This window comes from Streptomyces sp. NPDC006624, from assembly GCF_040611555.1.
GTDB lineage: Bacteria > Actinomycetota > Actinomycetes > Streptomycetales > Streptomycetaceae > Streptomyces.
In genome coordinates this window covers 1-55,316 of record NZ_JBEXOM010000018.1, presented here as the reverse complement: position 1 = coordinate 55,316, position 55,316 = coordinate 1, and the positions used below count along the sequence as shown (strand labels likewise).

At 72.7% G+C, this 55,316-nt stretch carries 52 protein-coding genes, 3 tRNA genes and 1 pseudogene (1 of these 56 running past the window's edge); 31 read left to right on the top strand and 25 right to left on the bottom strand.

Annotated features, from left to right (window positions below; genetic code table 11):
• The 4 genes from ABZY20_RS28210 to ABZY20_RS28195 form a co-directional block, all read left to right on the top strand.
• On the top strand, positions 1 to 412 hold the final stretch of the coding sequence (locus ABZY20_RS28210; protein ID WP_356444865.1) for an extracellular solute-binding protein. The gene continues 893 nt to the left of window position 1, outside the view; the window shows 412 of its 1,305 coding nt (coding positions 894-1,305); the start codon falls outside the window, past its left edge; its stop codon occupies positions 410 to 412.
• Positions 413 to 417: 5 nt separating this feature from the next.
• A complete protein-coding gene (locus ABZY20_RS28205; protein WP_356445012.1) occupies positions 418 to 1,434 on the top strand; it encodes a sugar ABC transporter permease in 1,017 nt (338 codons plus the stop codon).
• 12 nt (positions 1,435 to 1,446) lie between these two features.
• Complete coding sequence (locus ABZY20_RS28200) at positions 1,447 to 2,358, top strand: carbohydrate ABC transporter permease (protein ID WP_356444863.1); 912 nt, start codon at positions 1,447 to 1,449, stop codon at positions 2,356 to 2,358.
• 105 nt (positions 2,359 to 2,463) lie between these two features.
• Entirely contained in the window at positions 2,464 to 3,900 is a 1,437-nt protein-coding gene (locus tag ABZY20_RS28195; RefSeq protein ID WP_356444861.1) for a GH1 family beta-glucosidase, read from the top strand.
• 65 nt (positions 3,901 to 3,965) lie between these two features.
• On the opposite strand, the gene ABZY20_RS28190 is transcribed toward ABZY20_RS28195, so the two are convergent.
• Together ABZY20_RS28190 and ABZY20_RS28185 are read right to left on the bottom strand one after the other, a co-directional pair.
• The gene (locus ABZY20_RS28190) at positions 3,966 to 5,351 is read right to left on the bottom strand and encodes a HAMP domain-containing sensor histidine kinase (protein ID WP_356444859.1); all 1,386 of its coding nucleotides are present in this window, start codon (positions 5,349 to 5,351) and stop codon (positions 3,966 to 3,968) included.
• Positions 5,348 to 6,052, bottom strand: a complete 705-nt coding sequence (locus ABZY20_RS28185) for a response regulator transcription factor (RefSeq protein ID WP_356444857.1) — start codon at positions 6,050 to 6,052, stop codon at positions 5,348 to 5,350. The genes ABZY20_RS28190 and ABZY20_RS28185 overlap by 4 nt, the downstream gene beginning before the upstream one ends.
• A 130-nt stretch (positions 6,053 to 6,182) precedes the next feature.
• Here ABZY20_RS28185 and ABZY20_RS28180 point away from each other — a divergent pair, with 130 nt between their 5' ends.
• Positions 6,183 to 6,704, top strand: coding sequence for a hypothetical protein (locus tag ABZY20_RS28180; protein WP_356444856.1), 522 nt, complete (start codon positions 6,183 to 6,185; stop codon positions 6,702 to 6,704).
• Between the two features lie 31 nt (positions 6,705 to 6,735).
• On the opposite strand, the gene ABZY20_RS28175 is transcribed toward ABZY20_RS28180, so the two are convergent.
• Both ABZY20_RS28175 and ABZY20_RS28170 read right to left on the bottom strand, forming a co-directional pair.
• Entirely contained in the window at positions 6,736 to 7,605 is an 870-nt protein-coding gene (locus ABZY20_RS28175; RefSeq protein ID WP_356444854.1) for a fused MFS/spermidine synthase, read from the bottom strand.
• Between the two features lie 59 nt (positions 7,606 to 7,664).
• Complete coding sequence (locus ABZY20_RS28170; protein WP_356444852.1) at positions 7,665 to 8,102, bottom strand: hypothetical protein; 438 nt, start codon at positions 8,100 to 8,102, stop codon at positions 7,665 to 7,667.
• Positions 8,103 to 8,404: 302 nt separating this feature from the next.
• Between ABZY20_RS28170 and ABZY20_RS28165 the strand changes: the two genes are divergently transcribed.
• Complete coding sequence (locus tag ABZY20_RS28165; protein WP_356444850.1) at positions 8,405 to 9,856, top strand: hypothetical protein; 1,452 nt, start codon at positions 8,405 to 8,407, stop codon at positions 9,854 to 9,856.
• Here ABZY20_RS28165 and ABZY20_RS28160 read toward each other — a convergent pair.
• Positions 9,853 to 10,446 (bottom strand): histidine phosphatase family protein, encoded by a 594-nt coding sequence (locus tag ABZY20_RS28160; RefSeq protein ID WP_356444848.1) that lies wholly within the window; start codon positions 10,444 to 10,446, stop codon positions 9,853 to 9,855. The two genes, ABZY20_RS28165 and ABZY20_RS28160, sit on opposite strands and share 4 nt — an antisense overlap.
• A 190-nt stretch (positions 10,447 to 10,636) precedes the next feature.
• Between ABZY20_RS28160 and ABZY20_RS28155 the strand changes: the two genes are divergently transcribed.
• The 7 genes from ABZY20_RS28155 (at position 10,637) to ABZY20_RS28125 (ending at position 17,036) form a co-directional block, all read left to right on the top strand.
• Positions 10,637 to 11,593: a phosphatase PAP2 family protein gene (locus ABZY20_RS28155; RefSeq protein WP_356444846.1), complete on the top strand. Its 957-nt coding sequence runs from the start codon at positions 10,637 to 10,639 to the stop codon at positions 11,591 to 11,593.
• Positions 11,544 to 12,665, top strand: a complete 1,122-nt coding sequence (locus ABZY20_RS28150; protein WP_356444844.1) for a hypothetical protein — start codon at positions 11,544 to 11,546, stop codon at positions 12,663 to 12,665. Before ABZY20_RS28155 ends, ABZY20_RS28150 begins: the two co-directional genes overlap by 50 nt.
• Positions 12,656 to 14,248, top strand: a complete 1,593-nt coding sequence (locus ABZY20_RS28145) for a hypothetical protein (RefSeq protein ID WP_356444843.1) — start codon at positions 12,656 to 12,658, stop codon at positions 14,246 to 14,248. Before ABZY20_RS28150 ends, ABZY20_RS28145 begins: the two co-directional genes overlap by 10 nt.
• Entirely contained in the window at positions 14,245 to 15,579 is a 1,335-nt protein-coding gene (locus ABZY20_RS28140; RefSeq protein ID WP_356444841.1) for an AAA domain-containing protein, read from the top strand. Before ABZY20_RS28145 ends, ABZY20_RS28140 begins: the two co-directional genes overlap by 4 nt.
• A gap of 214 nt (positions 15,580 to 15,793) precedes the next feature.
• On the top strand, positions 15,794 to 16,162 hold the full coding sequence (locus ABZY20_RS28135) for a hypothetical protein (protein ID WP_356444839.1): 369 nt from the start codon (positions 15,794 to 15,796) through the stop codon (positions 16,160 to 16,162).
• 117 nt (positions 16,163 to 16,279) lie between these two features.
• On the top strand, positions 16,280 to 16,972 hold the full coding sequence (locus ABZY20_RS28130; RefSeq protein ID WP_356444837.1) for a bifunctional DNA primase/polymerase: 693 nt from the start codon (positions 16,280 to 16,282) through the stop codon (positions 16,970 to 16,972).
• Positions 16,963 to 17,036 (top strand) — tRNA-Lys (locus ABZY20_RS28125). Before ABZY20_RS28130 ends, ABZY20_RS28125 begins: the two co-directional genes overlap by 10 nt.
• Before the next feature lie 122 nt (positions 17,037 to 17,158).
• On the opposite strand, the gene ABZY20_RS28120 is transcribed toward ABZY20_RS28125, so the two are convergent.
• Positions 17,159 to 18,424: a M6 family metalloprotease domain-containing protein gene (locus ABZY20_RS28120; protein WP_356445010.1), complete on the bottom strand. Its 1,266-nt coding sequence runs from the start codon at positions 18,422 to 18,424 to the stop codon at positions 17,159 to 17,161.
• Positions 18,425 to 18,731: 307 nt separating this feature from the next.
• Here ABZY20_RS28120 and ABZY20_RS28115 point away from each other — a divergent pair, with 307 nt between their 5' ends.
• Positions 18,732 to 20,597: an EAL domain-containing protein gene (locus tag ABZY20_RS28115; RefSeq protein ID WP_356444835.1), complete on the top strand. Its 1,866-nt coding sequence runs from the start codon at positions 18,732 to 18,734 to the stop codon at positions 20,595 to 20,597.
• On the opposite strand, the gene ABZY20_RS28110 is transcribed toward ABZY20_RS28115, so the two are convergent.
• The 4 genes from ABZY20_RS28110 to ABZY20_RS28095 form a co-directional block, all read right to left on the bottom strand.
• On the bottom strand, positions 20,567 to 21,664 hold the full coding sequence (locus ABZY20_RS28110) for an LLM class flavin-dependent oxidoreductase (RefSeq protein ID WP_356444834.1): 1,098 nt from the start codon (positions 21,662 to 21,664) through the stop codon (positions 20,567 to 20,569). The genes ABZY20_RS28115 and ABZY20_RS28110 overlap by 31 nt on opposite strands.
• Positions 21,665 to 21,750: 86 nt before the next feature.
• The gene (locus tag ABZY20_RS28105; protein WP_356444832.1) at positions 21,751 to 22,020 is read right to left on the bottom strand and encodes a hypothetical protein; all 270 of its coding nucleotides are present in this window, start codon (positions 22,018 to 22,020) and stop codon (positions 21,751 to 21,753) included.
• A gap of 326 nt (positions 22,021 to 22,346) precedes the next feature.
• On the bottom strand, positions 22,347 to 23,078 hold the full coding sequence (locus ABZY20_RS28100) for a decarboxylase (protein WP_356444830.1): 732 nt from the start codon (positions 23,076 to 23,078) through the stop codon (positions 22,347 to 22,349).
• Positions 23,075 to 23,890 carry an aspartate/glutamate racemase family protein gene (locus ABZY20_RS28095; RefSeq protein WP_356444828.1) on the bottom strand — a complete coding sequence of 272 codons (816 nt, stop codon included), beginning with the start codon at positions 23,888 to 23,890 and terminating at the stop codon, positions 23,075 to 23,077. The genes ABZY20_RS28100 and ABZY20_RS28095 overlap by 4 nt, the downstream gene beginning before the upstream one ends.
• Positions 23,891 to 24,087: 197 nt before the next feature.
• On the opposite strand from ABZY20_RS28095, the gene ABZY20_RS28090 reads away from it, so the two are divergent.
• Complete coding sequence (locus tag ABZY20_RS28090; protein ID WP_356444827.1) at positions 24,088 to 25,035, top strand: D-2-hydroxyacid dehydrogenase; 948 nt, start codon at positions 24,088 to 24,090, stop codon at positions 25,033 to 25,035.
• Positions 25,036 to 25,055: 20 nt separating this feature from the next.
• A complete protein-coding gene (locus ABZY20_RS28085; protein ID WP_356444825.1) occupies positions 25,056 to 26,465 on the top strand; it encodes an amidase in 1,410 nt (469 codons plus the stop codon).
• Here the strand turns inward: ABZY20_RS28085 and ABZY20_RS28080 are convergent.
• A complete protein-coding gene (locus tag ABZY20_RS28080) occupies positions 26,446 to 26,940 on the bottom strand; it encodes a DUF3830 family protein (RefSeq protein WP_356444823.1) in 495 nt (164 codons plus the stop codon). The genes ABZY20_RS28085 and ABZY20_RS28080 overlap by 20 nt on opposite strands.
• A gap of 107 nt (positions 26,941 to 27,047) precedes the next feature.
• Here ABZY20_RS28080 and ehuB point away from each other — a divergent pair, with 107 nt between their 5' ends.
• From ehuB to ABZY20_RS28050, 6 genes are all read left to right on the top strand, one after another.
• Positions 27,048 to 27,971, top strand: coding sequence for an ectoine/hydroxyectoine ABC transporter substrate-binding protein EhuB (gene ehuB / locus ABZY20_RS28075; protein WP_356444821.1), 924 nt, complete (start codon positions 27,048 to 27,050; stop codon positions 27,969 to 27,971).
• Entirely contained in the window at positions 27,968 to 28,681 is a 714-nt protein-coding gene (ehuC, locus tag ABZY20_RS28070) for an ectoine/hydroxyectoine ABC transporter permease subunit EhuC (protein WP_356444819.1), read from the top strand. Before ehuB ends, ehuC begins: the two co-directional genes overlap by 4 nt.
• Entirely contained in the window at positions 28,681 to 29,331 is a 651-nt protein-coding gene (gene ehuD / locus ABZY20_RS28065; RefSeq protein ID WP_356444817.1) for an ectoine/hydroxyectoine ABC transporter permease subunit EhuD, read from the top strand. The genes ehuC and ehuD overlap by 1 nt, the downstream gene beginning before the upstream one ends.
• Before the next feature lie 19 nt (positions 29,332 to 29,350).
• Positions 29,351 to 30,130 (top strand): ectoine/hydroxyectoine ABC transporter ATP-binding protein EhuA, encoded by a 780-nt coding sequence (gene ehuA, locus ABZY20_RS28060; protein ID WP_356445008.1) that lies wholly within the window; start codon positions 29,351 to 29,353, stop codon positions 30,128 to 30,130.
• A 197-nt stretch (positions 30,131 to 30,327) separates the two neighbouring features.
• Complete coding sequence (locus ABZY20_RS28055) at positions 30,328 to 31,086, top strand: IclR family transcriptional regulator C-terminal domain-containing protein (protein WP_356444815.1); 759 nt, start codon at positions 30,328 to 30,330, stop codon at positions 31,084 to 31,086.
• A gap of 96 nt (positions 31,087 to 31,182) precedes the next feature.
• Positions 31,183 to 31,256: transfer RNA gene (locus ABZY20_RS28050), tRNA-Lys, on the top strand.
• Positions 31,257 to 31,308: 52 nt separating this feature from the next.
• Here ABZY20_RS28050 and ABZY20_RS28045 read toward each other — a convergent pair.
• From ABZY20_RS28045 to ABZY20_RS28030, 4 genes are all read right to left on the bottom strand, one after another.
• The gene (locus tag ABZY20_RS28045; protein WP_356444813.1) at positions 31,309 to 31,770 is read right to left on the bottom strand and encodes a DUF3592 domain-containing protein; all 462 of its coding nucleotides are present in this window, start codon (positions 31,768 to 31,770) and stop codon (positions 31,309 to 31,311) included.
• Positions 31,771 to 31,859: 89 nt separating this feature from the next.
• Positions 31,860 to 32,465, bottom strand: a complete 606-nt coding sequence (locus tag ABZY20_RS28040) for a lytic polysaccharide monooxygenase (protein WP_356444811.1) — start codon at positions 32,463 to 32,465, stop codon at positions 31,860 to 31,862.
• A gap of 102 nt (positions 32,466 to 32,567) precedes the next feature.
• Complete coding sequence (locus tag ABZY20_RS28035; protein WP_356444809.1) at positions 32,568 to 33,686, bottom strand: SPFH domain-containing protein; 1,119 nt, start codon at positions 33,684 to 33,686, stop codon at positions 32,568 to 32,570.
• Between the two features lie 99 nt (positions 33,687 to 33,785).
• Positions 33,786 to 35,102: a peptidoglycan-binding protein gene (locus ABZY20_RS28030; RefSeq protein ID WP_356444807.1), complete on the bottom strand. Its 1,317-nt coding sequence runs from the start codon at positions 35,100 to 35,102 to the stop codon at positions 33,786 to 33,788.
• A 200-nt stretch (positions 35,103 to 35,302) separates the two neighbouring features.
• Here ABZY20_RS28030 and ABZY20_RS28025 point away from each other — a divergent pair.
• The 4 genes from ABZY20_RS28025 to ABZY20_RS28010 all read left to right on the top strand — a co-directional run bounded on the left by ABZY20_RS28025 (position 35,303) and on the right by ABZY20_RS28010 (position 40,495).
• Positions 35,303 to 35,376 (top strand) — tRNA-Lys (locus ABZY20_RS28025).
• A 144-nt stretch (positions 35,377 to 35,520) separates the two neighbouring features.
• Positions 35,521 to 36,234, top strand: a complete 714-nt coding sequence (locus ABZY20_RS28020; RefSeq protein ID WP_356444805.1) for a FadR/GntR family transcriptional regulator — start codon at positions 35,521 to 35,523, stop codon at positions 36,232 to 36,234.
• A 323-nt stretch (positions 36,235 to 36,557) separates the two neighbouring features.
• Positions 36,558 to 38,558, top strand: coding sequence for a cellulose synthase catalytic subunit (locus tag ABZY20_RS28015; protein WP_356444804.1), 2,001 nt, complete (start codon positions 36,558 to 36,560; stop codon positions 38,556 to 38,558).
• Positions 38,555 to 40,495 (top strand): kelch motif-containing protein, encoded by a 1,941-nt coding sequence (locus tag ABZY20_RS28010; protein ID WP_356444802.1) that lies wholly within the window; start codon positions 38,555 to 38,557, stop codon positions 40,493 to 40,495. Before ABZY20_RS28015 ends, ABZY20_RS28010 begins: the two co-directional genes overlap by 4 nt.
• A 157-nt stretch (positions 40,496 to 40,652) precedes the next feature.
• Here the strand turns inward: ABZY20_RS28010 and ABZY20_RS28005 are convergent, their stop codons facing one another.
• From ABZY20_RS28005 to ABZY20_RS27975, 7 genes are all read right to left on the bottom strand, one after another.
• Positions 40,653 to 41,690 (bottom strand): glycoside hydrolase family 6 protein, encoded by a 1,038-nt coding sequence (locus tag ABZY20_RS28005; protein ID WP_356444800.1) that lies wholly within the window; start codon positions 41,688 to 41,690, stop codon positions 40,653 to 40,655.
• Positions 41,691 to 42,014: 324 nt separating this feature from the next.
• Entirely contained in the window at positions 42,015 to 42,608 is a 594-nt protein-coding gene (locus tag ABZY20_RS28000) for a hypothetical protein (RefSeq protein WP_356444799.1), read from the bottom strand.
• Between the two features lie 206 nt (positions 42,609 to 42,814).
• Positions 42,815 to 43,486 (bottom strand): class F sortase, encoded by a 672-nt coding sequence (locus ABZY20_RS27995; RefSeq protein ID WP_356444798.1) that lies wholly within the window; start codon positions 43,484 to 43,486, stop codon positions 42,815 to 42,817.
• 2 nt (positions 43,487 to 43,488) lie between these two features.
• Positions 43,489 to 44,364 (bottom strand): hypothetical protein, encoded by an 876-nt coding sequence (locus ABZY20_RS27990; RefSeq protein ID WP_356444796.1) that lies wholly within the window; start codon positions 44,362 to 44,364, stop codon positions 43,489 to 43,491.
• A gap of 120 nt (positions 44,365 to 44,484) precedes the next feature.
• Positions 44,485 to 45,264, bottom strand: coding sequence for an HAD-IIA family hydrolase (locus tag ABZY20_RS27985; protein ID WP_356444794.1), 780 nt, complete (start codon positions 45,262 to 45,264; stop codon positions 44,485 to 44,487).
• 193 nt (positions 45,265 to 45,457) lie between these two features.
• Positions 45,458 to 46,261: an LPXTG cell wall anchor domain-containing protein gene (locus ABZY20_RS27980; RefSeq protein ID WP_356444792.1), complete on the bottom strand. Its 804-nt coding sequence runs from the start codon at positions 46,259 to 46,261 to the stop codon at positions 45,458 to 45,460.
• Between the two features lie 583 nt (positions 46,262 to 46,844).
• Complete coding sequence (locus ABZY20_RS27975; protein ID WP_356444790.1) at positions 46,845 to 48,095, bottom strand: ROK family transcriptional regulator; 1,251 nt, start codon at positions 48,093 to 48,095, stop codon at positions 46,845 to 46,847.
• Positions 48,096 to 48,142: 47 nt separating this feature from the next.
• Between ABZY20_RS27975 and ABZY20_RS27970 the strand changes: the two genes are divergently transcribed.
• The 3 genes from ABZY20_RS27970 to ABZY20_RS27960 all read left to right on the top strand — a co-directional run bounded on the left by ABZY20_RS27970 (position 48,143) and on the right by ABZY20_RS27960 (position 50,741).
• Entirely contained in the window at positions 48,143 to 49,267 is a 1,125-nt protein-coding gene (locus tag ABZY20_RS27970) for a Gfo/Idh/MocA family oxidoreductase (RefSeq protein WP_356444789.1), read from the top strand.
• The gene (locus tag ABZY20_RS27965) at positions 49,264 to 49,785 is read left to right on the top strand and encodes a heme-degrading domain-containing protein (RefSeq protein ID WP_356444787.1); all 522 of its coding nucleotides are present in this window, start codon (positions 49,264 to 49,266) and stop codon (positions 49,783 to 49,785) included. Before ABZY20_RS27970 ends, ABZY20_RS27965 begins: the two co-directional genes overlap by 4 nt.
• 89 nt (positions 49,786 to 49,874) lie before the next feature.
• Positions 49,875 to 50,741, top strand: coding sequence for an LLM class F420-dependent oxidoreductase (locus tag ABZY20_RS27960; protein ID WP_356444785.1), 867 nt, complete (start codon positions 49,875 to 49,877; stop codon positions 50,739 to 50,741).
• A 151-nt stretch (positions 50,742 to 50,892) separates the two neighbouring features.
• Here ABZY20_RS27960 and ABZY20_RS27955 read toward each other — a convergent pair whose 3' ends face one another.
• The 3 genes from ABZY20_RS27955 to ABZY20_RS27945 form a co-directional block, all read right to left on the bottom strand.
• On the bottom strand, positions 50,893 to 51,750 hold the full coding sequence (locus ABZY20_RS27955; protein WP_356444783.1) for a fumarylacetoacetate hydrolase family protein: 858 nt from the start codon (positions 51,748 to 51,750) through the stop codon (positions 50,893 to 50,895).
• A gap of 180 nt (positions 51,751 to 51,930) precedes the next feature.
• On the bottom strand, positions 51,931 to 52,683 hold the full coding sequence (yidC, locus tag ABZY20_RS27950; protein ID WP_356444781.1) for a membrane protein insertase YidC: 753 nt from the start codon (positions 52,681 to 52,683) through the stop codon (positions 51,931 to 51,933).
• Between the two features lie 84 nt (positions 52,684 to 52,767).
• Entirely contained in the window at positions 52,768 to 53,079 is a 312-nt protein-coding gene (locus tag ABZY20_RS27945) for a DUF6412 domain-containing protein (protein WP_356444779.1), read from the bottom strand.
• A 222-nt stretch (positions 53,080 to 53,301) separates the two neighbouring features.
• On the opposite strand from ABZY20_RS27945, the gene ABZY20_RS27940 reads away from it, so the two are divergent.
• Positions 53,302 to 54,777, top strand: coding sequence for a beta-1,6-galactanase (locus ABZY20_RS27940; protein ID WP_356444777.1), 1,476 nt, complete (start codon positions 53,302 to 53,304; stop codon positions 54,775 to 54,777).
• Positions 54,778 to 55,031: 254 nt separating this feature from the next.
• A pseudogene (locus tag ABZY20_RS27935) lies at positions 55,032 to 55,316 on the top strand (hypothetical protein); the annotation flags it as partial.

Here is a 55,316-nt window from a genome sequence, read left to right as displayed (position 1 = left end):
CAAGTGGGACGTGGCGGCCGCGCCGAAGTCCGGCAACTGGGGCGGTTCCTTCCTCAGCGTGCCCAAGAGCGGCAAGCACGTGAAGGAGGCCACCGAGCTGGCCGCCTGGCTGACCGCGCCGGAGCAGCAGGCGAAGCTCTTCGAGAAGCGCGGCAGCTTCCCGAGCACGCCGTCGGCGTACGACACCCCGGCCGTGCAGAACGCGAAGAACAAGATGACCGGTGACGCCCCGATCGGCAAGATCTTCGCCGAGGCGGCCCAGACCAGTCCGGTCCAGGTCATCGGCCCGAAGGACCAGATCATCGGGTCGGCCCTGAACGACAACGGTCTCGTCCTGGTCACCAAGGGCAAGTCGCCCGAGGAGGCCTGGGAGACGGCCGTGAAGACCATCGACAACAACCTGGACAAGTGACCCGTATGGCCACCCGCCCCGACACCGCCGCGCTCCCCTCCAAGGAGGGGGGCGCGGCCCCGGCCGGTCCGGATCCGGCCGGGCGGTCCGCGTCGGCGGACGAGCGCCGCCGGGCCCGGCTGTCCCGCCGCTGGCAGCGGGACGTGCGCTGGAGCCCGTACGCCTTCGTCTCGCCCTTCTTCCTGCTGTTCGTCGCGTTCGGGCTGTTCCCGCTGATCTACACCGGCTGGGCCTCCCTGCACCAGGTGGAGCTCACGGCGCCCACCGACATGAACTGGGTGGGACTGCGCAACTACACCCGGATCTTCGACGACGACTTCTTCTGGAACGCGGCGAAGAACACCCTGACCATCGGCATCATCTCCACCGTTCCGCAGCTGCTGATGGCCATGGGCATCGCCCACATCCTGAACTACAAGCTGCGCGGCTCGACCTTCTACCGGGTCGTGATGCTCGCGCCGTACGCGACCTCGATCGCCGCCGCCTCGCTGGTCTTCGTGCTGCTCTTCGGCCGCGACTACGGCATGATCAACTGGGTCCTGAACACGGTCGGCATCGACCACATCGACTGGCAGAACGACCGGTGGCCGTCCCAGATCGCCGTCTCGACGATCATCATCTGGCGCTGGACCGGCTACAACGCGCTGATCTACCTGGCGGCGATGCAGGCCATCCCGAACGACCTGTACGAGTCGGCGGCGCTGGACGGCGCCAACCGCTGGCAGCAGTTCTTCCACGTGACGCTGCCGTCGCTGCGCCCGACGATCCTGTTCACGGTCGTGGTGTCGACCATCGGCGCCAGCCAGGTCTTCGGCGAGCCGCTGCTGTTCGACGCCAACAAGGGCGCCTCGGGCGGTGCGGAGCACCAGTTCCAGACGCTGGGCCTGTACCTGTACGAGCAGGGCTGGGTGAACCAGCACCTCGGCCGGGCCTCGGCCATCGCCTGGACGATGTTCCTCATCCTGATCGTCGTCGGCATCGTCAACTACGTCATCTCGCGCCGGCTGCGCGCCAGTAGCTAAGGAGTTGTGGCCGTGACGACGACTGTGACGCCCCCCGACACACCCCTCACCCCCGCCCAGGAGCAGAAGCGCTCGCGCCTGCCCAAGTCCGCGCGGGCGGGCGGGACCCTGCACGCCGGGCCGGTGGCCTACCTGGTCCTGGCCGTGTTCACCATCGTCTCGCTGTTCCCGCTGGTGTGGACGGCGATCGCCGCCTCGCGCGACAACGCGCGGCTGGCCCAGACGCCGCCGCCGTTCTGGTTCGGCTCCAACCTGTTCAGCAACCTGGAGATCGCCTGGCGGGACGCCAACCTGGGTGAGGCGTTCCTCAACACCACGATCGTGGCGGGCGTGTCCGCGGCGACCATCGTGTTCCTGTCGACGATCGCCGGGTTCGCCTTCGCCAAGCTGCGGTTCAAGGGCCGGGGCGCGATGATGCTGATCGTGATCGGCACGATGATGGTGCCGCCGCAGCTCAGTGTGATCCCGCTGTACATGATGGTCGCGAAGCTGGACTGGACCGACCAGTTGCAGGCGGTCATCTTCCCGTCTCTGGTCAGCGCGTTCGGTGTGTTCTTCATGCGCCAGTACCTGATCCAGGCGCTGCCGGACGAGATCATAGAGGCGGCCCGGGTGGACGGCGCGAGCAGCTGGCGCGTGATCTGGCACGTGGTGTTCCCCACCGCCCGGCCCGCGATGGCCGTGCTCGGCATGCTGATGTTCGTGCAGGCCTGGAACGACTTCCTGTGGCCGTTCCTGGTGCTGACCCAGACCGGCAACCCGACCGTGCAGGTCGCGATCGCGGGTCTCGGCCGCGGCTACACGCCGGACCAGTCGCTGATCATGGCGGGCGCGCTGCTGGGCACCCTGCCCCTGCTGCTGGTCTTCGCGATCTTCGGCAAGCAGATCGTGGGCGGCATCATGCAGGGCGCCGTCAAGGGCTGACGCCTTCATTCCGCATCTCCGGGGGCCGGGTCAGCGCCGCCTCGGCCCCGGATCCCCCTCCTTACTTTCTCGTGCCTCACCACGACCCCCTTTGGGAGCGCTTCCATGCCTGACTCCGAGAATTCGGCCGCCGCGGTCACCTTCCCTCCCGCCTTCCTCTGGGGCGCGGCGACGTCCGCGTACCAGATCGAGGGCGCGGTGCGGGAGGACGGCCGTACGCCGTCGATCTGGGACACCTTCAGCCATACCCCCGGCAAGACGGCCGGTGGCGACACCGGTGACATCGCTGTCGACCACTACCACCGCTATCGCGACGACGTGGCGCTGATGGCGGAGCTGGGCCTGGGCGCCTACCGCTTCTCCATCTCGTGGTCGCGGGTGCAGCCCACGGGCCGCGGTCCCGCCGTCCAGAAGGGCCTGGACTTCTACCGCCGGCTGGTGGACGAGCTGCTCTCCAAGGGCATCAAGCCGGCCGTCACGCTCTACCACTGGGACCTGCCGCAGGAGCTGGAGGACGCGGGCGGCTGGCCGGAGCGGGACACCGCGTACCGGTTCGCCGAGTACGCGCAGATCGTCGGTGAGGCGCTCGGCGACCGCGTCGAGCACTGGATGACGCTCAACGAGCCGTGGTGCGCCGCGTTCCTCGGGTACGCCTCGGGTGTGCACGCCCCGGGCCGTACGGAGCCGCTCGCCGCGCTGCGCGCCGCGCACCACCTGAACCTGGCGCACGGCCTGGGCGCCTCCGCGCTGCGGTCGGTGATGCCGGCCCGCAACCAGGTGGCGATCGCCCTGAACTCGGCGGTGGTGCGCCCGCTCTCGCAGGACCCGGCGGACCTGGCCGCGGCCCGCAGGATCGACGACCTGGCCAACGGCGTCTTCCACGGCCCGCTGCTGCACGGCGCCTACCCGGAGTCGCTGTACGTCACGACGGCCGGTGTCACGGACTGGGCCTTCGTCCAGGACGGCGACCTGGAGCTGATCAACCAGCCGCTGGACGCGCTGGGCCTCAACTACTACACGCCGTCGCTGGTGTCGGCGGCCGACCCGGCCGCTCCGGGTCCGCGCGCGGACGGGCACGGGGCGAGCGAGCACTCGCCGTGGCCGGGCGTGTCGGACGTCGCCTTCCACCAGACGCCGGGCGACCGCACCGAGATGGGCTGGACGATCGACCCGACCGGCCTGCACGAGCTGATCATGCGCTACTCCCGCGAGGCGCCGGGCCTGCCGCTGTACATCACCGAGAACGGCGCGGCCTACGACGACAAGATGGACTCCGACGGCCGCGTCCACGACCCGGAGCGGGTCGCCTACCTCCACGGCCACCTGTCGGCGGTCCGCCGCGCCATCACCGACGGCGCGGACGTCCGCGGCTACTTCCTGTGGTCCCTGCTGGACAACTTCGAGTGGGCGTACGGCTACGGCAAGCGCTTCGGCGCGGTGTACGTCGACTACGCGACGCTGGAGCGCACACCGAAGACGAGCGCCCGCTGGTACGGCCGCGCCGCCAGCACGGGCACGCTGCCGGAGGCCCAGGCGCTCTGAGCCGACGGAGGGCGGGGCGCGGCACGCTTAGGGGAGTGCCGCGCCCCGTCGTGCTGCTCCCGGTGTCAGCGGCGGGCGTTCGCCAGGAATCTGCGGGGACGCCGGCGCCGTATCTGGCGGTGGCCCCTGCTCGCGGGGGCCCGGCCGTCCAGCTGGATCCACATGCGCACCTCGGTCCCGCCGAGCACCGAGGAGCCGATGCGGACGTCACCGCCGGTGGACTCCGCGAGCCGGCGCACGATGTCCAGGCCGAGTCCGGTCGAGCCGTCGCTGCCGGAGCCGCGGCCCCGCGCCATCGCCGCCTGAGGGTCCGGTATGCCGGGGCCGGCGTCGGACACCAGGACGATCACCGCGTCCTCGCCGTTGTGCACGTCGACGGCGAAGGCGGTGCCCTCCGGGGTGTGCCGGAAGACGTTGCCGAGCAGCGCGTCGAGCGCGGCCGCCAGGTCGGCACGGGCCACGGGGATCCGCACCGGCCGGTCGGCCCCGGCCATCCGCCACTTGCGGCCCTCGTCCTCCGCGAGCGCCGACCAGAACGCCATCCGCTCCCGGACCACCTCGGCCGCGTCGCACCCGGCGCCGGGACCGGCGGCGGCCGTCTGCGGCTTGGCCTCGCGGGCGGTGCGGATGATGGTGTCGACCTCGCGCTCCAGCTGCTCGACCGCGGTCCGGGTCTGGTCGGCGGCCGGTCCGTCGCCGAGCGAGGCGGTGTTGAGCCGCAGCACGGTCAGGGGCGTGCGCAGCCGGTGGGACAGGTCGGCCGCCAGCTCCCGCTCGTTGGCCAGGAGCTGGACGACCTGGTCGGCCATCGAGTTGAACGCGACCGCCGCCAGGCGCAGTTCGGTCGGGCCCTCCTCGGGCACGCGGGCGCCGAGCTTGCCCTCGCCCAGTTCGTGCGCCCCCTCGACCAGGCGCTGGGCGGGCCGGACCATCCGCACGCCGAGCCGGTCGGCGACCGCGACCGAGCCGAGGACCAGCGCGACCCCGACCGCGGCGAGCACCGCCCAGGCCGTGCCCACGCCGTTGGTGACCTCGGACTCGGGCACGTACACCTCGACGACCGCGATCTCGCCGGTGCTGAGCGCGACCGGCTGGAGCAGGGTGGAACCGCCGGACACGCCGGTCGTGGAGGCGCGGCCCAGCCGGCGCACGGCCGTGACGTCCGCGTCGGCGGCGCGCCGCGGCCCGAGGTGGAGCGCCTTCTGGCCGTCGCCCGCGGGGATGTGCACGGCCATCCCGGCGTCGGAGCCGACGGAGGCGACGACCCGTTCGAGCTGGTCGCGGTCGGTGGTGATGGACAGGGCGGGGGCCACGGCCGCGGCCTCCCGCTCGGCGTTGGAGAAGGCACGGTCCCGGGCCATCTCGCGGATGACGAGCCCGAGCGGCACCGCGAAGGCGAGCACCACCATGGTGGTCACCGCGAGCGAGACCTTCACCAGGGCCCACCTCATCGCGGTGCCTCCGCGGCCGGCGGTTCGAGCTTCACGCCGACGCCGCGCAGGGTGTGCAGATAGCGGGGGTTGGCGGCCGTCTCGCCCAGTTTCCGCCGCAGCCAGGACAGATGGACGTCGATGGTCTGGTCGTCGCCGTAGGACTGCTGCCACACCTCGGCGAGCAGCTCCTTGCGGGGGACGACGACTCCGGGCCGGCGGGCCAGGAAGGCGAGCAGGTCGAACTCGCGGCGGGTGAGGTCGAGCCGGGCGCCGTCCAACTCGGCCTGGCGGCGCAGCGGATCGACGGTCAGGCCGCCGACCCGGATCACCGGGGACGGTTCCCCCGCTCCGGCTCCGGAGCGGGCGCGGCGCAGCACGGCGGCCATGCGGGCCGACAGGTGCTCGACCGAGAAGGGCTTGGTGAGGTAGTCGTCCGCCCCGGCGTTGAGCAGCCGGACGATCTCCGTCTCGTCGTCCCGGGCGGTGGCGACGATCACCGGCACGTCCGTGATGCCGCGCAGCATCTTCAGGGCCTCGGACCCGTCGAGATCGGGCAGTCCGAGGTCCAGGATGACCACGTCGAAACGGAAATGGGCGACCTCGCGCAGCGCTTCCAGTGCCGTCCCGACGCTGCGCACGGTGTGCGAGGCGTCGGTCAGATGCCGGATGAGCGCGGAGCGTACGAACTGGTCGTCCTCGACCACGAGCACACTTGCCATGCGCCGCACCGTACGCCATCGCGAACAGCCGGGTGCGGGCCTGTGGACAACTCCCCGGCTGGGGACAACCAGCCCCGTGCGGCGTCCGTTTGTGGACAACGCCCGGGACGCGTGAGGCAGTATGGCCGCGATGCGCAGAGGACTCGTACACGTACTGGCCTGGCTGCTCGCCACGGGCGCGGCGGTCACGCTGTCGTGGTGGGGTGTCCACACGGTGATGGCGGGCACGGCCTACGATCCGCCGCGCGCCCTGCCGATCAGGGCCGCCGACGCGCCTCCGCGGGAGCCGAAGCCGCCCGCCACTCCGTCGGAACGGGCGACTCCGTCGAAGCGGCCGGCGCCGAGCAGCACCCCGCCGAGGACCAGGAAGCCGAGCCCGTCCCGCACGCCGTCCGCCGGCCCTTCCCCCTCCCCCGCCGCGTCCGCCACCGGTGAGGTCAAGAGCTACGACACCGAGGGCGGCCGGGCGGTGTTCGACCTCGGCAGGGCGTCCGCCTCCCTCGTCTCGGCGACTCCCGGCGCGGGCTGGTCGATGCAGGTGTGGAAGACGGAGTCGTGGATCCGCGTGGAGTTCTCCTCGGGCGCGGACCGGGTGTCGGTGTTCTGCACCTGGCACGACGGGCCGCCGCGGGTGGAGATCGGCACGTACTGAACCCGGCCGGGGCGGTCGCCGACCGGCACGGTCATCTGAACACCGAGGCGGGCGGCGCGGGCGACGCCACCGCCGCCAGGTCCGTCACCGGCAGCGCGCCGCTCGTGAATTCCGTGAGGGATCTGCCGTGCTCGACCCGGCCGGGGTGCGGGTCGGAGGCGGCCCGGCGGGTCAGCTCGGCCAGGGGCAGCGGGGCGTCGGAGGCGACCAGGACGGCGTTCCCGAAGCGCTTGCCGCGCAGCACCGCCGGGTCCGCCACCAGGGCGAGCTCCCCGAAGCGGGCGGCGGCGGTGGCGATCTGGCCGCGCAGGTGGGCCAGCGGCGGGCCGTCGGCGAGGTTGGCGGCGTGGACACCGCCGGGTGCGAGGGCCCGGCGCACGTCGTCGAGGAACTCGGTCGAGGTCAGATGGGCCGGGGTGCGGGCGCCGCTGAACACGTCGGTGATCACGAGGTCGGCCCAGCCGTCCGGCACCTTGGCGAGCCCTTCGCGGGCGTCGGCGGACCGTACCCGGATGCGCGCGTTCGGGTCCAGCGGCAGCTCGCGGCGGACCAGCCGCACCAGGGCCGCGTCCCGTTCGACGACCTGCTGGGTGGAGCGGGGACGGGTGGCGGCGACGTAGCGGGCGAGGGTGAGCGCGCCGCCGCCGAGGTGCACGGCGCGCACGGGCCGGCCGGGCGGTGCGGCGAGGTCGATCACGTGCCCGAGCCGGCGCTGGTACTCGAAGGACAGGTACGCCGGGTCGTCGAGATCGACGTGGGACTGCGGGGCTCCGTCGATCACCAGGGTCCGGGCCCGGGGCCGGTCGCGGTCGGGTATCAGCTCGGCGAGCCCGCCGTCGACGCTCTCGACGACGGCCTCCGCGTCGGCCTGTCTGCGCCGGCCGCTCCTGGACTTCCCCATGGGGTCATTATCAGGGCGGGACCGGTAAGCGGTGCGTACGCTCCTCGCCGCACGGTGGCTCAGCGGCAGCTGTCGGCCGCTCTGATCATCCGGGCCGCCTCCCCCAGGGCCTCGCGCAGCACCGCCGGATCCGTCGCGAGGTCGGCCTCGCCGGGCGGCAGCAGCCAGTCCGAGCCCTGCACCGGGGGCTCGGGCGCCAGGGGCGTGCCGCGGCCGTCGGTCTCCGTGCAGGTGCTCCCGGGCACGTCCCACGCCGCGGCCGTACCGGGCGGGACCAGGAAGCCCAGGGTGTCGCCGCCGCCGTCGTGCAGGACGGGTCCGACGGCTTCCGCCGTCGCGCGCCGCAGGATGTCGACCGCCTCCAGACCCTGCCGCGCCGGCACCGTGACCACGTCGCAGCCGGGCGGCTCCGCGCCGCCGTCCGCGGCCGGTACGCGTACCGCCGTCAGCGGTGTACCCGACGGCGTACGAGGGTTGTTGATCCGGCTGGTCTGCATCCCGGCCTCCACCACGAGAACCCCTGCTTGGACGAGCGGTCGGGAGACAGCGGTCTTCTCCCGGTCCACAGGGCTCAACGCGGCCGGGCGTCAACGGCTACGGCGGAAGTCAGCCGCAAAGGATGGCACTTCATGGCAGATCACGCATGAGATATCCGGTTTGTAGCCAAACCCAGCGTGAGGGCTCCGGCACAGCAGGTACGTTCTTGCCCGCCGGACAGCAGGACAGATCATGCGGACAAACGCCCACAAGTCTCCCCGCGCCCGGCATGGTTCGACGGTTCGCACGAGAGGACCCGGCCATGGCGTCGTCAACGGTGACCTCGTCCCGACCCGACCGGCCCGCACGGCCGAACCTCGCCTTCCGGCAGTTGCGCGGACAGCGCTCGCCGGCCGAGTTCGCCGCGGCGGTCCGCCGGGCCGGACTGGAGATCGGCGAGCAGGTCAGCTGTGACGCGCGCTACATCGGCCGGGTCGAGGCGGGCGAGATCCGCTGCCCCAACTACGCCTACGAACGGGTGTTCCTGCACATGTTCCCCGGCCGCACGCTCACCGACCTGGGGTTCGCGCCCCGCTCGTCGGTACGCGGGCGCCGGGCGCGCGACCTCGAGGACACGCCCCCGGCGTACGCCACTGACCCGGCGGACGCCACGAGTGAGACCAGCGGGGTGTGCGAACCGTATGAGACGCGGAACCCGTACGACCCGTACCACCCGCACGACACCTACGAGGAGAGCGACGTGCTGCGTCGCGCGTTCATGACCGGCGGGGGCGCCACGGTGGCCGCCGCCTCGCTGGGACCCGTCGGCCTCGCCCTCGACGCCGCGGCGGCACAGCGCCCCGTGCGCCGGGCCGGGGCGACTGACGCGGGTGCCCTGGAAGAAGCCGTCCGCCGGATCCGGCTGCTGGACGACCGGCACGGCGCGGACGGCCTCTACCGCCGCGCGGCCGCACCGCTGCGCGCGGCCTACGCCCTGCTGGACGCCGGGGCGACCCGGCAGACGACGGCGGACCGGCTGTACTCGGGCGCCGGTGAACTGGCCATCTCCGTGGGCTGGCTGGCCCATGACTCGGGGCGTTTCGAGGACGCCCGCTCGCACTACGCGGAGGCGCTGGCGACCGCCCGGATGACCGGCGACCCGGGCCTGGAGGCGCACGCGTTCTGCAACACGGCGTTCCTCGCGCGCGACGCGGGCCGGCCGCGCGAGGCGGTGCGGGCGGCCCAGGCGGCCCAGCGCGTCGCCCGGCCGGTGGGCTCGGCCCGGCTGATGTCGCTGCTCGCACTGCGCGAGGCGGGCGGCTGGGCGGGCCTGGCGGACCGCGTCGGCTGCGAACAGGCGCTGGTCCGGGCCCAGGCCCTCTTCGACCGCGGCCCCTCGGAGGCCGACCCGGAGTGGATGAGCTTCTACGGCGAGGCCGAACTGGAGGGCCTGGAGGCGCAGTGCTGGTCCACCCTCGGCGACTGGCGCCGGGCGGCCCGGCACGCGCGCCGGGCGGCCGACCTGCAGGACCCGCACTTCAAGCGGAACATCGCGCTCTACACGGCGGAACTGGCCGACGACCTCGCCCGGGGCGGACGGCCCGACGAGGCGGCCGTGGCGGGCATGCGGGTGCTGGAGCTGCTGGAGGAGGTGCAGTCGTCGCGCATCCAGACGATGCTGGCGGCCACCGCACGGGTGCTGTCACCGCACCGGCGGGCTTCGGGGGTGTCGGCGTTCCTGGAGCGGCACGCCTGCCTGCCGCGCACGACTTAGGCCAGGTGCCCCAGATCGTTCCAGCTCTCGATCGCCGGCTCCCCGTACGCCCAGCCCAGCACCGACAGGGACGTCGGGTTCAGCCGGATCCGGGCCGCGAAGTCCAGCGGCAGGCCCAGCCATCGCGCGCCTATGGAGCGCAGGATGTGCCCGTGGGCGAAGACCAGGACGTCGCGGTCGGCGGAGCGGGCCCACGCGACCACCTCGTCGGCCCGGGCCGTGACCTCCGCCAGGGTCTCGCCCTCGGGAACGCCGTCGCGCCAGATCAGCCAGCCGGGCCGGACGGCCTGGATGTCCGCGGGGGTCATGCCCTCGTACGCCCCGTAGTGCCATTCCAGCAACGCGTCCCAGGGCTGCGCGCGGTCGCCGAAGCCGGCCAGTTCGCACGTGTCACGCGCGCGTGCCAGCGGGCTGGTGCGCACCTCCACCGCGGGCAGGCCCTCGTACGGCGCCCGGTGCAGGCGCTCGCCGAGCAGCTTCGCCCCGCGCCGGCCCTCCTCCAGGAGGGGCACGTCGGTCCTGCCGGTGTGCTTTCCGGACAGGGACCACTCGGTCTGTCCGTGGCGGGCCAGCAGGATGCGCGGAGCCATGGGGAACCTTTCCGGAAGAACAACGCAAGAGGAACTCCTCCATCATCGCGCACCCCCGTGACGGGCAACCCGGGGGTCGATCCCGGCGTCTTCAAGGGCCGGGGCGCCCACCAGGGAGCGCACGTACGCCGTAAAGTGGCACGACCGGACGGCCGGGCGCCGCGTGACGAGAAGGGGGAGGGCGATCGGATTGCCGCACACCGAGACACCGGGCACCGAGGTGGCGGCTCCCGCTCCCCGGCTGCGCTGGTGGACCGAGCTGCCGCTGATCGTGCTGGTCTACGCGTGCTACACGGCGGGGCGGCTCCTCGCCCGGAGCGACGTCTCCGGGGCGGTCGACCACGGTCTGGCCCTCCTGCGCTTCGAGAAGGCGCTGCACATCGACTTCGAGACTCCGCTGAACCGTCTCTTCACGCGCGAGGCGTGGATAGGCATACCGGCGGACTTCTGGTACGCGTCCCTGCACTACCTGGTCACGCCGGCGATCCTCGTGTGGCTCTTCCGGTCCCGGGCCGTGCGCTACCGGGCCGAGCGGACCTGGCTGATGACCTCGACCCTCATAGGCCTGATCGGCTTCACGCTGCTGCCGACCTGCCCGCCCCGGCTCCTCGACGCGAGCCACGGCTTCGTGGACACGATGGCCCAGTACAGCTCCTACGGCTGGTGGGGCGGGGCGGCGAGCGCGCCGCGCGGCATGGGGGGCATGACCAACCAGTACGCGGCGATGCCGAGTCTGCACGTGGGCTGGGCCCTGTGGTGCGGGGTGATGCTGTGGCGTCACGGCGGCACGCGCGCGGCGAAGGCGGCCGGAGTCGCCTACCCGCTGATCACCACGATCGTGGTCATGGGCACCGCCAACCACTACTTCCTCGACGCGGTCGCGGGCGCGGCCGTCATGGGCGCCGGACTGCTGCTGGCGCCGTTCGTGATGCGGACGGCGGACCGGGTGCGGGCCCGCTTCACACCGGTGGCCACGCCGGTCCCGGCGGCCTCTTCCGCCGCGGGTTCCTCGATTGTCAGTGCCGGATGCCAGACTTCCGCGGGTGAGCGAATTCCACGGCAGCGCGAGTCACGGGTCGGAGCGGGAGCCGAGCCGAGTGCCTCCCCCCAGGACGCGGGGGACGGCACTCCGGCACCGGCTCGCTGAGCTGCGCGGCCCCGACGTACCCGCGAAGGCGCTGGACGCGCGGGCGTTGGCGGCGCTGGCCGCCAACCCCGGCTGCGCGCGCCGCGCGATCCTCGACGGCGCCGGGGTGAACAAGGCGGCGCTGGCGAGCGCGCTGGGCTCGCCCTCGGCCTTCGGCCAGTCGCAGTTCGCGCTCACGCGGGGCAACGCCTTCGAGGCTCGGGTCAAGGGGGACGGCGGCGCGGAGCTGCTGCGGCTGGTGCACGAGAAGCTGGACCGCTCCGCCGAACCGCCCGCCCACGCGCGCGTGCCCGACCTGACCGCCACCGGCCCCCAGGGGCGCACGGCCCGTACGGAACTGGAGCTGCGGGAGGCCGCCGCGCACCCGGGGGCGTGGACGCTGCTCGACCACCCGATGCTCGCGCTGGACGTCGCGGGCTCCCCCGCCTTCCTGGAGCCGGACGCGGTGGTGGTGCACCCGGACGGCAGCTGGACTGTCGTGGAGATCAAGTCGTTCCCGCTGCTGGACGGTTCGGCGGACCCGGCGAAGGTCGGCGCGGCGGCCCGGCAGGCGGCGGTGTACGTGCTGGCGCTGGAGGATGTCGCGGCCCGGCTCGAGCCCGCCCCGCGCGTGCGGCACCGCGTCCTGCTGGTGTGCCCCAGGGACTTCTCCAACCAGCCCGCCGCGTCCGCCGTCGACGTCCGCAAGCAGCGCGCGGTGACGGCACGCCAGCTGACCCGGCTGACCCGCATCGAGGACATCGCCGACGCACTGCCCGAGGGCACCTGCTTCTCGCCCGAGCTGCCCGCCGAGGAGCTGACGGCGGCCGTGGAGTCGGTCCCGGCGACGTACGCGCCCGAGTGCCTGTCCGCGTGCGAGCTGGCCTTCCACTGCCGGACCCGCGCGCGTGAGGGGGGTGCCGTGACCTCCCTGGGGCGGCCGGTCCGCGCCGAGCTGGGCGGTCTGACGACCGTCGAGGACGTCCTGGCGGCCGCCCGCGGCGAGGCCGGTGACCCCGAAGACCCTGCGGTCGCGGCCCTGCGGCGCGCGGCGGCCCTGCGCGCGGAGGCACTGGAGGCGGCGTGTCGCTGATCTCCACGCTGGCCCGCCTCGAAGCGGTCAGCACCGGCCGCGCGCAGCCCGCCGCCACCGTCCGGCACCGCCACCTCTCCGACCGCCCGCTGGTCCTCGTGCCGCTCACCACCGCCGGTGAGGCCGGTGCCCCGCTGGGCGCGCTGGTCGGCACCGAGCGGGACGCGCCGCTCCTGCTGGTCGTCCCGCAGCCCCGCGACCGCGACCTCCGGTTCGCGTTCCTGGCCCGGCTGGCCGACGTGGTGCTGCCGTACGTCGACGCCTGCGCCGAGGTCGTCGAGCCCGCCGAGCGCACCGAGACCGACCCGGAGACCGGCAAGCGGGTGAAGGTCGAGGTGGAGCTGTGCGCGGACGCGCCGCAGCTGATCGTGCCGAGCCGGGCCGGCATCGACCTGGTGCGGCTGCTCGGGCGGTCGACGCGCTTCCGGCGTACGGCCGAGCAGGAGCCGGACGCCCCCTACCCGGCGCCGCCGCGGGTGCCGCTGCTCGGGCGGTGGCTGACGCACTTCGGGGAGCGCGCGCGGGTCCCCGGCTCCTCCCTGCTGCTGGCGATGACCGACGTCCTCGGCCGGCACTGGGCGACCGGGCAGTCGTCCCTGGAGGACCAGCACCTGGGGGCGCTGCTCGCCTGGATCGACCCGCCGGAGGGCGTGACCGGCGCCGAGGCGGCGCTGCGGGCCGAGCTGGAGCGGGACGCCGGGGGCCAGCTGACCTGCCCCCCGGCCGGCCCCGCCACCGACCCGGCGTTCGACAACAAGCTGCTCGCCCCGGCCATCGAGCGCTACGACCGCGCCCGTACGGCCCTGGCGGCCGCCGAGGACGGGCTGCAGGCCGACGACCGGCTCGGCGCGCTGACCGTCGCCGAGCGGGAGATCCGCGACCTGGTGCTCAGCCGCACGCGGCCCACCTGGGACGCGGTCTGGCGCGGCCTGGACCTGCTGCGGGAGCTGCCCGAGGGGGCGCATGTCGAGGAGCGGTGGACCCGCGACCGCTGGTCGTTCACCGGCCACCGCGACCGGGTGCTGGCCGGCGAGCCGCCGCAGCCGCGCCGCGACGACGCCGTCACCGCGGCGAACAAGCTGGCCACGCGCGAACGCGAACAGGCCCGGCTGGAGGCGCAGGAGGCCCTCGACGACCCGCTGGTGATGGCGGGCCGGCGGCTGTCCGGGGAGGCGTTCGCGGGCGAGGTCACCGATGTCGTCATGGCGTACAGCGAGGGCAAGCGGCCCAGCCCCCGCCCGCTGGTCACGGTGCGCACGGACGACCGGCCGCATCTCGGGGAGCGCACGAAGGTGTACCGGTCGCTGGGCGGGAAGCCGCAGTCGGCGGAGTTCGTCACGGCCGAGGAGGACGGCGCCTACGTCGTGCTGCGGATCCTGGACAAGATGGGCCGGGGCAAGGAGCCCGAGCCGGGGTCGGTGCCGGACAAGGGCGACCGGGTCTGCTTCACCCTCTTCGAGCACGAGCAGCGCGGCGGCGCGAAGCTGCCCGACCCGGAGCAGACGCCGTGGACGCACGGCGGGCCGCCCGGCGAGGCGACCCTGGAGGCGGCCGACCCGGTGACCGAGGAGGATGTGCTGTGACCACGGTGTTCGACCCGTCGGCCGCCGCGGCCCAGGCGACCGACGCGATCCTGGACGACACGCTGCACGGCACCGCGCGCGGGGTCGTGGTCGACTCCCCGCCGGGCGCGGGCAAGTCCACGCTGGTCGTCCGCGCGGCGCTCGAACTGGCCGGGGCCGGTCGCCCGCTGATGGTGGTCGCGCAGACCAACGCCCAGGTCGACGACCTCGTCCTGCGGCTCGCCGAGAAGAACCCCGAGCTGCCGGTGGGCCGGCTGCACAGCAGTGACACCGACCCGTACGACAAGGCCCTCGACGGCCTGGACAGCGTCCGCACGTCGGCGAAGGCGGCCGATCTCGCGGGGCTGGCCGTGGTGATCTCCACGGCGGCGAAGTGGGCGCACGTGAAGGTCGACGAGCCGTGGCGGCACGCGATCGTCGACGAGGCGTACCAGATGCGCTCGGACGCGCTGCTCGCGGTGGCCGGGCTGTTCGAGCGGGCGCTGTTCGTGGGCGACCCGGGACAGCTTGACCCGTTCGCGACCGTGGGCAGCGAGCAGTGGGCGGGCCTCGCCTACGACCCGTCGGTGTCGGCGGTGACGACGCTGCTCGCGCACAACCCGGACCTGCCCCAGCACCGCCTGCCCGTCTCCTGGCGGCTCCCGGCCTCGGCGGCGCCCCTGGTGTCGGACGCGTTCTACCCGTACACGCCGTTCCGCAGCGGCACCGGACCGGGCGACCGCGCCCTGTCCTTCGCCGTGCCCTCGGACGGCTCGGGCCCCGACCGGGTGATCGACGAGGCGGCCGCGTCCGGCTGGGGCCTGCTGGAGCTGCCGCCCCGGCACACCCCGCGCACGGACCCGGAGGCCGTACGGGCGGTGGCGGTGGTCGTGCGGCGCCTGCTGGAGCGGGGCGGCGCGGCGGTCTCGGAGCGCTCCCCCGACCCCTCGCCGCTGACGGCCGACCGGATCGCCGTCGGCACGGCCCACCGGGACCAGGCGGCGGCCGTCCGCGCGGCCCTGGCCGACCTCGGTGTCACCGACGTCGTCGTGGACACGGCGAATCGGCTGCAGGGCCGCGAGTACGACGTCACGGTGGTGCTGCACCCCCTGTCCGGCCGTCCGGACGCCACGGCCTTCCACCTGGAGACGGGCCGCCTCTGCGTGCTGGCCTCCCGCCACCGGCACGCCTGCATCGTGGTCTGCCGGGCCGGGGTGAGCGGTCTTCTGGACGACTATCCGTCGACGGAGCCGGTGCAGCTCGGGACGGTCGTGAAGTTCCCCGACGGGTGGGAGGCGAATCACGCGGTGCTGGCGCATCTGGCCGAGCACCGGGTGGCGTGGCGACCGTGACCGGCGGCGCAGGGACGGACCGGGGTGGGCGGGAGACGTCGCACGCCGTGCGCGCCACTGGCCGAACTTCGCGGGTTCCGGCCACGCCGGGCGAACACCGGGTGGTGCGGGTCCCGTATCCACCACGGCGATGCCCACTTGCGCGCCCGCGAGACAATGGACGGTGGCCCGCTCCACCGGGCGGGCCACGCGCGACGTACGAGGAGGAGAAGACATGGCGGAGCCCACGCCGCGTCGGAACGAACCGCGGCTACGCCCCGCGCCCCTGCTCTTCGAGCCCGCGGAGGCGGCCTCCGACCCTGAGCACTTCTTCGACCTCGAGTCGATCGACGACCCCCGGGCGCTGCTGGCCCGGGCGACGGAGCTGACGCTGGCGTTCCGGGCCGCGGCGGACCGGGCGCTGGAGTTCCAGGCGATCGCCGCGGCCCAGCTCGCCGACCCGCGGCGCTTCGACCGGCTGACGACGGCGGACATCGCCGAGCGGGCCGAGTGGACCGAGGACTACGCCAAGAAGATGGTCGAGTTCGGCCGTGACCTGCTGCGGGGCGGCGTCGAGGGCCGGGGGCCCGGCGACCCGGTGTGACGCGCCCGCCCGCATGGCATATGCCAGGCGGGCAAGATACCCGCTCCCACCCCCCGCTGTCCCGGTTTCCGGCAACCCTCGGGAACCGCGCGGGCACGGCGGGTAGATGTGGATGTCATGAGCAGCGTATGGAACGTCTCCCACGTCACTCCTGACGGCGCCGCCTGGCTCGCCTCGGCAGGAACGTATCCGCGGAGCACGCTCGCCCTCTGGGAGGAGCGGCCGGACGCCCCGGTCGTCCTGCCCTGCGGGTCGGTCTTCGACGTGGTCAGCGCGCCCGCGATGTTCGGGCGGCGGATGCTGGACCGGCTGTGGGACGACGGTCCCGGCTCGGGCCCGGTCGCGGAGTTTCGGGGCAGGATGCTGCTGTTCGCCGCGCCGGGCACGGCCCAGCGGCTGCCGGCGCTGCTGGAGTGGGAGGAGTGGGGCGCGCACGGCCGCGACCGCCGGGAGGCCGGCCGTACGGACGCCCTGCCGCCGCTCCTGTGCCACGGTCTCGGCGACGCGGTGACCGTCCCGGCCCCGGCCGGCTGCGACGCCCCGGCAGCCCCAGCGCCCCCTGAGGCCCCTGGCTCTCCCGGCGCCCCGACGCCCCTCCCCGACCCGGCCGGCACCGAGGCCGCCGACCCCGCTTCCGCCCGGTCCGGCTCCCGCTGGCTGGTCGCCCCCGACACCCGCCAGCCCTGGCTTCCGGGGCCCGAGGTCCTGCTGTGGGCGGCCGTGCGGGCGGCCCGCTCCGCCGTGCGGATATCGATTTTTCCTCCCGCCGACCAGGGTGCTAAGGTCTACGACGTCAGCAGGCGCCGCTAGCTCAGTTGGTTAGAGCAGCTGACTCTTAATCAGCGGGTCCGGGGTTCGAGTCCCTGGCGGCGCACAGTGTCGGTGGCGGTTTGTGTTCGCAGAATGCGCGAACACAAACCGCCACCGTCGTTTTTCTGCGCGGCTTCGCCGCGCGTTGTGAGGGCTCCGCCACCCCCCTCGGTTCCGCCGCACCCGTCAGCGCCCCACCGCGATCTTCACCGTCCAGGCCCCCGACGCCGTACGCCCCTCCACCTCCACCCGTACGTCCTCCCCCGGCACCGTGAAGCTCTCGCCGAGGGCGACCGGCGCGTCCGCGAGGGGCGGGTAGACCGAGTCCACCCAGCACGCCTCGGTGCGCGGATGGGCGTCGATCACCTCGATCGGCCCGCTGCCGGACTGCGCCCCGCCCCGCACCCGGTACACCAGCACCCCCTGCCGGCAGGCGGCCGCGTCGTTGCCCACCGGCCCCCGGACCTCGAAGGCGAGCACGCTGTCCGGTCCCGTCCGCACCACCGCGAGCTTGGTGCCCTTGCCCAGCCCGAAGGCCGGCGCCCCGGCGGCCCCCCGCACCTGCACCCCGGGTCCCGCCGCCAGCGGCTCCAGGGTCAGCCGGGCGGGCCCTGCGTCCTGGACGCACCGCACCTGCCGCGGGTCCAGCCAGCCCAGCTTCCACTTGTGCCAGCCGAACAGATCCGGGGCGAGACCGAACTGGCTGCCCATCAGGTCCCAGTCGCCGACATGGGTGTCCCAGTCACCCTTGCCGTCGGCGGGCCGGTGGTAGAGGTCCGGCAGATCGAACACATGCCCGGTCTCATGGGCGAGAACCAGCCGATCCGGCGGATGCTGCTCGAACACCGTGACGATGCGCCGCAGATCGGTGCCGTCGGCGCGCAGCGGGGTCGTGAGGTTCACGACCTTGGTCGCGTCGGAGTCCACGCCCGGCGCGTCCGGGTCGGCGACGAAGTACACGACGTCGTAGCGCGAGAAGTCGACCTGCGGATCGGCGACGGCCAGCGCGTCGCGCAGGTAGGCGGCCCGGTGCTCGGGGCTCCAGTCGCGCCGTATGGCGTACGCCGTGGACGGCTGCGGCATGCGGATCCAGTGCCGCAGCGCGTGCGGGCGCAGGGTGAAGCGGCCGTAGGAGGCGCGTTCGAAGAAGCGGGTGGTCGCCGGGAAGTGGTCGGCGGTCAGCTCCTGCGGCGTGGTCATCGGGTGGGCGTCCGGGAAGGACAGGAAGACCATGACCGCGTCCAGGGACCGGGAGGGACGCGGATAGGCGGCGTTCCAGGTGTCGAGGCCCTCCGAGTGGTGGGCGTCGGTGCGCGTCAGGGCGCACGGCGCCGCCGAGTCGGTCTCGGCGACCGAGGGGCCGGCACCCAGGGAGGTCGCCGCGAGCGCGGACATGGTGGTGAACACGGCCGCGGTGCTGCGCAGTCGGGCGCGCGGGAACGGACGCGGCACGGACACCTCCGGGTACGGTTCACGGGACACCGCACCCAGCCTGTGATGATTTGTCGTACTGCGTCCTGTTTGTCTGCACCAGTTGGGTGAAGAGGCCGAAAAATCCCGGACGCCGACACCCCCGAAGCACTCACGGAACGTCACAACTGGTCGGGGGCCTGAAGAAGCCGTCCAGGCTCGCGCAGAAACGATCTGGCAGAAGGGCCGGTTGGTCGGGAACACTGGACACCGGCTGGAAGGCCCTCCGGCCAGCCTCTATGATCGGCACACTTTCCTGACCTTTCCTGCACGGACAGAGATCGAATACATGCGGGAGCGAGCGGTGAGCGGAACCTCCGAAGGGCCGGCGCCCGCGGCAGACCTCGACCGGCCGGTCGTCACAGAGAGTGAGATCCATACGTCGCCTTGTACCGGCCCCCCGTCGCGGCCGCCCTACCGCTCCGTGTTCACGGCCGCCCCGTTCGCGATGGCCGTCGTGGACCGCGAGGGCACGGTCGTCAGCGCCAACGCCGCGCTCGCCGCGCTGCTCGGCGGCACCCCGGAGGGCCTCGCCGGGTCCGTCGCCGCCGACCTGGTCGACCTCACCTCCGACGCCCGCACCTGGCACGCCTACCGCGAGGTGCTGCGCGGCCGGCAGTCCCGCCTGCGCTGCACGCGCCGCCTGAAGCATCCCGACGGGCACTCGCTGTGGGTGCAGGTGCGCGTCACCCCGCTGCCCGCCGAGGACCGGGCGGTGCTGCTGTCGGTCTCCGACATCAGCGCCCGCCGTGAACTGCAGGCCCGGCTGCGGCACTTGCAGATGCACGACCCGGTGACCCGGCTGCCCAACCGCACCCTGTTCTTCGAACGCCTGTCGGCCGCGCTGGAGGCGGACTCGTACGAGCGGAGCGGCACGGGCCGGATCGGGCTGTGCTACCTGGACCTGGACGGCTTCAAGGCCGTCAACGACACGCTCGGCCACCGCGTCGGCGACCGGCTGCTGGCCGCCGTCGCCGAGCGGCTCACGCGCTGCGCGGACGAGGCCGGTCACTCACGGACCAGCATCCCGCTGGTGGCCCGGCTCGGCGGGGACGAGTTCGCGCTGCTCGTCGAGGACTCCACGGGCACCGAGCAGCTGGCGGAGCTCGCCGAGTCGGCGCTGCGGGCGATCCAGGACCCGTTCGACATCTGCGGCCAGCGGCTGTCGGTGTCGGCGTCGATCGGCGTGGTCGAGCGGCACGCGGCCGGGACCACCCCCACCGCCCTGATGCAGGCGGCGGACACGACGCTGTACTGGGCGAAGGCGGACGGCAAGGCCCGCTGGACCCTGTTCGACCCGGAGCGCAACGCGCACCGCATGACCCGTCAGGCGCTCGCCTCCACGCTCCGGCCCGCCATCGACCGGGGCGAGTTCCAGCTGGAGTACCAGCCGCTGGTCGGCATGGAGGACGACCGGCTGCACGGGGTCGAGGCGCTCGTCCGCTGGGAGCATCCCCAGTTCGGCGTACTGACGCCGAATCGGTTCATCGGACTCGCGGAGGAGGACGGTTCGATCGTCCCGCTGGGCCGCTGGGTGCTGCGCACGGCCTGCCGGCAGGCCCGCCGCTGGCAGCTGGACCACCCCGACGAGCCGCCGATCTTCGTCAGCGTGAACGTGGCGGTGCGCCAGATCTGGGACTCCGACCTGGTGGCGGACGTGGCGGACACCCTGGCCGAGACGGGCCTGGAGCCGCACCTGCTGCAGCTGGAGCTGACGGAGTCGGCGGTGATGGGCTCGGCCGGCCGCCCGCTGCAGACGCTCAAGGCGCTCAGCGACATGGGCGTGCGCATCGCCATCGACGACTTCGGCACGGGCTACTCGAACCTGGCGTATCTGAGCCGGCTGCCGGTGTCGGTGCTGAAGCTGGACGGGTCCTTCGTCCGCGGCTTCCAGTACGACGACCGGGACGCGGCGGCCCGGGCGAACCCGGCCGACGAGGTCGTGGTCGAGGCGATGATCCAGCTCGCGCACCGGCTCGGGCTGACCGTCACGGCCGAGTGCGTGGAGACCTCGGCCCAGGCGACCCGGCTGCGCAGCATCGGCTGCGACACCGGACAGGGCTGGCTGTACTCCCGTCCGGTGCCGGCCGATCGCATCTCCGAGCTGCTGGGGGCGCCCGGGGTTCAGGCGGAGGCGGGCGCCGGCAAGCCGTAGGCGTCGGCGATCAGCTCGTAGGAGCGGACGCGGACGCCACCGCCGTGCGCGTTGGCCGTGATCATCAGCTCGTCGGCGCCGGTGCGCTTGGCGAGGTCGTCCAGGCCGGAGCGGACCTCGTCGGGGGTGCCGTGGACGACGTTGGCGTTCCAGGAGTCGACGAAGTCGCGCTCCACCGGGCTGAAGGCGTAGGCCTCGGCCTCCTCGGGGGTGGGCACGAGACCGGGGCGGCCGGTGCGCAGCCGGACCATGCTGAGGGCGGCGGCCAGCACCTGCCGGCGGGCCTCCTTCTCGTCGTCGGCGGCGAGGGCGGAGACACCGATCAGGGCGTACGGCGCGTCCAGCACCGCGGACGGCTGGAAGGACTCCCGGTACAGGTCGAGCGCCGGGACGGTGTTCTGCGCCGAGAAGTGGTGGGCGAAGGCGAAGGGCAGCCCGAGGGCACCGGCCAGTCGGGCACTGAAGCCGGAGGAGCCGAGCAGCCAGACCGGCGGGCGGTGCGGGGACTGCACACCGCCGGGGGACGTGGCCTGGACCGGGCCCGGCACGGCGTGGATACGGCGGTAGGGGTGCCCGTCGGGGAAGTCGTCGTCGAGGAAGCGGACCAGTTCGGCGAGCTGCTGCGGGAAGTCGTCGGCGCCCTCGTTCAGCCGTTCGGTGCGGCGCAGGGCGGCGGCGGTGGCGCCGTCGGTGCCCGGGGCGCGGCCGAGGCCGAGGTCGACGCGGCCCGGGGCCATGGCCTCCAGCGTCCCGAACTGCTCGGCGATCACGAGCGGGGCGTGGTTGGGCAGCATCACACCACCCGAGCCGAGCCGGATGCGGTCGGTGTGGGCGGCGAGGTGGGCCAGGATCACGGCCGGGGACGACGAGGCCACCCCCGGCATGGAGTGGTGCTCGGCGACCCAGTACCGGTGGAAACCGCGGCGCTCGGCGAGCCGGGCCAGGTCGACGCTGGTGCGCAGCGCGTCGGAGGCGGTGCGTCCGGCCCCTACGGTGACCAGGTCCAGTACGGAGAGGGGGACGGGGGCGCTGCCCTGTGCTGCGCCGCGTATCTCGTCTGCCGCCACGGTGGGGTGCCTCCTGCTGTGGGCCGGGTGCTGCTGTCGTCCCGGCGATAACAGGGGACTGTCTCCGGTTATTCCCCGCGGGAGGGTCAGGCGGCCTGTTCCCAGTCACCCCGGACGCTGCCCCGCGGAGGGCGCCGGGCGGCCTTCTCGCGGGCGCGCAGGACGATCCACCCGAGGGCGGCGGCACCGGTGAGCCACCAGGGCAGGCCCCAGAGGGCACCCCACCAGCGGGGGCGCGGGCCGAGGAGGGCTTCCACGGCGGCGGTGGCCATGGCGGCGGACAGGCTCCAGCACAGGAGCCGCCCGGCGAGGGAGACAGCGCTTGCCGGGGGTCTCGGCAGGTCCGGTTCGGGCATCGGGGACCGTCCTTCACGGGTGACACGCCGGCTGCGAACGAGGCCAGTGTGCCCGGGGTGCACAGCGGAAGGGGAACGCGCTTTCGGTCAACCCAAGCGCTCCGGGATACGGCGGAGTTGACCGTTCCGCACCCCCGGCCGGGCGTCTGGCCCCGGTATGCCCGGTTCTGCGCACGAGAAGGGGTGGGACCGATTCCGGCCCGCGTGGGCGACGCGTTCGCGGGCAGGGACCGCCGGTCCGCCGGGATCGGATGTCGGCCGCGCACACGGACCGCCGCCCGCGATGGCGTCCGCGGGCGGCGGTGGACGGCGACGCAGGGGTGCGGTCAGGCCTGGACGATCGGCTCCCGGGTGAACAGCGCGCCCAGCTCCGGCGCGTTCACACGGCGGTCCGCCAGGCGCAGGGCCTCCCAGACCGTGACCTGGTTGGCGGTCAGGACCGGCTTGCCCAGTTCCTTCTCCAGGGCCGGGATGTGGGCCGCCGTGTGCAGGGCCGTGTCGGGCAGCAGGACGGCGTCGGCGTCGGGGTGGTCGGACTCGCGGGCCAGGGCGAGGAGTTCCGTCTCGCCCCAGGTGCCCACCTCCGCCGCCGTGATGATGCCGGAGCTGTGGACCGACACGACCTCCACGCCGTCCGCGCGCAGGAAATCCGCGAAGAGGCCCGCCACGTCCTCCGGGTACGTCGCGCCGATCGCCACCCGGCGCGCCCCGATCTCCCGGACCGCGTGGACGAACGCGAACGACGTCGAGGAAGCCGGCATGCCGGCCGCCATGGCCAGGGTGCGGACCTGTTCCTGCGCGCCGTCCCGGCCGTAGACGAAACTGCCGCTCGTGCAGGCCCACACCACGGCCTCCGCGCCGGCGAGCCGCAGTTCCTGGACGCCCGCCTCCAGCCGCCGGGCGGAGCCCATCTCGAGCAGCGCGTCCACCCGGTGCGCGTCCTCACCGATGTCGGTGTGCACCAGGTCCACCCGGATGTCGCTGCCCAGCAACTGCTCGATGCGCGGATAGTCGTCCTCGGCGGAGTGGCCCGGGTAGAGAAATCCCAGTGCTGTCATGTCCAGCCTTCCTGCTGCTGCTCTTCTTCCGGCACTACGGGCCCGGGGTCGGCCCCCGGCGGTAGGAGACCGGACCGCGCCTCCGGATTGATCAGCGCTTGGTACGGTCCCACCGCACGGGTACCCAGTCGGCGCAGCGCCGCCCACATCGTCACTTGGTTGGCCGAGATCACCGGGATCCGCAGCTCGGCCTCCAGCTGGGGGATCACGTCGTAGGTGGGCAGGTTGGTGCAGCTGATGAAGAGCGCGTCGGCGTCGCCGCGGACGGCCTGCCGCGCCATGTCCACCACCTCCCGGTAGGGGACCTTCCAGATGTGCCGGGTCAGGCCCATGAAGGCGCAGCCGGAGATCGCGACGCCCGCCTGGGCGACGTAGGCCTCCAGCGACCGCGTGACCGAGACCGTGTACGGCGTCACCAGCGCCACGCGGCGCACGTCCAGCTCCACCAGGGCCTCCAGCAGCGCCCCGGAGGTGGTGATCGCCGGGACCGCCCCGGCCCTGCTCATCGCCTCGCACATCGCGCGCTCGCCCATGGTCCCGCCGACGAAGCTGCCCGACGTGCAGGCGTAGGCCACGACCTCGGGGGCGATCGCGTTGAGCGTGCGCACCGCCTCGCCCAGCGTCTCGTGCTCGCTGACCAGGCGGGCCAGGTCCAGACCGACCTCGACCGGCACATAGGGCGTCCGGGTCATGTGCAGGGAGATCTCGTCCGGCACCCAGCGCCACAGCTCGCGGTCGAGTGCGAAGTCGAAGGGGGCGACGACGCCGACCCCGCGCTGCGGGCTGGGCCCGCCGAGAAAAGAGACGTCCATTGGCAGGCACCGGCCTCACGCTGGGCAACGAGTACACAACGGATCGTGGGAACGCCCGTGTTGACGACGGTAGGTTCGGGTGCGAGCGTGGTCAATCCGCCCGGATCACTCCCTGGTCAACACCCGGTTAACTCGTCGTCACCGGCGGCCGCGCAAGGCCGGCCGGCCCTGCCGAACGGCTGGAGAAACGGCTGCTCATGCCCACCCCCACCCTTCTCGTCCTGGACGCCGAACCCCTCCCCCGCCTCGGCCGCCTCACCGGCCGCGCCCGCGTCGAACACACCGACGCGGCCGGTCTCGCGGAGCGCCTCCCGCGTGCGGACGTACTCCTGGTGTGGGACTTCACCTCGCGCGCCGTGCGGGACGCCTGGCCGGGCGAGGGTCCGCGGCCCCGCTGGGTGCACACCGCCAGCGCCGGCGTGGACCACCTGATGTGTCCGGAACTCGCCTCCTCCGACACGGTGGTGACGAACGCGCGCGGCGTCTTCGACCAGCCGATCGCCGAGTACGTCGCCGCGCTCGTGCTGGCCATGGCCAAGGACCTGCCGCGCACCCTGGAGTTGCAGCGGGAGCGCACCTGGCGGCACCGCGAGTCGCGCAAGGTGGCCGGGAGCCGGGCCGTGGTGGTCGGCTCGGGCCCGATCGGCCGGGCGATCGCCCGCACGCTCAAGGCCCTGGACGTCACGACCGCGCTCGTCGGACGCGCCGCGCGCACCGGCGTGCACGGCCCGGAGGACCTCGACCGGCTGCTGTCGCGCGCCGACTGGGTGATCGCGGCGGCGCCGCTGACGGATCAGACGCGCGGCATGTTCGACGCCCGCCGCTTCGGTGTGATGCAGCCGTCCGCCCACTTCGTCAACATCGGCCGCGGCCCGCTCGTCGTCGAGGACGCCCTCGCCGAGGCCCTGCACAAGCGCTGGATCGCGGGCGCCGCCCTGGACGTCTTCACGACCGAACCCCTGCCCGGCGAGAGCCCGTTGTGGCGGGCCCCGGGCCTGATCGTGTCCCCGCACATGAGCGGCGACACCGCCGGCTGGCGGGACGAACTCGGCGCGCAGTTCGTGGAGCTGTACGAGCTGTGGGAGGCGGGCAAGCCGCTGGTGAACGTGGTCGACAAGCAGCGTGGGTATGTACCGGGCCACTGACCGCGTTCCTGGGAGGGTGGATGACCGAGCTCAGCGAGCTGACCGCCGTACGGCTCCTCGACGGGTACCGCACGGGCGAGTGGAGTCCCGTGGAGGCGACCCGCGCGGCGCTGGAGCGCGCGGAGGCGGTCCAGCCGGAGGTGAACGCCTTCGTCCGGCTGACCGCCGAGGAGGCGCTGGCGCGGGCCCGGGAGTCCGAGGAGCGCTGGCGGCGCGGTGAGCCGCGGGGGCTGCTGGACGGGGTGCCGGTCACCGTCAAGGACATCCTGCTGCAGCGCGGCACCCCGACCCTGCGCGGATCGAGGACCGTGGACCCGGCGGGGCGCTGGGACGAGGACGCCCCGTCCGTGGCCCGGCTGCGCGAGCACGGGGCGGTCTTCCTCGCCAGGACGACGACCCCGGAGTTCGGCTGGAAGGGCGTGACGGACTCGCCGCTCAGCGGGGTGACGCGCAACCCGTACGACCCCTCGCGCACCGCGGGCGGGTCGAGCGGCGGCAGCGCGGCGGCCGTGGCGCTCGGCGCGGGACCGCTGTCGCTGGGCACGGACGGCGGCGGCAGCGTCCGCATCCCGGCGGCGTTCTGCGGGATCTTCGCGCTGAAGCCGACGTACGGGCGGGTGCCGCTGTACCCGGCGAGCGCGTTCGGCACGCTGGCGCACGTCGGGCCGATGACCCGCGACGCGGCGGACGCGGCGCTGCTGATGGACGTCATCGGCCACCCGGACTCGCGCGACTGGTCGGCCCTCGCCCCGCCGCCGGGGGCGTACGCGCAAGGGCTGGCCGGCGGGGTGCGCGGGCTGCGGGTGGCGTACTCGCCGTCGCTGGGCGGGCAGGTGGCGGTACGGCCGGCGGTCGCCGCGGCGGTGCGGCGGGCGGTGGAGCGGCTGGCGGAGCTGGGCGCCTACGTCACGGAGACCGATCCGGACCTCACCGACCCGGTGGAGGCCTTCCACACGCTGTGGTTCAGCGGGGCGGCCCGGGTGACGCAGCACCTGGGCCCGCACCAGCGGGAGCTGCTCGACCCGGGCCTGCGGGAGATCTGCGCCCGGGGCGCCCGCCACTCGGCGCTGGACTACCTGGCCGCGGTGGACGTCCGGATGGACCTGGGCCGCCGGATGGGCCGCTTCCACGACACCTACGACCTGCTGGTCACGCCGACCCTGCCGATCACGGCGTTCGAGGCGGGCGCCGAGGTGCCCAAGGGTTCCGGCCACCGGCGCTGGACGGGCTGGACGCCGTTCACCTACCCGTTCAACATGACGCAGCAGCCCGCGGCGAGCGTGCCGGTCGGCGTCGACGGGGACGGGCTGCCGATCGGACTGCAGCTGGTGGCCGCCCGGCACCGGGACGACCTGGTGCTGCGGGCGGCGCACACGCTGTACGAGGCCCGGGTGGCGTGGGCCGGCCGGCTCAGGCCCTCCGGAAGCTGAGCGTCTCCCCCGCCGCTCCCGACCTCCACAGGTCGTTGCACGCCTCGGCCATGGTCTCCAGGCCGTCGACGACCTGGCCCCAGACGATGCCGGGCACCCAGCCGACATCGCCGTTGAGCAGCAGGTTGTTGCGCTCGTAGAACAGGGCCAGGTCGACGAGGGTGGTCCCGGCGCGGACCTCGCGGTCGTAGCCGTAGGCCTTGGTCCCCAACTCGGCCCCCGCGAAGGTGAAATAGCACAGATCGCCGGGAATGGGGGTGATGGTCGGGTTTTCCAGGGGTGGTTCGGCCGGGGCGAAGGGCGGGAACAGGGCGTAGATCTCGTTGCGCGCGTACTTGGCGTGGTAGACGTCGCCGGCCAGCGGAAGGGAGTCCCAGACGGCCGCGCAGGTGATCGGCGCGCGGTCGTCCAGCAGCCTGGCCGTGCAGGTCACCTCCCGCTTGACCAGCGAGACTTCGATGTAGCGATCAGCCATGCCCTCCATGGGAGTGCCCCCGGCCGCCGCGGTCAAGGGCGCATCGGCGCGGTACCGGTCCGAAAAAGATCCGCATAACTCGAAAGGCCTTGGGTAGCCGCGCGCCCATGGCCTCACCACCAGACAGAATTCCGCCGCTATACAGGCGTGACCGAACATCAGGACCCAGCCGCCGGTCGCTGCTCGCGGGGGTCGCGGCGCTCGGCGCGCTGGGTGCGTCCGGATGCTCGCGCGTGGCCACCGCCTCCGGCACGGAGGGGGGTGAACTCCTGCAGCGGCTGCGCGCGCAGGGCGTCGTCCGGCTCGGCATCGCCGGGGAGATCCCCTTCGGGTACATCGACAAGAACGGCGAGCTGACCGGCGAGGCGCCGGAGCTGGCGAGGGTGATCTTCAAGCGGCTCGGGGTGGACCGGGTGCAGCCGGTGCCCACCGAGTTCGGCTCCCTCATCCCGGGTCTGAACTCCCAGCAGTTCGACGTCGTGGCCGCGGGGATGTACATCAACCCCGAGCGCTGCCAGCAGGTCATCTTCTCCGACCCCGACTACCAGATGCTCGACTCCTTCATCGTGCGCAAGGGCAATCCGCTGGGCCTGCGCGACTACAAGGACGTCGTCGAGAAGAAGGCGAAGTTCGCCACCGGCACCGGCTACGCCGAGATCGCCTACGCCGTCGAGGCGGGCTACAAGGAGAGCGACATCCTCATCGTGCCCGACCAGGTGGCCGGTCTGAACGCCGTCGAGGCCGGGCGGGTCGACGTCTTCGCCGGGACGGCGCTGACCACCCGCGAGGTGGTGAAGAAGTCCGCCAAGGCCGAGGTGACCGAGCCCTTCAAGCCGATCGTCGACGGCAAGCCGCACGTGGACGGGGGCGGCTTCGCCTTCCGGCCCAACGAGACGGCCCTGCGCGACGCCTTCAACCGTGAGCTGCACAAGCTCAAGGACAGCGGCGAACTGCTCCGGATTCTCAAGCCGTTCGGTTTCACCGAGAACGAGATGACGGATCTGACCGCGAAGGAGCTCTGCGGCGGATGACCTCAGGACTCTGGGAACTGGTGATCAAGGGCGTCTGGGTCACGATCCAGCTGCTCGTCCTCAGCGCGCTGCTGGCGGGCGCCGTGTCCTTCGTGGTCGGTGTCGCGCGCACCCACCGGCTGTGGATCGTCCGCTTCCTGGCGGGCTTCTACACCGAGGTGTTCCGCGGGACCTCGGCCCTGGTGATGATCTTCTGGGTGTTCTTCGTGCTGCCCCCGGCCTTCGGCTGGCAGCTGGTGCCGCTGTGGGCGGGCACGCTGGCCCTCGGACTGACCTACGGGGCGTACGGCTCCGAGATCGTGCGCGGCGCGCTGGCCGCGGTGGACCCGGCGCAGAAGGAGGGCGGGATCGCGCTCAGCTTCACGCCCTGGCAGCGGATGCGGCTGATCCTGCTGCCGCAGGCGGTGCCGGAGATGATCCCGCCGTTCTCCAACCTGCTCGTCGAACTGCTCAAGGGCACCGCCCTGGTGTCGATCATGGGCATGGGCGACCTGGCCTTCAGCGGCAACCTGGTGCGCCTGGCGCTGCAGGAGAGCGCGGAGATCTACACGTACATCCTGCTTATCTACTTCGTGATCGCCTTCCTGCTCACCCGGGTCATGCGGGGCCTGGAGAAGAAGCTGAAGGCGGGTGTCGGCAAGGCCCCGGAGCGCAAGCCCGACACCGAGCTGAAGCGCCCTGAGACGACCAACGTGGGGGGTGCCGTCTGATGCAGTGGGACTGGAGCGCGGTCTCCGACTTCATGCCGGACTTCTGGGACGGCCTGCTGGTCACCCTGCAGATCCTGGTGTTCGGCTCCCTGATCTCGTTCGCACTGGGACTGGTGTGGGCCCTGCTGACGCGGGCGCCGTCGCGGTGGGTGACCTGGCCCGTCGGGGTGGTCACCGAGTTCGTCCGCAACACCCCGCTGCTGGTGCAGCTGTTCTTCCTGTTCTACGTGCTGCCCGAGTGGGGTCTGACCTTCTCGGCGCTGACCACGGGTGTGTTCGCCATCGGGCTGCACTACTCGACGTACACGATGCAGGTCTACCGGGCCGGCATCGAGGCCGTGCCGGCCGGCCAGTGGGAGGCGGCGACGGCGCTGAACCTGCCGCTGCGCCGGACGTGGACCGCGGTGATCCTGCCGCAGGCGGTGCGCCGGGTCGTCCCCGCGCTCGGCAACTACGTCATCGCCATGCTCAAGGACACGCCGCTGCTGATGGCGATCACCGTCCTGGAGATGCTCGGCCACGCGCGCCTGTTCTCGCAGGAGCACTTCCAGTTCACCGAGCCGCTGACGGTGATCGGCGTGGCCTTCATCGTCATTTCCTACCTGGCCTCCCTTGCCCTGCGAGCCCTGGAGCGACGCCTTGTCCACTGACACCCTCCCCGATCCCGAGATGAACCCCGAGAAGGACTCCGGCCGGGTGATCTCCCGCAGCAGCGGCGAGCTGATCCGGCTGGAGCAGGTCACCAAGCGGTTCGGGGACAACACCGTCCTCGACCACCTGGACTTCTCGGTCGACGCCGGCAAGCACGTGACGCTGATCGGGCCGTCCGGATCGGGCAAGACCACGATCCTGCGGCTGCTGATGACCCTGCTCAAGCCCGACGAGGGCACGATCACGGTCGACGGGCAGCAGCTGTTCCCCGCCTCCGACAAGGAGGTCCGGGAGGTCCGCAAGAAGATCGGGATGGTGTTCCAGCAGTTCAACCTGTTCCCGAACATGACGGTGCTGCGGAACATCACCGAGGCGCCGGTCACCGTGCTCGGCCTGTCGAAGGACGAGGCCGTGGAGCGGGCCAAGGGCCTGCTGGAGATGGTCGGGCTGTCCGACAAGTGCGACGCGCACCCGGCCCAGCTCTCCGGCGGTCAGCAGCAGCGGGTGGCGATCGCCCGGGCACTGGCCATGCAGCCGCAGGTGCTGCTGCTGGACGAGGTCACCTCCGCGCTCGACCCGGAGCTGGTCGCGGGCGTGCTCGACGTGCTCAGGGACATCGCCCGCTCCACCGACATCACGATGCTCTGCGTGACCCACGAGATGAACTTCGCCCGGGACATCTCCGATCAGGTGCTGATGTTCGATTCCGGCCGCATCATCGAGGCCGGCCCGCCGGAGAAGATCTTCAGCGAGCCGGAGAACGACCGCACCCGGGAGTTCCTCAGCGCAGTGCTGTGACTACGTGCCGTGACCAGGCACGACCTCGGGCCCGGCGACCGGGGCACACTCCTGGCATATGCCAGAGGGTCAATGCCCCGGTCCGGGGCACCGGGATTCTTGTCAACCCCCGCTCCACGCAGCGGCTTTGCCGGTTAACCTGGAACAGGTCCACCGACCGGAAAACGGCCCTACGGCAAGCGCAGGGGGAGACCACCGTGGCGCTGAAGAACGAGCCGACCACCCCGTACCACTCGGCCCAGGAAGCGCTCCGCGTCCTGGAGACGGTGGCGCGAAACAGCTCCGGCGTCACCGACGCCGAGCTGGCCCGGCACGCGTCCATCGGACCGGATCGCCTGACCACGCTCCTGCGCATGCTGCGCCGCGAGGGCTACGTCGAGCAGACGGCCGACGGCGCGTACGTCACGGGCGAGACCCTGACCCGCCTCGGCTCCGCCCGCCACCGCGAGCAGGCCCTGCGCACCACGCTCCAGCACGCCCTCGACCGGCTGCGCGACTCGCTCGGCGCCGCCGTCTACATGAGCCGGTACGTCGACGGCGAGATCGCCGTCACCCAGTACGCCGACGGCCCTGCCACCCCCAAGGTCAACGAGTGGGTGGACTTCCGCTCCTGCGCCCACGCCACCGCGATCGGCAAGAGCCTGCTCACCCAGCTCGACCACGCCGGCCGCCGCGACCACCTCGCCCGGCACAAGATGGCCCGTCTCACCTCGCGCACCATCACCAGCGACCGTCTGCTGCTCTCCCGCCTGGAGGCCCAGCCGCCCACCGTGCCCGTCCTCGACCTGCAGGAATACGCGGTCGGCACGGTCTGCGCCGCCGTCCCGATCACGGCCGGTTCCTCCGTGGGCTGCCTGGCCCTGTCCCTGCCGGTGGAGCACGCCCACCGGCTGCGCCGGGCCGCGGAGACCCTCAACCGCAACGCGGCTCCGGTCCTGCTGTCCATGGCGATCTAGCCCGTCGCCGGGTGGTGCGGAGCACCCCTGGAGAGCAGGTATTATTTTCTGCGTCGCCCGCCGCGGAACACGGTTCCAGCGGCCGGCGGGAGTCATGCGCCGCTAGCTCAGTTGGTTAGAGCAGCTGACTCTTAATCAGCGGGTCCGGGGTTCGAGTCCCTGGCGGCGCACCGGTGAAGGGCCTCTCGTGGGAGCGGGAGGCCCTTCGGCGTGTCCGCGGGGCTATGGCAGGGCCTCGCCCGCGGTGGAGAACATCGCGTACGTCACCGCCATGAAGCCGACGGCGAAGAGGACGAACACGCCGAGGAAGCCCAGTACGCATCCGGTGCCCGCCACCAGCCTCCCCCGCGCCGGGGGCCTGGCCGTGGCCTGCTCGGGGCGGTCCGCCGGGTAGTGCACGGTGACGATGTCGCCCTCGAGGGTCGTCCCCGGCCCGCCCCGCTCCTCGAACCGGACGCCGCGGCCGTCGCGCGCGGTGAACTCGTAGACGTGGTGCAGGGTCGTGCGCACCGAGCTGTCCCCGCCCCCACTCGTCGTGGTGTACGTCCGCAGACAGCGCGCCTCGGCGGTCAGGCCGCTGTTCCAGGCGCGGCCGACCCGCACGGAACGGCGGATCACCGCGACCGCGGCGCAGGACACGATCACGATCATGATCGTGGGCACGACGTAGAACAAGATCTCCATGAGCTCCCCCGAAGGCTCCGCGCGGCCTTCGACCGGCCGGCGTGGGAGGAACCTACCCACGCCGGCCGCACCGTTCGCTCAGGGGAACCTCAGAACGTGACGTCCGAGCAGGCGTAGAACGCGTTGCCCGTGTCGGCGATCGTCCACACCGCGAGGATGACGTGGTGGCCGCTCAGCCCCGACGGCAGCCTGCCGCTGTGGGAGAGCGTGGACGGCGGGCGCTGCCCGTTGTACGGCACCGTGAAGAACGGCGTGAGGTTCAGGTCGGACCGGGACAGGTTGTGGTTCTCGTTCCAGCCCGGTTTGGTGATGTAGTACTTGAAGTCGGTCGTGGCGTGCATGGCCGTGAACTGCCAGCGGAACGTGTAGTTCTGGCCGCCCGTCACACGGGTGGCCGGCCACGCGGCGCCGGACGGCGTGCGCGGGGCGCTGAGCTGGCTGAAGTGGCCGACGCCGCCGTTGCATATCTGCCCGTCGGCCGGGCCTGAGGCCGGGAAGCCCTTCGGTCCCTCGACGCTCTGCGGCTCCCACTGGATGGAGCCGCAGTTGGTCACGGTGCCGTTCTGGCAGAGCTTCTGCCTGCTGATGGGGAGGTCGGTGTAGCCGTGGCCGCTGGCGCCGCCGGAGGAGAGTACGAGAGCTCCGGTCGTGGCCAGTCCCACGGCGACCGCGGACAACTTGGTCCTTCTGCGCATGCTGCCGCTCCTGGGGAAACGTGGGGGAGTGTCAGTGAGCTGTGCAGGTAGGTCTAGACCAAGTCTGAGAGTAGGGACAGGGGCTGAACATGTCCATACCAATCACGGAGATGTTTCGCCCCGGCCCGCGCAGAACGCCACCGTCAGGTCCTTCACCAGTACCTTCCGCTCGTAGTCGTCGAGTTCGACCAGCCCCCGCATGGTCAGCCGGGTCACCGTGTCCTCCACCGAGTCCACCACCGAGGTGAGCACGCTCGCCCGGTGCCGGGCGTCCAGCGCGGCGATCCGGCGGCGGTGCATCGCGGCGGCGACCTCCGGGGCGTACTCCACCCGAAGCGGCTGCACCGAGAACACCTCCAGGCCGACCGGAGCGGCGTCCGACGCCACCAGCCGGGTCAGCGCCTCGGCCGCCGCGTCCCCCGCCCCCGCCGCACCGCCCGGCATCTCCACCGGCACCCGGGCCAGGGCCGCCTCGACGCACGCGCGCAGATACGCCTCGTGGTCCTCGACGCCCAGCATGGCCCGCGCGGTGTCCCGCACCCGCCACACCACCAGGACGACGACCCGCAGCGCGACCCCGCTCGCGTCGGCCGCGGGCACCGGCTCGCTGCGCCAGTGCCGCAGCCGCACGTCCACCCGGCGGCGCAGCAGCAGCGGGTTGACCCACAGCAGACCGGAGCGCCGCACGGTCCCCCGGTAGCGGCCGAACAGGTCGAGCACCCAGGCGCGCCCGGTGCGCCCCCGGGCCAGCCCGCCGAACCCGAACAGGCCGAGCGCGCCGGCCCCCGCGTACGCCGCCCACTGCAGCGGCCCGAGCCCGGCCCCCGCCCGGGCGGGCAGCCGCAGCGCCTCCAGCGCGAGCGGCGGCAGCACCCCGGCCCACCAGGAGGTGGCCACGCACCCGGCCAGTCCGCAGGCACCGGCCAGCACGCCCGCCGCCCCGGGCAGCACCCGCGCGGGCCGCTCCGCCAGGTCGGCGTCGACCTGCGGCACCGGACGCGGCGGCGCGGCCGGGCGCCGCAGGCGGGGCTGCTCCCCCGTGCCCTGCCTGCGCCCGACGACGGCCGGTCGCAGCGGGACCGGCGCCGGGTGGGGGTCGTCGCGGAACAGCAGGTGGACGGGGATCTCGGTGGTGGCCTCGTTCTGGATGAGCCGGGCGGGCCGGGCCGGCCCCCCGGCCGGTCCGTCGGGCTCGGACGTGTGGGAAGTGGTCGTACTCATGCGTGCCTCCAGCCTCCGCGCCAGATGCGTCACAACAGTGGTCCCCGGTGCCGGGCCCGCCGGAAGGGGCCGTCCGGGATGCGGGCCCGTGCGCCGGCCCTACGAGAAGAGGCGCCGCCAGGTCTCCGGCCCCGGGTAGCCGTCGGCCGCCCCGCCGCGCCAGCCCTGGGTGCGCTGGAAGGCCTCGACGGCCCGCCGGTCCGCCTCGCTCCAGCGCGGGCCGGGCCCGACCGCGTAGAACCTGCCGAACCCCTTGCGCACCAGCTGTCTGCCGAGCCGGGTGACGTACGCGTTGCTGGCGCCGGGGCGGAACATCGCCCGCCCCGGGTAGCCGGGGACGCCGTGCGAGGCGGGCGGCGGTCCCGCCACCGCGTCCTTGACGTCCTTGCCCTCGCCCGTGACCAGCAGTTCCCAGGTGCGCGGGCCGGGCAGGCCGTCGGCGTCCGCGCCCGTCCAGCCCTGGGCCAGCTGGAACGCCCGGGTCGCCCGCCGGTCCGCGTCGGTCCAGCGCGGGCCCGGCCCCGAGGCGTACGCGGCACCGGCGCCCCGCGCCACGAGCATCCGGCCGAGCAGCGTGACGTACTTGTTGTCCGCTCCGGGGCCGAAATACGCCGCCCCCGGGTAGGGCGTCGCGGCCGGGGCGCCCGGCCTGCCGCTGTCCGGTTCCGGGGCCGGCTCCTCCGGTGTGACGCCCTTGTAGCGGTAGGGGACGTAGCGGTCGGAGTTGCTCCAGTAGGCGTACGGGGTGGACTGCCTGCGGGTGTGCGGGCGGGTCTGCTCATAGGCGACGTAGGAGGTCTGCGTGGAGTCGGTCCAGCCGCCGAAAATGACGACGTGCGAGCCTTTCTCGGGGTCGTCCGGATTGTGGAACAGCAGAATGTCGCCCGGCTGGAGTTCCTCCTTGGTGATGCGCTCCGCGAACTGGGCGAGGCTGCCCGTCCATTCGTTTCCGGGCAGCTGCCAGGCCATCGAGACATAACCCGAGCAGTCCTGCCGGTAACCGTCGGACCAATAGGCGCTCATGCTGTACGGCACCTTCGCGGCCACCCAGGTCTTGGCCCGCTTGATGATCTCCGTACGGGTGATGGCACTCACCCGGGGGGCGGCGGAGGGCTGCGCCGGACGGCCTGCCGGGCCGTGCAGCGGAGCCTTGCCACCCTGGGGAGTGTCAGGCTCCTCACCTGCGGAAACATCGCCGGGGTGGTGAGATGTGTGGGAGGCGGCCGCCGCCGGCACCGCATGGCCGGCGCCGAGCGCGGCGGACGCCACCGCGGCCAGGGCGAGGGCGCGGTGGGCTGCCGGGTGGGCGGTGACGCGGCCCGCCCGGGAATGCGGCAGGACGCGGCGCCAGTGGACGCAGCCGGGGCAGTCGCAGTCGCTCGCGGGGTCGATTTCCTCGAATACCGGAGTCTCCATGCGATTCCCCTCACACTTCCGGCGGAATACGCGGTGCCCGTGCACGTCCGGGCGCCGCGCCGTCAGTTTCGCAACTGTCTTCCGCACGCGCATGCTGACGGTCCGAATGATGTACCCGGGGGCCTTCCGGGGGGCCTCCGGAGCCCGGGCGGGTGGTCGGGAGCACCTCCGGACGTCCTGTAGAGTTACGTCGTCAGCAGGCGCCGCTAGCTCAGTTGGTTAGAGCAGCTGACTCTTAATCAGCGGGTCCGGGGTTCGAGTCCCTGGCGGCGCACATGGCATCGGGAAGGCCCCTCGCAGCAGCGGGGGGCCTTCTCGCGTCCCCGCGGGGCTCCGCCGCGCTCCCGTGCCCCGTGCCCCCGGGTCCCTCTGGCCGGAACCGGGGTCCGTCGCACGATTGGCCGGATACCCTCTCGCCATGGCAGCGCGTGATCTCCAGGAGCGGATCAAGAAGCTCATCATCGACCGCCGGCTGGCCTCCGGGGCCCCGCTGCCGACCGAGCCCGAGCTGATGGAGTACCTCGGCGCGAGCCGGAACTCGGTGCGGGAGGCGCTGAAGGCGCTCCAGGCCATGGGCATCGTGGAGATCAGGCACGGCTTCGGGACGTACGTCGGCCCGATGTCGCTCGCCCCGATGATCGAGGGCCTGGCCTTCCGCACGGTCGCCGGGCACCACCGGGGCGAGGACTCCCTGCTCCAGCTGCTCGAACTCAGGGAGGCCATGGAGGCCGGGCTCGTCTCCCGGCTCGCCGGGCGGATACCGCACGAGGACCTCGTTGAACTGGACGGGCTCGCGGACCGTATGGAGGAGCAGGCCGCGCGCGGAGCCGGTCTCGCCGAGACCGACCGGGCCTTCCACGCCACCCTCTACCGGGGGCTGGACAACGTGCTGCTGAGCGAGGTCCTGGAGGCGTTCTGGGACGCCTTCCACCGGGTCCGCACGGACCTCGGGGGCGAGCCGCAGGATCCGAGGGTGACCTGCCGGCAGCACCGGGAGATCCTCGACGCGGTGCGGTCCGGTGACGCGCCACGGGCGGAGGAGGCCATAAGGGAGCACTTCAAGAACATCCGCACCCGTCTGTCCACAACGGCTCCACAGGACCCTCACGCACACCACAATGAACACGTATGACCGGTAAACACCGCGTTTCGCATCTTGCGATCATGATGGACGCCGTAGAACCCTGGTTTTCTGGTTTTTCAGGATGCTGCGCCTTCGCGGCAGTTGGGGGGACTTGAAGCCGGTTGCCGGCGGGCGGGGAAGGGGCCTCGTCCGGACAGCGATGCCGAGGGGGGCATCATGCAACCGGAAGGTCGCGTTGCTGTGTCTATACAGTGTGAAAGACGTGGTGACTGCGACCCACCACTGATACGTCTGTGAAGGTCGAGGGGGACCCGCCGCAGACGGAAGCAAGCGACGAGCACGCGGATTTCTCGCGTGTGGGGGGATGACTCATGACGTCGAGGCCCACGGGTGCCCGGCAGGAAAACGACCCGTCCCAGACCACCCAACTGAGGGTGCCGGGGCACCGGATGAGCACGACGGGAACGTTCCGGCGGATCAAGAAGACACTACCGAGATACGACTACGAGCACTACAGCCGGCTCGCGGGCCCTCTCACCCAGCCGGAGCGGGGCAAGCCCTACACGGTGCAGTACCGCTCGCTCATCTCGCAGGAGCCGCACCGGATCAGAGTGGCCCTGATGCTGGCCGCGGCCCCGGTGCTGTCACTGGTGCTGCTGTTCTGGCTGCTGCAGCCCGAGCACTGGACCGAGCGTGACTACCCGGCCTTCGACTGGCTGCCCACGCTCGACATGGTCATGCTCGTCTCGATCGGCCTGATCGAGTTCTTCCGCTGCATGAACGTGCTGTCCAACGCGCACGCCACGCTGGTCGCCCGCGACCCGATCCCGGTGGTGCCCGAGAGCGGCACCAGAGTGGCCTTCCTCACCTCCTTCGTGCCCGGCAAGGAGCCGCTGGAGATGGTGACGAAGACCCTGGAGGCGGCCGTGAAGATCCGCCACCGGGGCCTGATGCACGTCTGGCTGCTCGACGAGGGCGACGACCCCGAGGTGAAGGCGGTCTGCGAGCGTCTCGGCGTGCACCACTTCTCCCGCAAGGGCGTCGCGAAGTGGAACCAGGCCAAGGGCCCGCACCGCGCCAAGACCAAGCACGGCAACTACAACGCCTGGCTGGAGGCGCACGGCGACGACTACGACTTCTTCGCCTCGGTCGACACCGACCACGTGCCGCTGCCCAACTACCTGGAGCGGATGCTCGGCTTCTTCCGCGACCCGGACGTCGGCTTCGTCATCGGCCCGCAGGTCTACGGCAACTACGACTCGTTCGTCACCAAGGCCGCCGAGTCGCAGCAGTTCCTCTTCCACGCGCTGATCCAGCGCGCGGGCAACCGCTACGGCGCCCCCATGTTCGTCGGCACCTCCAACGCCGTGCGCATCAAGGCGCTGAAGCAGATCGGCGGCCTGTACGACTCGATCACCGAGGACATGGCGACCGGCTTCGAGATGCACCGCCACAAGAACCCGGCGACGGGCAACAAGTGGCGCTCGGTGTACACCCCGGACGTGCTCGCCGTCGGTGAGGGCCCCAGCGCCTGGACGGACTTCTTCACCCAGCAGATGCGCTGGTCGCGAGGGACGTACGAGACGATCCTCAAGCAGTACTGGAAGGGCTGGTACTCGCTGCCGCCGAGCAAGCTCTTCAACTACACCATGATGATCATCTTCTACCCGATGTCGGCCCTGAACTGGATCCTGGCGGCGCTCAGTTGCGCGCTGTTCCTGGGCCTGGGCGCCTCGGGTGTGAACATCGACCCGGCGGTCTGGCTGATGCTCTACGGCAACGCCTCCGCCCTGCAGATCGGCCTGTACGTCTGGAACCGCCGCCACAACGTCTCGCCGCACGAGCCGGAGGGCTCCGGCGGTGTGGCCGGCATGGTGATGTCCGCGCTGTCGGCGCCGCTGTACGCGAAGGCGCTCATCGACTCCGTGCTGCGGCGCAAGAGCAAGTTCGTGGTCACGCCCAAGGGCGACTCGGCCAGCCCCGACCGCTGGTTCGGGACGTTCCGCTACCACTGGTACTTCATCCTGATCTTCGGCGGCTCGATCGCGGCCGGGTTCGTCTACGGCCACTCCCACCCCGCGATGATCATCTGGGCGACGTTCGCCCTGCTGATCACGGCCACGCCGATCTTCGTCTGGCGCTGGCAGATCAAGCAGGACGCGAAGAAGCCCGCCGCCCCCGCCGGGGGCGAGCCGCAGGACTCTGCGGGCCCGGACCGGACGCAGCCGCCGCACCTCCCGCAGCAGCAGGCGCCGCACGCCCCGCAGCACAAGCCCACGTGGGCCGCCGCCCCGGGCGCACACGGGGAGGTCGGAGGGACCGACCAGACCATGCAGATCGCCCTTGGTGGACTTGGGGGACGTAAGGAATGAAGGACCGTGCAGGCCGCCGTCGCGCCCGTCGGCTCGCGATAGGCACGGCGGTGGTACTCGCGCTGGCCGGAATGAACGGGCCGTGGCTCTACCGCTTCGGCACCGAGAAATACCACCAGTACAAGATCAACCAGCCGGAGTACAAGGCCGCCAACGGCAAGTGGGAGATCATCGAGTTTCCCGAGGAGTACCGGCAGAACACCATCCACGCGGCGCTGCTGCGCACCGGCAAGGTGCTGCTCGTCGCGGGCTCGGGCAACAACCAGGACAACTTCGACGCGAAGAAGTTCGACACCCGGATCTGGGACCCGGTCAAGGGCACCATCAAGAAGGTCCCCACGCCCAGCGACCTGTTCTGCACCGGCCACACCCAGCTCGCCAACGGCAACCTGCTGATCGCGGGCGGCACCAAGCGGTACGAGAAGCTCAAGGGCGACGTCACCAAGGCCGGCGGCCTGATGATCGTCCACAACGAGAACCCGGACAAGCCGATCACGCTGCCCGCGGGCACCCGGTTCACCGGCAAGCAGAACGGCAAGACCTTCATCTCGAAGGACCCGGTGCTCGTGCCGCGCGCCAAGAAGGTCTTCGACAAGGCGACCGGCAGGTTCCTGCGCAACGACCCCGGCCTGGGCCGGATCTACGTCGAGGCGCAGAAGCGCGGCCAGAAGTACGAGACGGGCACGCAGGACAACTACCGCGTGCACGGGCTGAAGGGCGCCGACGCCAAGAACACCTACGGCATCGCGCAGAAGCTCGCCCTCGACAAGAAGGACTTCCAGGGCATCCGGGACGCCTTCGAGTTCGACCCGGTGGCGGAGAAGTACATCAAGGTCGACCCGATGAAGGAGGCCCGCTGGTACCCGACGCTCACCACCCTGAGCGACGGGCGGATCCTCAGCGTCTCCGGCCTCGACGACATCGGCCAGCTGGTCCCGGGCAAGAACGAGATCTTCGACCCGAAGACCAAGAAGTGGGCCTACACCGACAAGGTCCGGCAGTTCCCGACCTACCCGGCGCTGTTCCTGATGCAGAACGGCAAGGTCTTCTACTCGGGTTCCAACGCGGGCTACGGGCCGGACGACGTGGGCCGCGACCCGGGCGTGTGGGACGTCGACACCAACAAGTTCACGAAGATCCCGGGTCTGAGCGATCCCAAGCTGATGGAGACCTCCGGGACGGTGCTGCTGCCGCCGGCGCAGGACGAGAAGTACATGGTGATCGGCGGCGGGGGCGTCGGCGAGTCCAAGGAGTCCAGCGAGAAGACCCGGATCGTCGACCTGAAGGACCCCGACCCGAAGTTCGTCGACGGCCCCTCCCTGGAGAAGGGCACGCGCTACCCGCAGGCCTCGATCCTGCCGAACGACGAGGTGCTGGTCTCCGGCGGCTCGGAGGACTACCGGGGCCGCAGTGACTCCAACATCCTCCAGGCGCGGATCTACGACACGGAGAAGAACGAGCTGCGCCGGGTCGCCGACCCGCTCGTGGGCCGCAACTACCACTCCGGTTCGATCCTGCTGCCCGACGGCCGCGTGATGTTCTTCGGCTCGGACTCGCTCTACGGCGACAAGGCCAACACCAAGCCCGGCGAATTCGAGCAGCGCATCGAGATCTACACGCCGCCCTACCTCTACGGCGACGGCGACCAGCCCTCGCTGTCGGGCGGGCCGCAGACCATCGAGCGCGGCGGGACGGGCACGTTCACCTCGTCGAGCGCGGCCAAGGTGAAGAAGGTCCGGCTGATCCGCCCGAGCGCCTCCACGCACGTCACCGACGTCGACCAGCGGTCCGTCGCGCTGGACTTCGAGGCGGACGGCGACAAGCTGACCGTGACCATGCCGAAGAACCGCAACCTGGTCCAGGCGGGCTGGTACATGCTGTTCGTGACGGACGACCGGGGGACGCCGAGCAAGGCCCAGTGGGTCAGGGTGCCGTAGCCGTCCACCGAGCGGAAGCAGAAATCGAAAGGGGCGCCCTCCGTCGCGGAGGGCGCCCCTTTCGTCTGCCGAATGCCGGATGCCGGATGCCGGTGCCGGATGCTCTCTGCCGGATGCCGGTGCCGGATGCTCTCTGCCGTCTGCCGGAGGTGGCCCGCTAGGAGGTGGCCTTCGCCAGCCTCAGGGCGTACTCCGGCCACCACTGGCCCGCCTTGGGGCCGCCCTTGCACTCGCCGTCCGACTCCCCCGGCCGCTTGACCCACAGGTACGCGTCGACCAGCGGGTCCGCCGTCCTGGTCGTCGGCGTCTCGCCGAGGGCGCGGCCGGGCGGGTTGCACCAGCGCTCTTCCGGGCTGCCCTGGGTGTAGGGGCCCTTGCCGTTGCGGCTGGTGTCGATGACGAAGTGCTTGCCGCCCACCTTGGCCGAGAGCTGCTTGCCGTAGGCGATGGAGTCCTCGGTGGAGTAGAAGTTGGAGACGTTGACCGAGAAGCCGTCGGCCCGGTCGATGCCCGCGCGGTTCAAGGGCTCGAAGATCTGGTCGGGCTGCTGCCAGCCGGCGTTGCCCGCGTCCAGGTAGACCTTGGTGTTCTTCAAGGACTTCAGCTTGCCGACGGCGCCCTTGAGGAGGTCGTAGCGCTCCTCGTGGAACTGCTCGGGCGTGCAGCCGTCCACCAGGTGCAGCAGGGCGTCCGGTTCCAGTACGACCGTGGCCGCGCGGTCGCCGATGCCCGCCGCCACGCCGTCGACCCACTCCCGGTAGGCGTTGCCGTCGGCGGCGCCGCCCTGGGAGTACTGGCCGCAGTCGCGGTGCGGGATGTTGTAGAGGACGAGCAGGGCCGTGCGGCCGGCCTTGTCGGCGGCCTCGGTGAGGCCGCGGGTCTGCTCCTCGGGGTTGTCCGGGCCGATCCACTCGGCGACCGGCTGCTCGGCGATCTTGCGGATCTCCGCCGCTTCCCGTTCCTTGCCGGACTTCTCCAGGGCGGCGAGCTGCCGGGCCGCCGTGCCGTCCGGGTTGACCCAGAACGGCGCCTTCTCCTTGGGCTGTTGGGTGATTCCGGCGCCCGCGCCGGCCCCTTCGTCCGGGCCGTCCCCTCCGTCACCGGAGGAACAGCCCGTGATCAGCAGTGCCGCCCCCAGCACCACCGCGGACATCCGCCTCCCGGCGGCTGCCCCTACCCCCCTGCTGCCGTACATCCAACTCCCCCTTGGGTGCACCGTTCCAAGTCTCAATCCTGACATACGTCCCGGGACACCCGTCGGATCGAACCGCACCTGCCCCATGACGCAGAGCCACCGAGCGGGGGCCTGGCGTCATCCGCCCCCTGGGGCCGGGCGGCCGCTCGGTCCTGGAGTCGTCACCGCGGTGCCCGGCCCACGGCCCTCGACGCACCGCCGTGGCCACCGCGGCCTCCCGCACAGTCCGCCGGGTTGCTCCCAGAGCCCGTGCGCGGTGAGGACCAGCCCGGCCGGCGGCTCCAGGGGGAGCGGGTCGCCGGCCGGGCCGGGGCGGCGGCGGGCTCACGCTTGCGCCGGCCGGTTCAGCAGTGGTGGCCGGTTCAGCAGTTGTTCCAGGACGGCCTCCCGCTCGTGCGGCTTCGGGCCGGAGCGGGGCCCGGCGGCGCGCCACCACCGCGTGAGCACCGAGGGGCGCGACTCGCCCGAGACGAAGCGGGCCAGCAGCCGGTGGGAGAGCTCGACCTCCCGCTCGGTGTAGGCGGACGCGGCGGCCGAGAGGACGGTGTACTCGGTGCGTCCGCCGGTGTGCGTGACGCACACCGTCATCCCGTGGCCGGGGTCCGGGGCGCCGAATCCGGCCATGCTCGTCGCCACGTCGATCGCGGTGCGCAGACCGCGCCGGAACGCGGAGCGGGCCGGGGCGTCGGGCACGGTCACCTCCTCGGTCCCGGCCCAGCCCAGCGTCGCGGCCTCCAAGGTGCCCACGGGCGTGAGCCCTTCGTCGGTCAGGCGTACGCCGGTGCCCTCCGCACCGGCCGGCGCGCCGAGCCAGCACCCGCCCCCGTCGATCCAGAAGAGCCCGATCATCGCGCCCCGGCCCGGAGACCCGTCCGGCTGTCCGTGCGGCGCCGCGGTCGGCCTGCTCTGTGCTGCCACTGATCGAACCCGTCCTTCTCTGCGGTACGCGTCAAGACCCCGTGCTGCCGGGGTGACCGGCCGCGACGGGTGGAGCGTCCCTGTTCGGCCCCGCGTTCCGCTCCCGTAGATGCGGACCGGCCGCGGACCGGTTGCCTGAGCGCGCCGCCCGACCGCGCCGCCGTCCTGCCCCGGCCCCCTCCGGCTCCCCTCGGGCTCCCCTCGGGCTAGAGGCCCGTCCCCGTCAGGTACGCCGAGACGACCACGTTCGCCGTGTAGCTGCGCGTCGTACGGTCGAAGCTGCCGCCGCAGGTGACCAGCCGCAGCTCGGCCCGTCCCGACTCGCGCGGCCCGTAGGCCTGGTGGGCGTCGAAGCGGTCGCGGGTGAGGACCTGGACGGACTCGACGGTGAACTCGGCGACCCGGGCGTCGGCCCGGATCACCCGGATCGTCTGGCCCGGCCGCATGGCACCGACCTTGTGGAAGACGGCGGGCCGGGTGTCGGTGTCGACGTGACCGACCATCAGCGCGGTGCCGGGCGCCCCGGGCGCCACCCCGCCGGCGTACCAGCCGACCACGCCCGGCTGGTCGTACGGCGGCGGATCGAGCGCCCCGCGCGCGTCCAGGCCGCGTGCCACCACCGGGGCCTGGACGCCGAGCCCGGGGATGTCGACGCGCTGCGGCAGGGCGTCGGTGAGGGGCCGGTGGGCCGGGGGCAGCTTCACGTCCGGGGGCCGGCCGGCGGCCGCCATGTCGCCCGTGGTGGGTGCCGACATGCCGTGGCGCACGTCGGTGACCTCACGACCCCACAGCCACAGCCCGAGCAGCAGCACCACCCAGGCCACGCCGGCCAGCATCCGGCCCGTGCCCGACGAGGGCTTCACATCAACCTCGGACATGGTCAGCCCGTTCCACGGCTCCGGCGGTACCCGCGCAGCGCGACGGCCAGCGCGGCCGCACCGGCGAGCACCAGACCGGTCACGCCCTGCGCGGTGCCGGGACCGGCCTCGCGTTCCTGGGCGGCGACTACGGCGGCGGCACCGCCACCGCCGGCCCGCACGGGGGCGACGGGAGAGGCGTAGGGGCCGGGGCGGGACGCGTCGGCCGCGGGCACGGAAGGCTGCCCGCCGCTGCGCGGCACGGAGGGCTGCCCGTCCTGCCCGGACTCACCGGACTGCCCGTCGTGCCCGGGCTCCCGGGGGCTTTCCTCGGCCCGGACGCCGTCCTCGGCGTCGGACGTCTCGTCGTCGGCGGCGGACAGATCGTCTTCGGCGGCGGACGTCTCGTCCTCGGAGCCGGGCGTCTCGGTCTCGTTCTCGGAGCCGGGCGTCTCGTCGTCGGGCGCGATGGCGCCGGGCGCGGAGAGGTCCTCATCGGACTCCGGCCCGGGCACCGCCCGCGGTGCGGGACGTTCACCCTCCCGGAGGCCGTCCCGGTGCTCCGTCCGGACGGTGACCGTGCCGTCGCGCACCGCGCCGTCGCAGGTGACCCGCACCGGGTACGTCCCCGGCCGGAGCGCGGAGCGGACGCGGGTGTCGCCGGCGAGTTCGTGCCCGGCGCCGCTGACGGTGAGCCGCGCGTCGGCGACGAACGCCGCCGAGGCGGCTACGGCCGTCCGGCGCGCGCAGTCGGCGGCCACGCGGAGTGTGACGTCACTGCCGGGCGCGGGGGTGGCCGGGGTCACCGAGACGCCCCGCGCGTCCGCCGCGTACGCCGACGGGGCCAGGGCGAGCGCGGCCAGCACGCCCGCACAGACCGTGACTCTTACGGAACCCATCGTGAACCTCCAGATGCCTGGAGCCTCTCCCGCGCGACGGGCCGCCGCATCCGCAGGGACGCGGCGGCTGCTCCGTACGGGGGACGACGGGTTCGAGCCCCGGCAGGCCGGTGCCCGGGGTCAGATCCGGTCGACGAGGTCCGCGATCGAGTCCACGATCTGCGAGGGCCGGTAGGGGAAGTCCTCGACCTGGTCGGGCCGGGTCAGGCCGGTGAGGACCAGGAACGTCTGCATCCCGGCCTCCATGCCGGCCAGCACGTCGGTGTCCATGCGGTCGCCGATCATCGCGCTGCTCTCGGAGTGCGCCCCGATGGCGTTCAGCCCGGTCCGCATCATCAGCGGGTTCGGCTTGCCCGCGAAGTACGGCTTCTTGCCGGTCGCCTGGGTGATCAGCGCGGCCACCGCGCCGGTCGCGGGCAGCGGGCCCTCGGTGGAGGGGCCGGTCTCGTCGGGGTTGGTGCAGATGAACCGGGCGCCGTCGAGGATCAGCCGGACGGCCTTCGTCATGGCCTCGAAGGAGTACGTGCGGGTCTCGCCGAGCACGACGTAGTCCGGCTCGTGGTCGGTCAGGATGTAGCCGATGTCGTGCAGCGCGGTGGTCAGGCCCGCCTCGCCGATGGCGTACGCGGAGCCGCCCGGCCGCTGGTCGTCCAGGAACTGGGCGGTGGCCAGGGCCGAGGTCCAGATGCTCTCGATCGGCACCTCAAGGCCCATGCGCCGCAGCCGGGCGTGCAGGTCGCGCGGGGTGTACATCGAGTTGTTGGTGAGCACCAGGAAGGGCCTGCCGGACTCACGCAGCTTCTTCAGGAAGGCGTCGGCGCCGGGAATCGGTACGCCCTCGTGGATGAGTACGCCGTCCATGTCGGTGAGCCACGACTCGATGGGCTTGCGGTCTGCCATGTGCGGGATCTCCTGCCGTACGCGGTCCAGCGTGCGACCCAGCCTAAACAGTGGCGGGATCTTGCGGAACGGCCCGATCACGGCGTCCCGACAGGCGGGACGCGCCCACGGCGGGAGTACGGCCGGAGCGGCGGCGCCTCAGCGGCGCCCCAACGGCTTCTCAACAGCTTCTCAACGGCTTCTCAGCGGCGTCTCAGCGGCGTCTGCGGGCGAGCAGGAGAGCCGCGCCGGCGGCGATCAGCGCGAGTGCGCCGGCCGCGGCGACGTGGACGCCGGTTCCGGTGCTGGCCAGTTCCTCGGCGAACGGGAAGCGGTCCTCGCGGGGCGGGACGGAGGCGTCGGAGTCGGGGCGCGGCTCGGTGCCGGTGTCCGGGTCCGTACCGGTGTCCGGATCCGTGTCCGGGTCCGTGTCGGTGCCGGTGTCCGGGCCTTCGGTGTCGATCCCGAACCGGTAGTCGTTCGACTGCCCCACCCAGTCGCCGTCGTCGTCGTGCCGCTGCACGACCGCGGCGTTGGCGGTGACGTCGTTGGCGACGGCGTCGGAGGTGACCGCGAGCCGTACCTTCACGGTGACGGTCCTGCCCGGCCCGACGGTGAACCCGTCGAACCGGCCCTCCTCGTCGGCGAACGCCCCGACCAGCTCGTCCTCGCCGGTCTTCTCGAACTGTACGGGGTGGGCGCGGGCGCCCTCGAAGAACTCCAGCCGGGGCTGGGTCGGCTCCAGGGCCCGCTTGGCGTCGACGAGCACGACGACGGGGTGGATGTCGGAGCAGGTCCGGTCGGTGGTGTTGGTCAGCTCCAGGTACCAGGTCCCGAAGCCGCCCCCGGCCGTGTAGGTGTCCGGGCCGCCGCGGAGGCGGGTGGTGAGGGGGAAGGTGTGGTCGTCGGGCGCGGCACAGGCGGGCGCCGGATCGTCCGCGTACGCCGGATGCGCACCAGGGAGCAGGACGGCGGCCGCCGTCGCCAGGCAGAGGTGAACGGGCGTGCAGGGTCGCATGATGATGTGACATTGCCGGACGGCGGCCCCGGGAAGTCGGCGGGGCCGGGAAGTGCCCCGAACGGCGGCGCGGTTCCGCCCGGTCGGCGGACAGTCAGAGGCGGTCAGAGGCGGCCCGTCTGCGGCGGGGAGGTCGTCGTCGCGGGGCGCGCCGCCGCTTCTCGCGGGCCACCTCGGAGGTGCCGCTGCTGCCCGTCACCGGCTCGGGGCGCCGCCCTTCGCCCTCGCCCATCACGGGCGTCACCGCCCTCTCTGGCAGCTCTGCCTTCTCCCGGGTCTGGGGGCGCCACCGCCCGACCCTGCCCTCTCCCGGCCTTGGGGCGTTACCGGCCCGGCTGCTGCTGCTTGCCGCCCCGGGACCGCCGTTCCCCTCACCGGTCGCCAGGCTGTCACCGGTCCCCTCGCCCGCCTCGGACGGCCCCGGCCCCCACCCCCGCCCGGATACCACCTAAGCCGATCCCCACCCGGATGCCACCGAGGCCGATCCCCGCCCGCAGGCACCACCGCCCCCGTCACCCACTCCTCGATGCCGCCGACCCCATCACCGCCCGGATGCCCCGCCCTCCCAGGCGCCTCCACCCCCTCACCCACCCCCGCGGCCGAACACCGGCCCCAACACCGACTCGGCCGCGCCCACCGCCACCACCCGTGGTCCCCCGGCCGCCACCCTCACCGGCACCGCGTCCTGACCGGTGCGCCGCGCCCGCTCCCGCAGTACCGACCCGACCCCCCGCACGAACGCCTCCGGTGCCGCCGCGACCGTGCGGCCGCCCAGCAGGACCACGTCGATGTCGAGCAGCCCCACGAGGTTCGCCGCCCCGGCTCCCAGCACCCGGGCCGCCTCCGCGACGTCACCGCGCGCCACCGCGCCGAGGCACAGCGCCTCCAGGCAGCCGCGGTCGCCGCAGGTGCAGGGCGGGCCGTCCAGCCGGATCACCTGGTGGCCGAACTCCCCGGCCCCGGTCCGCGCCCCGCGGTGCACGCTGCCACCGATCACCAGACCGGCCCCCAGCCCCGTGCCGAGGTGCAGGTAGGCGAAGGAGCCCGCCTCGCCCCCGGCCGCCAGGCCCAGGGCCGCGGCGTTGGTGTCCTTGTCGACGGTGACCGGCACCCCCAGCCGCCCGGCCAGGGCCGCGCGCAGCGGAAAGCCGTCCCACTCGGGGAAGCCGGTCACCCGGTGCAGCACACCGCGGGCGTGGTCGAGCGGACCCGGCAGGGCGACCCCCACCCCGAGCAGCGCCCCGGCACGGGCACCGGGACCGGGGCCGGGGCTGGCGCCGGGACCGGGGCCGGTCCCGGGTTCAGGACTGGCGCCGGGGCCGGGCCCGGTGCCGGGTTCAGGACTGGCGCCGGGGCCGGGCCCGGTGCCGGGCAGCACCCGTCCCACCTCGGCCGTCACCGCGCCGAGCACGGCGTCCGCCCCGGCGCCCAGGTCCACCGGGGTCCGCCGCTCCCCCACCACCGCTCCCCGCAGGTCCGCGAGCACGACCCGCAGTTCGTCACGGTCCAGGTGGACGCCCACCGCGTGCCCGGCCTCCGGCACCAGCCGCAGCACCGTGCGCGGCTTGCCGCCCGTGGAGGCCCGGCGCCCCGCCTCCGCCGCGAGACCGTCGTCCCGCAGCCGGGTGGTGATCTTGCTGACGGCCTGCGGGGTGAGCCCGGTCCGCTCGGCGAGTTCGAGCCGGCTGATGCCGTCCGACCCGGCCGTGCGCAGCAGGTCGAGGACCAGCGCGGTGTTGTGGCTGCGCAGCGCGAGCAGGTTCGCCCCGCCGCCGCCTCCGCGCAGGCCGGCCCCTGTGCCCGTACCGCCGTTCGCCCTGTTCACGCCCCCCATTGTCCCCGGCGCTTGCACTTTGGCAACAGCGTTGCGAAAGTGGGCGCATGACTGGCACACCCCTCGGCACTCCCGGCTCGCCCGGCACCTCCGGCTCCCCCGACTCCCCCGGCTCGCCCCTCCGCGTCGGCCTCGTCGGCTACGGCCTCGCCGGCTCCGTCTTCCACGCCCCGCTGATCGCCGCCACCGAGGGCCTCGTCCTCGACACGGTGGTCACCTCGAACCCGGACCGGCAGCAGCAGGCCCGCGCCGAGTTCCCGGACGTGCGTCTGGCCGCCACACCGGACGAGCTGTTCGCGCGGGCCGCCGAGCTGGACCTGATCGTCGTCGCGTCGCCGAACAAGACGCACGTGCCGCTCGCGACCACCGCCCTGCGGGCCGGTCTGCCGGTCGTGGTCGACAAGCCCGTCGCGGGCACGGCCGCCGAGGCCCGCGAACTCGCCGCCCTCGCCGAGGAGCGCGAACTGCTGCTGTCGGTGTTCCAGAACCGCCGCTGGGACAACGACTTCCTCACCCTGCGCAAGCTGCTGTCCGAGGGCGAGCTGGGCGACGTCTGGCGCTTCGAGTCCCGCTTCGAGCGGTGGCGTCCCAAGCCGAAGGGCGGCTGGCGGGAGTCCGGCGACCCCGCAGAGATCGGAGGACTGCTCTACGACCTCGGCAGCCATGTCGTCGACCAGGCCCTGGTGCTGTTCGGCCCGGCCGCGGCCGTGTACGCGGAGTCGGACGTCCGCCGCCCGGGCGCCGAGACGGACGACGACACCTTCATCGCGATCACCCACACCAACGGCGTCCGCTCGCACCTCTACGTCTCCGCGACGACCGCCCAGCTCGGCCCCCGCTTCCGCGTCCTCGGCTCGCGCGCGGGCTATGTCAAGTACGGCCTGGACCCCCAGGAGGCGGCGCTCCGGGACGGCTCGCGTCCCGGGCCCGGCTGGGGCGCGGAGCCCGAGTCGCTGTGGGGCCGCGTGGGCTCCGGCGAGTCCCCGGTGACGGGCGGCGGCCGCGCCGAACCGACCCTCCCGGGCGACTACCCCGCTTACTATGCGGCCGTGGCCAAGGCCCTGCTGGAGGGCGCACCCAACCCGGTGACCGCGCGGGAGGCGGCCGCCGCCCTGGACGTACTGGAGGCCGCCCGTCGTTCGGCCCGCGAGAAGGTGACGGTGACCCTGTGACCCCCAAGAGCAACCCCTCCCACAGCCAGGAACTCACCCCGAAGTTCCACCCGGAGCTCACCCCGAGCCTGGAGGAGCTGGAGAAGCAGGAACGCCACCTGGTGTTCCGTCAGTTCACGTACGACGACGCCTGGGAGCTCGGCTCGCTGCTCGTCGGGATGGCCCGGGAGCGGCAGGCCCCCGTCGCCATCGACATCCACCGCGCCGGCCAGCAGCTCTTCCACGCGGCCCTGCCCGGCTCCTCCCCGGACAACGACGCATGGATCGCCCGCAAGCGCCGGGTCGTCGAGCGCTACGGCTCCGCCTCCTACCTGGTCGGCGCCCGCTTCCGCGCCAAGGGCACGACGTTCGAGGAGTCCTCGCGCCTCGACCCCGACACGTACGCGGCGCACGGCGGTTCCTTCCCGATCACCGTCGAGGGCGTGGGCGTGATCGGCGCGGTGACGGTGTCCGGACTGCCGCAGCTGCAGGACCACCGGCTCGTGGTGGAGGCGCTGGAGCGGTTCCTGGACCGCTAGCACCCGGCCGGAATCAGCACCGGTCCCCTCCGGTTGGCACCCGCGTACGCGTGATCGGAGCACGGCGCCCATCGGAGGGACCGGAACAGATGAACACTCCCGTGAAGGAAGCGGTCGGCCGGTACGGCATCTGGAGCGTGGGCCTGCGCTCGGAGGACCCGGACCGCCGCGGCGAACGGGCCGAGGCCGCGGCGGAACTGGAGGAACTCGGCTACGGCGCCGTCTGGCTGGGCGGCAACTCATCCGCCGCCCACGCCGCCCCGCTGATCGGGGCGACCACCCGCCTGACCGTCGGCACCAGCATCCAGAGCATCTGGCAGCACGAGCCGGACGCGGCCGGCGCGGCCTTCGCGGACCTGGAGTCGGCCCACCCCGGGCGCTTCCTGCTGGGCCTGGGCGTGAGCCACGCCAAGCGGGTGGAGCAGTACGCCCGTCCGTACTCGGCGCTGGTGGAGCACCTCGACGGCCTGGACGCCGCCGGTGTCCCGGAGGACCGGCGGCTGCTGGCCGCGCTCGGCCCCAGGTCGCTGCGGCTGGCCCGCGACCGGGCGGCGGGCTCGATCCCGTACCTGGTCACGCCCGAACACACCGCGCACGCCCGGGAGATCCTGGGCGAGGCCCCGCTGCTCGCCCCGGAACTGGGCGTCGTCCTGGAGACGGACCCGACCCGCGCCCGCGCCCTGGCCCGCGCGTTCCTGGAGACCTACCTGCCGCTGGCGAACTACACGAACAACTTCCTGCGGCTCGGCTTCACCGAGGACGACCTGAGGGACGGCGGCAGCGACCGCCTCGTCGACGCCCTGTTCGCCTGGGGCGACGAGACGGCCCTCCGCGCCAGGATCGACGGTTTCCTCGAGGCGGGCGCGGACCACGTGGCTCTCCAGGTGGTCGACGGGGAGCCGCGGGGCGTCCTCCCGCGGCAGGCCTGGCGGGACCTGGCGGCGCTGCTGGCCTGACTGCCGTCAGGGACGTGACTGCCGTCAGGTGCGTGACCGCCGTCAGGTGCGTGACCGCCGTCAGGGACGTGCGCGGGGAACCGCGCGCCCGGCCGCGGACGCTCAGCGGCCGCAGCGACGCGCGCGGCTCCCCGGCCCTCCCGCGCAGCCGCTAGGCGTCCTTCAGCTCCTGCCGCTGCCGCCCGAGCCCCTCGATCTCCAGCTCCACGACGTCCCCGGCGCGAAGGAACGGCTTCGGCTCGGGCGCCCCCAGGGCCACCCCCGCCGGCGTCCCGGTGTTGATCACATCGCCCGGGTACAGCGTCATGAACCGGCTGAGGTAGCGCACGACCTCCCCGACGGAGAAGATCTGCTCCGCCGTGGTCCCGTCCTGCTTCAGCTCGCCGTTGACCCACAGCCTCAGGGACAGGCTCTGCGGATCGCTCACCTCGTCCGCCGTCACCAGCCAGGGCCCCAGCGGGTTGAACGTCTCGCAGTTCTTCCCCTTGTCCCAGGTGCCGCCGCGCTCGATCTGGAACTCCCGCTCGGACACGTCGTGCGCCACCGCGTACCCGGCGACGTGCGCGAGCCCTTCCTCCGCGGACTCCAGGTAACGGGCCGTACGCCCGATGACGACGGCGAGTTCGACCTCCCAGTCGGTCTTGCGGGAACCCCGCGGCACGAGCACCGTGTCGTTCGGGCCGACGACCGTGTCCGGCGCCTTCATGAAGACGACGGGCTCGGCGGGCGCCTCGGCCCCGGTCTCCCGCGCGTGGTCGTGGTAGTTCAGCCCGATGCAGACGATCTTGCCGATGCGCGCCAGGGGCGGGCCGATCCGCAGCCCCGCGGCGTCCAGCACCGGCAGCTCGCCGGACTCGGCGGCGGCCCGGACGCGGTCGAGCGCGGCCTCGTCGGCGAGCAGTGCCCCGTCGACGTCCGCGACGACGCCCGACAGGTCCCGCAGGGTGCCCTCGGCGTCGAGCAGCGCGGGCCGCTCCACCCCCGCCGTACCGACTCGCAGCAGCTTCATGATCAGTCTCCCTCGATCGCGGGCGCCTGGCCGATGCGCGCGACCCGGATGCGGCGGGGCAGCCATCGGAGGACTGGTCGATCCTCCAAGGCGCAGGTCCAGTCCGCAATACCCCGTTCACGTACTGGACCGTCACCCTCACCTCACCGGCCGCCGAGCCCTGTCGGTCCGGTCCGCCGCCTACCGGTACAGCACGGCCCGCTCGACGACGCTCCACGTCGTGCTGGTCACCACGTACAGCGCGGCGGCCAGCGGCACCACGGCCACGGTGACGAGCGTGAAGAAGGACATGAACGGCATCACCCGGGTCGCCGCTCCCAGCCCCGGCAGCTGCCCGCCCGCGCCGGCCGCGACGGCCGGCGCGACCCCGCCGGCCGGGACGACCGGGTTCGCGGCCAGCGCGCGCCTGCCGAGGCGGTAGCTGAACGCGGCGACCCCTCCGGTGATCACGAACAGCCCGGCGTACACGAGCCCCGCGCCCCCGAGGAGACCGCCGAGGGCGCCGCCGCCGTCGAGGGCGTCCACCCACCGCTCCCCCAGCGGCGCCGCGAACAGCCGGTGGCCGAGCAGCTCATTGGCCCGCCCGCCGATCGTGTCGCTGGAGAACAGGTGGTAGAGCAGGAAGAACGCCGGGACCTGCAGCAGCCCGGGCAGGCAGCCGGCCAGCGGTGACACCTTCTCCCGGGTGTGCAGCTCCAGCACGGCCCGCTGCAGCCTCTCGGGGTTCCTTCCGTACTTCCGGCGCAGCTCGGCGATCTGCGGCTGGAGCGCGGTCCGGGCCTTCTGGCCGCGCGCGGCGGCCCGGGACAGGGGGTGGACCAGGAGCCGTACGAGCGCGGTGAACAGGACGATCGCGGCGGCGGCCGCGGAGGCGCCGCACAACGGCTGGAGCAGGTCGGCGAGTTGCTCGACCAGGTGAGCGAAGACGGACATGGGTGAGCCCTCCGGGGGTCTCGTCGTGCCGGGAAGAACAGGGCGGCATGACGACCCGCGCGGGGTCAGCTCGGGAGAGGTCCCCTACGCGACGGTCGCCCGGAGGGCGTGTCCGGGTGCCCGGGGCCGGGTGCGGCCCCGGGCGTCGGGATCGCGCTGGGGCAGGAAGGCCGTGCGGCGGTCGCGGTCGCGGATGGCCGTGCGCACGCGGGTGCGCGGCACCGTGGGCGCGCAGCGCGCGGCGGCGACGGCGCAGACCGCGAGGGCGGCCGAGGCGGCGGCGGTCGCGGCGAGGGCGACGGTGGCGGAGAGGCTGCCGGTGTCGAGCAGGGCCATCTGGACGAGCAGGAAGAGCAGCGCCAGGAGGGGAAGCAGTGTCGACCGACTCCGGTGCATCGGCCGCCGCCCCCTCTCGTACGTGTGCATGCCCTGCTGTTCGTTATACAGGATCACCCTCCGCCATGCGCCGGAGACTTCGTACACGGGTTTGAGAAAGGTTCGTCACAACTCTCGACAACCCATCCGCCGCACCCGATGCTTCTCGTCACCGACCACGGGGCACCCCACGACACCGGACCTGGGGACCGGCGTCTGCCCCCAACTCCCCCCGGAGGAGCCGTGATCCGACGCAGGAGTCTGCTGGCCGCAGCAGGCGGTACGTTCCTCGGCAGCGCCCTGGCGGCGGGCACCGCGCACGCGGACGCCACCGTCGCCGTCAACCCCTCCACGACGTACGGCACATGGGAGGGCTGGGGCACCTCCCTCGCCTGGTGGGCCAACGTCTTCGGCGCCCGGGACGACTTCGCCGACCTCTTCTTCACCACCAAGTCCGTGGCGTACAACGGCCGTTCCCTGCCCGGCCTGGGCCTGAACATCGCCCGCTACAACCTCGGCGCGTGCAGCTGGAACAGCGTTGGCGGCGAGACGATGGTGGAGTCGCCGAACATCCCCGGCTTCAAGCAGATCGAGGGCTTCTGGCAGGACTGGAACAACGAGGACCCCGCCTCCCCGGCCTGGAAGTGGTCCGCGGACGCCAACCAGCGCGCGATGCTGGTGAAGGCGACGCAGCGCGGCGCGATCACGGAGCTCTTCGCCAACTCCCCGATGTGGTGGATGTGCAACAACCACAACCCGTCGGGGGCGGCCGGCGGTGGCAACAACCTCCAGACCTGGAACCACCGCCAGCACGCCTCCCACCTGGCGGCGACAGCCCTGTACGCGCGGAACAACTGGGGTGTGAACTTCGCGACGGTCGACCCGTTCAACGAGCCGGCCTCCACCTGGTGGACCGCGACCGGCACCCAGGAGGGCTGCCACATGGATCCGGCGGTCCAGGCGGCGGTCCTGCCCCACCTGCGCAGCGAGCTGGACAAGCGCGGTCTGACGGGCGTCCGCATCGCCGCCTCGGACGAGACGAACTACGACACGGCCCGCTCGACCTGGGCGTCCTTCGGCTCGTCCACCAAGGCCCTGGTCTCCCAGGTCAACGTGCACGGCTACCAGGGCTCGGGCGGCCGCCGCGACCTCCTGTACACGGACGTGGTGACCACCTCCCGCAAGAAGCTGTGGAACTCCGAGACCGGCGACAGCGACGGCACGGGCCTGACCATGGCGTCCAACCTCTGCTACGACTTCCGCTGGCTGCACCCCACGGCGTGGTGCTACTGGCAGGTGATGGACCCGTCCACGGGCTGGGCGATGATCGCCTACGACGCGAGCACCCTCCAGCCGACCACCGTCCAGACCAAGCACTACGTGATGGCCCAGTTCAGCCGCCACATCCGCCCCGGCATGACGATCCTGGACACGGGCGTGAGCTACGCGGTGGCGGCGTACGAGGCGTCGACGCGCCGCCTGGTGATCGTGGCGGTCAACACCTCCGCCTCCCCCCAGACCCTCACCTTCGACCTCTCCCGCTTCTCGACGGTGACGGGCGGCTCCGGGGGCCTGGTCCCGCGCTGGAACACGGTGACGGCGGGAGGCGGCGACCTCTACACGGCCCACACGGACCTGCGCCTGTCGGGCAGGTCGGTGAGCGTCCCGTTCGCGGCGAAGTCGGTGCAGACCCTGCAGATCGACAACGTCACGCCGTAGCCGAGGGGCGGCGGTCCGCTCACAACCATGCAGCCCCGGTGACGAGCACGAAGCCCGGTCGGGGGTTGTGAACTGCTGGCGGCTGACTGTGCATGAGCGTGTTCAGGTGCGCATGAGTGAGTGTCCGGACTGCGGAAGGTGCGGCCTCGTGCGCGTGAACGATAGTTCCTCTGTCGAATGTGTGACCTTTGCGGGTGGGGGTCGTTGAACGCGCTGAGGGATGGGGCAACTGGCGCGGGGCGGGGGTGAGGGGATTGAGTGGCCTGCGGAAGATCGGAGCGCCGTTCGTGGTGCCCGGCCCTACCGGGGTAGCGGTTCGTGACCGGCTCAAGCACCTGACCGCCGAGGACGAACGCGTGCTGCGCCTGGTGGGTGACCATCTGGGCACGCTGGCCTCGCGGGATCTGAAGGCGCGTTGCGTGGCTGGCTTGGAGCACGACGCACAGTGGTGGGCCGAGCGCAAGCGGGCCCTGACGGTGGAGTCGTCCTCCCGTTGGGCGGGCAGCATCACGAAGGCCTCCCATGATCAGTGGGCGCTG

Bases quoted from the DNA above. Each gene is read 5' to 3' on its own strand.
- ABZY20_RS28195 (WP_356444861.1), top strand. From the start codon at position 2,464: ATGCCTGACTCCGAGAATTCGGCCGCCGCGGTCACCTTCCCTCCCGCC.
- ehuC (WP_356444819.1), top strand. From the start codon at position 27,968: ATGACCTCAGGACTCTGGGAACTGGTGATCAAGGGCGTCTGGGTCACG.
- ABZY20_RS28040 (WP_356444811.1), bottom strand. From the start codon at position 32,465: ATGCGCAGAAGGACCAAGTTGTCCGCGGTCGCCGTGGGACTGGCCACG.
- ABZY20_RS27985 (WP_356444794.1), bottom strand. From the start codon at position 45,264: ATGGCAGACCGCAAGCCCATCGAGTCGTGGCTCACCGACATGGACGGC.
- ABZY20_RS28180 (WP_356444856.1), top strand. From the start codon at position 6,183: ATGCGCAGAGGACTCGTACACGTACTGGCCTGGCTGCTCGCCACGGGC.
- ABZY20_RS28020 (WP_356444805.1), top strand. From the start codon at position 35,521: ATGGCAGCGCGTGATCTCCAGGAGCGGATCAAGAAGCTCATCATCGAC.
- ehuD (WP_356444817.1), top strand. From the start codon at position 28,681: ATGCAGTGGGACTGGAGCGCGGTCTCCGACTTCATGCCGGACTTCTGG.
- ABZY20_RS28205 (WP_356445012.1), top strand. From the start codon at position 418: ATGGCCACCCGCCCCGACACCGCCGCGCTCCCCTCCAAGGAGGGGGGC.
- ABZY20_RS28035 (WP_356444809.1), bottom strand. From the start codon at position 33,686: ATGAGTACGACCACTTCCCACACGTCCGAGCCCGACGGACCGGCCGGG.
- ABZY20_RS28170 (WP_356444852.1), bottom strand. From the start codon at position 8,102: ATGCAGACCAGCCGGATCAACAACCCTCGTACGCCGTCGGGTACACCG.
- ABZY20_RS28045 (WP_356444813.1), bottom strand. From the start codon at position 31,770: ATGGAGATCTTGTTCTACGTCGTGCCCACGATCATGATCGTGATCGTG.
- ehuA (WP_356445008.1), top strand. From the start codon at position 29,351: ATGAACCCCGAGAAGGACTCCGGCCGGGTGATCTCCCGCAGCAGCGGC.
- ehuB (WP_356444821.1), top strand. From the start codon at position 27,048: ATGGCCTCACCACCAGACAGAATTCCGCCGCTATACAGGCGTGACCGA.
- ABZY20_RS28160 (WP_356444848.1), bottom strand. From the start codon at position 10,446: ATGGCTCCGCGCATCCTGCTGGCCCGCCACGGACAGACCGAGTGGTCC.
- ABZY20_RS28190 (WP_356444859.1), bottom strand. From the start codon at position 5,351: ATGAGGTGGGCCCTGGTGAAGGTCTCGCTCGCGGTGACCACCATGGTG.
- ABZY20_RS28100 (WP_356444830.1), bottom strand. From the start codon at position 23,078: ATGACAGCACTGGGATTTCTCTACCCGGGCCACTCCGCCGAGGACGAC.
- ABZY20_RS28005 (WP_356444800.1), bottom strand. From the start codon at position 41,690: ATGTACGGCAGCAGGGGGGTAGGGGCAGCCGCCGGGAGGCGGATGTCC.
- ABZY20_RS28165 (WP_356444850.1), top strand. From the start codon at position 8,405: ATGGCGTCGTCAACGGTGACCTCGTCCCGACCCGACCGGCCCGCACGG.
- ABZY20_RS27975 (WP_356444790.1), bottom strand. From the start codon at position 48,095: ATGGGGGGCGTGAACAGGGCGAACGGCGGTACGGGCACAGGGGCCGGC.
- ABZY20_RS28030 (WP_356444807.1), bottom strand. From the start codon at position 35,102: ATGGAGACTCCGGTATTCGAGGAAATCGACCCCGCGAGCGACTGCGAC.
- ABZY20_RS28175 (WP_356444854.1), bottom strand. From the start codon at position 7,605: ATGGGGAAGTCCAGGAGCGGCCGGCGCAGACAGGCCGACGCGGAGGCC.
- ABZY20_RS28105 (WP_356444832.1), bottom strand. From the start codon at position 22,020: ATGCCCGAACCGGACCTGCCGAGACCCCCGGCAAGCGCTGTCTCCCTC.
- ABZY20_RS28080 (WP_356444823.1), bottom strand. From the start codon at position 26,940: ATGGCTGATCGCTACATCGAAGTCTCGCTGGTCAAGCGGGAGGTGACC.
- ABZY20_RS28185 (WP_356444857.1), bottom strand. From the start codon at position 6,052: ATGGCAAGTGTGCTCGTGGTCGAGGACGACCAGTTCGTACGCTCCGCG.
- ABZY20_RS28090 (WP_356444827.1), top strand. From the start codon at position 24,088: ATGCCCACCCCCACCCTTCTCGTCCTGGACGCCGAACCCCTCCCCCGC.
- ABZY20_RS27995 (WP_356444798.1), bottom strand. From the start codon at position 43,486: ATGTCCGAGGTTGATGTGAAGCCCTCGTCGGGCACGGGCCGGATGCTG.
- ABZY20_RS28015 (WP_356444804.1), top strand. From the start codon at position 36,558: ATGACGTCGAGGCCCACGGGTGCCCGGCAGGAAAACGACCCGTCCCAG.
- ABZY20_RS28115 (WP_356444835.1), top strand. From the start codon at position 18,732: ATGCGGGAGCGAGCGGTGAGCGGAACCTCCGAAGGGCCGGCGCCCGCG.
- ABZY20_RS28095 (WP_356444828.1), bottom strand. From the start codon at position 23,890: ATGGACGTCTCTTTTCTCGGCGGGCCCAGCCCGCAGCGCGGGGTCGGC.
- ABZY20_RS27980 (WP_356444792.1), bottom strand. From the start codon at position 46,261: ATGCGACCCTGCACGCCCGTTCACCTCTGCCTGGCGACGGCGGCCGCC.
- ABZY20_RS27955 (WP_356444783.1), bottom strand. From the start codon at position 51,750: ATGAAGCTGCTGCGAGTCGGTACGGCGGGGGTGGAGCGGCCCGCGCTG.
- ABZY20_RS27945 (WP_356444779.1), bottom strand. From the start codon at position 53,079: ATGCACCGGAGTCGGTCGACACTGCTTCCCCTCCTGGCGCTGCTCTTC.
- ABZY20_RS28135 (WP_356444839.1), top strand. From the start codon at position 15,794: ATGGCGGAGCCCACGCCGCGTCGGAACGAACCGCGGCTACGCCCCGCG.
- ABZY20_RS27970 (WP_356444789.1), top strand. From the start codon at position 48,143: ATGACTGGCACACCCCTCGGCACTCCCGGCTCGCCCGGCACCTCCGGC.
- ABZY20_RS28130 (WP_356444837.1), top strand. From the start codon at position 16,280: ATGAGCAGCGTATGGAACGTCTCCCACGTCACTCCTGACGGCGCCGCC.
- ABZY20_RS28010 (WP_356444802.1), top strand. From the start codon at position 38,555: ATGAAGGACCGTGCAGGCCGCCGTCGCGCCCGTCGGCTCGCGATAGGC.
- ABZY20_RS27990 (WP_356444796.1), bottom strand. From the start codon at position 44,364: ATGGGTTCCGTAAGAGTCACGGTCTGTGCGGGCGTGCTGGCCGCGCTC.
- ABZY20_RS27960 (WP_356444785.1), top strand. From the start codon at position 49,875: ATGAACACTCCCGTGAAGGAAGCGGTCGGCCGGTACGGCATCTGGAGC.
- ABZY20_RS28085 (WP_356444825.1), top strand. From the start codon at position 25,056: ATGACCGAGCTCAGCGAGCTGACCGCCGTACGGCTCCTCGACGGGTAC.
- yidC (WP_356444781.1), bottom strand. From the start codon at position 52,683: ATGTCCGTCTTCGCTCACCTGGTCGAGCAACTCGCCGACCTGCTCCAG.